Here is a 57,671-nt window from a genome sequence, read left to right as displayed (position 1 = left end):
CGCGGTAATACGAGGTGTGACTTGATGAGAAGGCTCACCCAAAATAAGCAGATACGGATTTTTTGATTCAACCCGACCATGACTTTTTAAGGTGGCTGTAATAAATACTACAGCACCGATCAAATGAGATAATGGAAAATGCTGTATTAGGCGTTGATCGGCATCGAGGCATTTAATTGGCTTGATTTGGTCTTGTGTCGTGTTTTGATAGAAATACCAAAATGGAATTCCATTGATGAGCGGAATCACCAAAGTTTGTTCATGCAAAATAGACTGAATGTCTTCATACACATGAATTAAGGCATCGGATTTGGTGGCAATAAAAATCACGTCTTGTGGTTCAAGCGCAGATGCATGACTCACCACACGATCAGGAATAATGTGGTGTTCACCAGTGAGGTCTTGCAGATAAATTCCCTGCTCAGACAGTACCTGATAATTTTCTCCTCGTGCAATTATCGAAACCGATGTGCATCCTGCAAGTTTTAATCTGGCTGCCATAGTACATCCGATTGCACCAGCACCCAGAATGGTAATTTTAGCTAACTGATTCATACGTACCCTCTTTTTAAATAGCCAATACATCTTGGTGTTTACTGTTAATCCCAAGATAACTTTCTATAATTCTAGGATCTTCGACCAGATCTGAACCCCGACCTTCTATAGCTAACTCGCCCATTTCAAGCACATAGGCGTAGTCGGCGAGCTTAAGTGCTGCGCGTGCATTTTGTTCAACCAGTAAAATCGAAACACCTTGAGTCCGGAGTTGATCAATGATCTTAAAAATTTCACGGGTAATCAGCGGTGCTAGCCCTAAACTTGGTTCATCTAGCATCAATAGTTTAGGTTTTGCCATGAGTGCTCGGCCCACTGCCAGCATTTGGCGCTCTCCACCAGAAAGCGTACCAGCCTCTTGTTTACGGCGCTCATGTAAGCGTGGAAATAACCCATAGACTTCATCTAAAGTCTGTTTGAGTGTCCGGTCTCCGTGTTTATAACGCTGGAAACCACCAAGCATTAAATTATCTTCAATCGACATCGACGCAAATAACTCACGTTTTTCAGGTACCAACCCTAACCCACGCACCACCATGCGTTCAATTTCAGGGCATTGTCCTATTTCACCATCGAACTCAATGTCTCCTTTCGAGCCCAGAACTCCCATAATCGCAGATAGCAATGTGGTTTTTCCGGCGCCGTTTGGACCAACCACTGAAACAATCTGCCCCTGATTCACCCGCATATTAAAATTGGTCAGTGCATCGACCTTGCCATAAGCGACACTTAAATTTTTCACTTCCAGTAAAGCGTTGCCGGATGTATTGTTGTGGATGTCTTTCATGCAGCACCTCCCAAATAAGCCTCAAGCACCGCTTGATCATTTTGAATATCGTGAGGTAAGCCCTCGGCAATTTTCTGTCCAAACTCCATCACCACCACTCGATCGACCAGATTCATCACAAAATCCATATCATGCTCAACCAGTAAAATCGCCATACCTTCCGATTTAAGCTTAATAAGAAGCTCAGCTAATGCCTGTTTTTCTTTCAAACGTAAGCCTGCTGCTGGCTCATCGAGAAGCAATAAACACGGATGAGCACACAAGGCACGTGCAATTTCTAAAATACGTTGTTGCCCCAAAGCCAATGCACCCGCTTCGGTATATAGGTATTCACCTAAACCTACTCGCTCAAGCTGTTGCTTGGCTTCATTTAACAAAATATTTTCTTCTTCACGATCTAGACGAAACATGGAAGCAAAAACACCTCGTTGCCCACGTAAATGCGCACCAATCACTACATTTTCGAGCACTGTCATTTCTGGCAAAATCTTTACGTGTTGAAAAGTTCGGCTTAAACCTAATTTGGCAATTTCACGAGATGGAATTCCATTGATACGCTGTCCAAGAAATATTACATCGCCACTGGTCGGCGTATCGACACCTGACAACTGATTAAACATAGTGCTTTTTCCAGCACCATTTGGTCCAATCAAGGCCAAAATCTCTCCCGCACGAATATTCAGATTCATTTGGTTATTGGCAATCAATCCACCAAATGCCTTTGTGACATCTAAAGCCTGCAAGATTTCGGTACCATGCGCAGGCAGTGTTGGTTTTGCCAAGGTATGAGATGTTGGAGTTAACGACAAATGTGAACCTTTTAACTGATAACGGGTAGGTAAAAGTTTCAGAAGTAGTGACCACAATCCCGCCGGTGATTTTTGCATTAGCACCACAATCATGAGGCCAAACACAATGGTTTCATAATTACCTTCACCACCAAATATCATGGGTAACACATCTTGCAACCATTGACGCATCATAGTGAAAATACCCGCACCCACCACTGCGCCCCAAATACTGCCTACCCCACCAAGTAACGCCATAAAGAGGTAATCAATCCCCATCTGAAGACCAAATGGCGTCGGATTAATAAAGGATTGGTTGTGCGCGTAAAGCCAGCCTGCGATCGATGCAAATACCGATGACGTTACAAATACGATCATTTTCGAGCGAAAAGTATTGACTCCCATCGACTCCGCCATGATTTGTCCACCTTTTAGCGCACGGATCGCACGACCTTCTCGGGAGTTAAGCAAATTTCGAGTCAGAATCATGGCAATCAATAAGATGAGCCAGATCAGATAAAACATCTTGTTGTTGGTATCTAAGGCATATCCAGCGATTTCAATACTAGGAATATTGGCAATACCTGAATGCCCGCCCAATGTTGGAATAGTTGAAAAGAAGTAGTACAGCGAAATACCCCAAGCAATTGTACCCAGTGGCAAATAATGACCCGAAAGTTTGAGCGTGAGCCCGCCAACCAAAAGTGCAGAAAAGATAGTGATGATCAATCCAAGGAATAACCCCACCCATGGCCCACCGCCTGTCCATGCCAGAAATGTTGGCAATTGTTCGGTTACGCTCAGATAAGCTGTGGTATAAGCCCCGATTCCGACCAATGCAGCCTGCCCAAAGCTGGTCATTCCGCCCACACCTGTGAGTAAAACCAACCCCAGCACCACCAAAGCATTCATACCAATATAGTTAAGTAGCGTCACTTGGTAAGTGGGTAACAGCAGTGGACTTAGTGCAACCAGCAACACTACAACCGCCAAGATAGCATTTGATTTCATTCGCTTTCCTCCTCTATTTGACGAGAAGTTAATGATTTCCATAACAAAAATGGAATAATCAGGGTAAAGACAATAATTTCCTTATAGTCACTGGCCCAAAACATAGCAAAAGCTTCAATAACCCCCACTGCGACTGCACCAAGTGCGGCCACTGGAAAGCTCACCAAACCACCAATAATTGCGCCCACAAAGCCTTTTAAGCTGATTACGAAACCCGAGTCGTAATATAAGGTCGTGATGGGTGCAATCAAAATACCCGAAAGCGCACCGATAAATGCAGCTAGACTAAAGGTCAGTTTTCCCGCAAAAACAGGAGAAATTCCCATTAATTGTGCCCCCATTCGGTTGACAGCAGTTGCATGTAAAGCTTTGCCATATAATGTTTTTTCGAAGAAATACCACAGTGCAATAATCATGATGAGGAAAGCTGCTACAATAAACAGGGTCTGACTATTAACTGTTAAAGCGCCCACTTCAAAAATTGCTTCACTAAAGGGTTTGGTTTGTGCGCCATCTGGCCCAAAAATAAGTAACCCAACACCGACCATTGCCACATGTACCGCAATTGAGACAATCAGTAGCACCAAAGGCTTTGCTGCTACCAATGGCTGAAAAAAAGTTCGATACATTTGCGGACCAAGCGGTGTGATCACGGCTAATGCAAAAATTATTTGTAAGCCGAGCGGCATATTCATCAGCGGTAAGGTATACATCGCAATAACCAACGCTGCGATATAGATTGCCCACACAATCGCTGCCTGAATGTTAAATTTGGTTTGATGTTTAAAATATGCGTACAGGTCTAAAATAATATTGGTGAAGTAAAAAGCCACCAGTAACCAGACCACCACACTGGGTGTTCCTGCCTGAATGGCAGCTAAGGTCAGCGCACCATAGACAGTGAATTCGCCCAAAGGAATGAGCAAGATGCGTGTCACGGTAAATACAAGCAGAATACATAACGCCAATAAGGCATAAATTGCCCCACTGGTAATGCCATCTTGCCCTAAAATCAAAGCAATATTCATATCCATAATGGTCTATCCTTACTATGTAGGTCGTGATCACCTCACAGGAAAATTGATGACTTTCCTGACATAGCAATTTTTTGATTTTTTCTGAATAGGATTACTATTTAAGTAGTTTCCATTGACCGTTTTTCACCGTAATCATTACGCGTCCGCGTTGATCAAAACCACTATGATCCATAGCTGTCATAGTGTAGACCCCTTGCGTGGCAGGCAATTCCTTGGTTTGTTCCAATGCAGTTCTTAAGGCTTGACGAAATTGTGCTGTTCCTGGTTTCGCTTGCTTAAGTGCAATCGGTACGGCTTTATTGAGTAATAGTCCAGCATCATAAACATTTGCACCAAAGGTGGCTGGAACTACGCCATATAATGCTTTGTAATCGTTAATATATTTCTGTGCAATTTGTTTAGATGGATGATTATTTGGTACTTCATTAATCACCAGCATCAGACTTGCTGCTAGAATGGTATTTTCTACCTTCTTGCCCCCAAGCTTTAAAAACTGATCTAAAGCTGCACCATGTGTCTGATACACTTGCCCGCGGTACCCTCGATCATATAATGCCACTTGTGGCGTAACTGCCGAACTTCCTGGCGCAGCAATTAAAATGGCTTGAGGCTTTTTCGCAACAAGTTTAAGTGCTTGTCCGGTGAGTGATGTATCCTGACGCTGAAAAGATTCTTTTACTGTCACACTAATGCCATTTTTGGCTGCCAATGTACTTATCACACGGCTCCAGTTTTCACCGTATGGGTCGGCTGTGCCAATAAATCCAAGGGTTTTAATTTTTCGTTTGACCATATCTTGCACCAAAGCCTGTGCAATCAAATCATCATTTTGCGTGGTTTTAAACACCCATTTACGCTGTGCATCCATTGGAACCACAACACCTGATGTACCCACAGGTGCCAAAAGTGGAACCCCTGCTTTGGCAATAATTCCCAAAGCTGCCATTGCATTTGGAGAACCTGACGGCCCAATAATGGCATCGACATTATTCTCCTTAATCAGTTTATTCATTGCTTTGACAGTCGCTGTGGGATCACTGCCATCATCGAGTGAGATGTAGCGAACATTTTCCGTGCCAATTTTTTTGGGTAACAGTGCAATCGTATTACGCTGTGGAATACCCACCATGGCAACGGGGCCACTTGATGATGTCACAACACCTACGGTTATGTCGGCATGTACCATCGGTACAGCTGCACTTATGACTGCCGTGAAGCTCATAATTTTGGTTAACTTCATTTCAAACCTTCTCCTCATCAGTTTGACCCTAGATATTCAAAATTAGTTGAAATATCTAAGATATTACATTTATTAATTAAGCAGCTTTCATGCCACTTTTAACCAAAAAATTAAATTTATTATTTAATATTTATCATATACTTAAAATATCATAAATTTTCAAAAACAGCATACCAATAAAGTATATTTTTCAACTATTTTTATGCACTAAATTATTACACTTTTATTGTAAAAAGCACCATTTTAATGACTATTTTTTCATCAAAAAACCGCATCATCTTGTTGTTCTTTAGCAAGAAAAATTAAAATCTCCTCTTCTGATTAACTATTCATTTGTTTGAAAGGATCAACCAATAATGATTAATTTATCATCATAAAAAAACGCAAATGATAAATTCGTCATTTGCGTTGCTGCTTAAATGTAACCTGACATGTAGTTGCTGATTTAAAATTGATAACTATAAGTTGCGATGAAGCGTGTTTCGTTATAGTCGGTACCTCTTAAGTATGCCGTACCGTATTTTAAATCTGTGCGAATATGCATCACCTCCAGCCCAATCCCCTTAAATTGCCCAGTGGGTACAATATATTTTAGTGAAATACTTTTTTCTGTCTCCTTGTTATCTTTGAAACCTTCTCGAGTAATATCGCTACCGTGTAAATAGCGCAATGTACTTTTTAAACCCGGCATGCCAAGCCCTGCAAAGTCATAACGATATAAGACATGCCACGTGAGTTCATTGGGTTTGACAAAGCCTAGATTTGACCATGCGTGTAGATATGGCTGAGGTACATAGCCTGCTAGTGTTGGAAATGTTGAAGCACCGTCATTTTTACGGACGCCGCTCATTAGCGTATGATTTCCATCCTGAAGCGTTGTCATTACTCCATAAGCCTGATTATCTATTGTTCCATATAAGGCTTGACCATCTTCAGTGTTATGAAAGTAACGAGCATCCACCTTAATCTTGGTTGAACCAACGTGAGTAGAATAGGCAAAGTTTAGATATTGTTGACGGTAGATATCTTCAAGTTGTCCCCACCAATACGATGCAGTCCAATATGTATTGAACATATAATCTAAACCAATAAGATTTAATCCATCACTCTCGTAACGCGGTGCATTCGGTCTAAACAAGCTCAACTTGCGAAAATGATCATCATTTCTGGCATTAATTCGAGTAACACGGCCAGCTGTAATTTTAAGCTTTTCAAGTTCTGAACTTTCGAGCATTGCACCTGAATATGTAGTTAAGAGCTGTCTTGAATCATCGATATACACAATAGGGTTCTTTGGAAGTAATTCGCCTATTTTTAGTTCAGTTTTATTGTATTTCAGTCTAAGCGTTGCGCCAAACTTTGCATAATCTCGATCTTGTCGACCTGTATCCAGATCATAAGGAATGATTGTATCGGCACGTGATACATTATGGTTATTCAAACGTAGTGCGTATTGTGCACTTGCATCGACGCCCAATTGAATTGGTGTATTTGTATAACCAGACTCATAACGCTCCATAAATGCTTGTGACCAACTACCAATATTTTCAGTTTCGACATCCTTAAACTCACGCTCTATATAAAAGTTACGCAGATCAACTGAAAGTTTTTGATCTTTAAAAAAATCTGCATAGGCAACACTTAAAGAGCATGTGCTTATAAAAAACATGCTCACACATCTAAAATTAAAATACTGATTCACTTAACACCCCAATAAAAAGAAACTATTTTTGTATAAAAAATATCCTTTTTATTGACTGAAAAGTCAATTTTTGAGATGCACCATTAAAGTCCAAAATTTAACTTAAATTTGTTTAAATTCAATATTTTCACCATCTTGATTCACTTTTAGTGTCCAAAAAAGAATTGATCATTTAAAACCTGTAAAAAAACTGAATTTTCAACTAATTTACGACTAATAAATCATGTTTTAGACATTTCTTGTTTCAAACAAGTTATTAATTTATTAGTAATGCACTATTTTGATAATTGATTTTTTAAATAATTTTAATCTTATTAATTTAAATTATATTATAAGAAAGATAGATTTTATAAATTTTTAAAAAATTACAGAAAAAAATATAGAATTGATTCAATCAATCTATATAGTTGCTTTAATAAAATTTTAAAGTTTGGCATTCAATATTTAAATAAGAATGCCAAAAATGATACTTCAGTGAATCCCTGCTAAATCTCGCAATATATTCATAAATATCTCACGATCTTGCTGGCTATATTTTTTAAAGATTTCTTCTTGATGGGTATCGGCAATTTTAAACAAATAGTGTGCTATTTGTTTACCCTTTTCAGTTAATTCTAAAAAATCAGAATTATTTTTAATTAATCCATCAGCCGCTAAAATAGCGATAGCTTGTTCAACTTCCTGCATAGGCATTGCAATATCGCGGGGTAAATCATGCTTACTAGCAGCAGTGCCACTTGCCAAAACCAACAATAAACGGGCTTCACTGGTTCTATAACCAGATGTTAGTTGTTTTGGTAGATAATCGGCTTGATAACTTTTAAAAGCACGACTCATCAAATAACAGGCATTACTATAGAGTTGTCCTTGCTGGGCAGCATTTAGATCGGTTGTCGAGATACTCTCTTTAAGTTGCAAACTCGGATGTGGTATCACACTAGAGTATGCTCCTTGATGATAAAGCAATGGACTGCGCCCTTCATCTTGAAAGTTGACAACTTTTCCAACAATAATCCAGTGATCACCACCTTCAATAATTGCATGGCGCTCACACTCAAAAACGGCTGAGCACTGTTCCAAAATAGGTGCTAAACCCTGACCGAGTTTATAGTTTGTCTCCGCAAATTTATCGATATTACGACGCGAAAACTTATTTGAAAGTTCAATTTGCGAGCCAGACAGAATATTCACAGCAAAATGAGAGGACTGCTCAAATACAGTAAAGCTTGATGACTTTTTATCGATACTCCATAAAATGAGCGGTGGATCCAAGGATACCGAATTAAAACTATTGGCGGTTACCCCGACTTTCTCACCTTGCTCATTTTGCGCCGTCATAATGGTCACGCCTGTTGCAAAGTTGCCAAGCGCACGTCTGAATTGTAACGAATCGATCTGAATCTCTTTTAATGTATGATGTGTGTTCATCAGGCACTCCTTGATTGTTTTTTATTTTTTAAATCTCATCTGATCTAAATATCCAAGACCAGTCGGGCCGATTTGGCGCGCGAGCAACACACCAGAATCTGCTCGTTATCGGCTTTTTCTTCATCGGTAAAATATACATCCCGATGATCTGGCTCACCCTCAAGCACATCACACATACACGTTCCGCATACACCTTGTTCACAAGACATTTCAATACAAATTCCTTCACGCGCCAAGGCAGACAAAATGGTTTCTTCTGCATGCACGCGAATGGTTTTACCGGAGCGCTTGGCGACCACATCAAAAGCATCGCCGCTCAGATCAGCTTCAACCTGAAAATATTCTTTGTGAACCTGCTGATCTGGAAGCTTATGAGCTTTGGCTAAATTAATTACCCAGTCCATGAATCCATTTGGGCCACAGGTATAAATATGTGTATCTTCCAGAAGATGCTGCATAAATTGTTCAAAAAATTCCCGGTGATTTGCACCCTGATCTTTAAAATGAAAGGTGGTGTAGCTGGCCAGTGGTCCGTGTTTAAGCTCATCCACAAATGCGCTACTGTGTTCACTTTTAGCACAGTAATGCAGCTCAAATGATGCTTTTTCTTGGTGTAACGCATACGCCATCGCAATTAACGGCGTAATACCGATTCCCCCCCCAACCAAAATGCTGTGGCGTGCTCTGTGCAGTGGAAATAAATTTTTAGGTTGACTGACCTTTAACTGCATGCCAGTTTGAATCTCATGATATGCTGAACGCGATCCACCACGTGAGTCGGGATCATTTAATATACCTATTCGAAAAATCCCTTCTTGCTGTGGGTTTTGACACAAGGAATACTGACGAATCAGACCATTTGGCAGATGTAAATCGACATGCGCACCCGCCTCTACACAAGGTAAGCAAATACCCTTTCGTGCTGATTCAAGTTCAAGCACGACTACATTTTCACCTTGAATCTGACGATTTTTTACAATTACATCATAAAGTTCAGTCATTGCTGCCTCACTGATTATGTTGATGTTTTATGCGGTTTAGCGCATGAACAAGCCACCATTAATATCCCATGTGGCACCCGTTACAAAACCAGCATTTGGACTGGCCAAAAGCGCGCATGTTTGAGCAATAAACTCCATATTGCCTAAAGCCTTGACTGGAATATTGTTGATAAATTGATTTATTTTCGCTGTTGGAACCACGCTATGAACCATTGGGGACTCTAACGGGCCGGGTGCAATCGCGTTTACCGTCACACCCGAGGCTGCAAACTCTTTGGCAAAAATCTTGCTTAAAGTCACAATTGCGCCTTTAGATGCGGCATAGTGAGCACCTGTTGCGGTTCCTCCATTTTGACCTGCCAGAGACGCAATATTAACGATTCGACCAAAGCCTTTATTGGCCATATACTTGCCAATCAACTGACATGCCTGAAAGGTCCCTCTCTGATTAACTTGTGTAATCTGGTCAAAATCATCTGCGGTGATTTCAAGCACAGGCGTTGCCTTGGTCATGGTGGCATTGTTGATCAGTACATCTAAGCCATTAAATTGTTGATCAATCCATGTAATAGCCGCTTTAAAATCTTGCTCTTTTGAAATATCTAGCTTGAGCGGATACAGATTTTGAGCATAAGCGCTTAAACTTACGGCCTGCTGTGCTTTTTCCAACGTACTGGCAGATAAAATGACCTGATGCCCCAACCGCGCAAAATGCTCTGCAATTACATAACCAAGCCCTGAGGATGCTCCGGTCACCAATACAACTTGCTGCATATCCAGATCTCCTACAAGATGTAACTAATACCTGAGAGCGTATCGGTTGAGTTGACCAGATTGACGATCTTTCGCTGAATTTTAAGATGGCCTTCGTTTTGGCGTACCAAGTGATAGGTAATATCGGCGGTGTAGTGCTTTAAAGCTTCTTTACGAAATTCACGCAGGTTTTGTGCGCAGCGCAATACAATTTGATTGTCTTTATCTTCAATTACTCGCACCCGTGAAATACTGCGCACGGTATTGGCTTTCGGAGACGTCGAAATCGCTTCGCCATTTTCAAGTCGCTCGACCCGGAGCTTACGCATATGATGATCGTCATAAGCATAGTTCAGATGATTTTCGTAGTCGGTGAGTTTCGGATCGATAGGAATAATATAGGTTCCTTTTTCTTCCCAAAGCGATAACCAGTCACGGTATTCGGCGTGATCGAGCATATCGGCTTCTGCCCAGATAAAAGCGGTCACTTCATTCAGTACATTTAAATTTATATTCATGCTGCTCTCCTTTACGCCGTCATCATCTTTTTCCATTGCCGATACGCAGCACGCATGCCGGTTTCTGCACTGACATCACTTTTTAAACCATCTTCAGTGGCTACTTCTTCTGGTAAACCACGATTGAGCATAATCCATAGATCCTGACCAGCTTTAGCACCATGCTGAACTCGCTCCCACGCCTCAGAGTCGTCTGGTGTACCAAAGCCAAATGGCCCCTGAAAATGTTCATGCAAGCGCAAACGGTACTGATTAGCAATTTGCGGACCACCGTCCATAGTAATGACGGCGTGATGAATTTCGGTTTCATCTACAGAAATCGGTTGCATGACACGGAAAAATGCCATGGAGCAAGCGATATTCGGAAAAAGATTTAAATTGAACCCAGAACCACCTACCGCTCGTACAATACGGCGTACTTCAAGCTCTGCATGGCCTTCATCGCGAAGTGCCTGAGCTAAATCTTCAAAACGCTCCTGAATTGGTCGCTCCATCAGTTCTTCATCCAGATCAACCAGCTCTGGGATCATCACCATTACGCTGTGGCCATTGCCTAGATCTTCGACATAACCCGGCTGATCTTCAAAATTAAAGAGCACTTCGGTTTGCTGATCGACCGAACTTAAGAATGACTTGTGTACCAAAGGAAAATGGTAGGCATCTGTGGTGTTTTCTAGCTGGATTTTCCAGTTTCCAGGAAAACGAAAGCGATGCTCACCCAGCACTTTAATTGGATAGCCTGCACCTTGTTTCATAAATAGGTCAATCCATTTTTTTGCAGGCCCTAAAAAGTCATTTAATGGTTCAATATCATCTTTAAAGGTGGCAAAAATCATGCCGTTGTACTCTTCCATCCGAAGACGAAATAATGGCAGCTCACTTTTATCCAGACACTCTCCGTAGCTTTCAGGTGATGGTACGCCACGCAACGAACCATCGAGTGCATAACTCCAGCCGTGATAAGGACAAACAAAACTGTTGGTTTTGCCTTTTTTGTGCTCACATACGGTCGCTGCGCGATGACGACAACGGTTTAGCAACACATGAACATTCTTTTTGCGATCGCGTACCACCACCACGGGTTGTTGACCGATATTAATGGTTTTGTAACTCCCGCTTTCCGGAATTTCACTGGCATGCGCCACCCATACCCATGTGCTGTAGTAGATTTTTTGCATTTCATCGTCAAAAATTTTTGCGTCTGTGTATAACGAGGTATGTGCGCGGTCTGTCTGAACCAGATGGGCGTAATCGGTTTCATCCGGTCGCATTGGAATTAAACTGTTCATACTTATTCCTTTAAACTCTCTATTGTTTGGCTTGCCGTTTCGGGTACAGGTAGTTGATCTTCACTATCCCAATACGCAACTGGCCGGCTAAAAATATTTTGCGTTTGAAAATGGCTGATTTTCCAGCACCCCACAGGGTCACGTTTAAATTGAACGGTCAGCTTTGCGGCATTTAAATGTGCTTTTCCATCTCGAAAAGTCGATGTTTGCAACATCATCCAGCGCCCTGTGGCGCAATCTTGATCGACCTCAATTTGTTCCGAGTTCACAAAATGAGCATTCATCAAAAAATGTGAGTCGTGTTGAGTGTATTTTGCAAACATATTTGCAATTGCTTCGCTTCCTCGATACTGACCAAAGGTATTTTGATAACGCTGACCAATACCTTCCCAAATCGCATCTTGATCAAACAATGACATTAATAATTGAAGATCTGTATCTGCACCTAAACCATCGCAAAGCTCCATATAACGATGCAAGATATGGCGCACTGTATTGATGGCTTCTAGCTGATCAAGACGCTCAAGAATATGATGTTCAATCATGATGTGCTCTCTGATCAGTGCTGAATAATCAATTCACGCCCTACACGCGCTTCAACTTTGCAGTATTTCCAGAGTTTGTACGGGCCGTCTCCCACCACGGTGGTTCGAAACAGATTACATGCGGCATGAACGGTTTCAATATCTGGTACATCTGCCAGCAGATAGGTTGTCCATGGCCAACCTGAACTTGGCCCAACCATACTTTGGTCATCATCAAGATTACCCAATACCGTTACCCCTGAAAGCGTATGAATTCCATGCCACATTTCACCAAATGCAGCCCATACCGCTTTAGCTTCTGATGGTTCTGCATCGAAGAAGTTCTGGTTGATCCCCATGCAAAACAAAACACGTAGCGATGATTTTTTTTCCATTGTTTTAAGCTCCTAAAAATTACAAATAACCCGGGGTTGGATCTAAACCAAAACTCATTGCACCCGCATTGAGTAAGGATGCATCTCCCATAAAGGCATGTTGAGTGACCACGTTGGCATCATTGACAAAACGGCTAAACGGATTGTGGGTATAAATTGCAGTCATACCCGCCAGCATTTGCATAGTGCGCGTCACCTCTGCAGAAATACGGACGGCATGCGTACAAGCCAAGCGCATATCGCGAATATGTTCTGGAATGGGTGTTTGTCCTGTAATGATCTCACTCCAGACCCGATCCATTGTTTGGTAGAACCATGCTTTCGCAGATTGAAATTCGGCATCGGCCTTAGCAAATTCATATTGTGTTACGGGACGCTGTGCGATTTCGGCACCCCCAGTAATTGATGCTTTGCCGGGAGCTAATTGTTTAAATTCGTTTAGCGCTGCCGCTGCGATACCAATTCCCACCACCGAAAGCACCTGTGTGGCAAAAGAAAGTGATGGATATTTAAAAAAAGGCTCAGGCAATGTAGAAGCAGCACCGCGAATAAAGGTCCAGTCTTCTTTCACCAGTACATCATTTACAATCAAGTCATGACTGCCGGTACCTTTAAGCCCTACGGTGTCCCATGTCATATCAATTTGTACTTGGTTCGCCGGAATCACCGCCATCCGTGGCAACTGTGCCACACCCTCATTGCTGCGTGGAGAAATACCCACACCGACTATATCGGCTCCCATGCATCCACTTGAAAATTTCCAGCGTCCAGTCACCCGTATACCCTCTTGTGTCATTTGAGCGGCTTGGGGTGGGAAAATACCGCCTGCAAACACAACATCAGGACCATCTTTATAAATTTCGTGCAGCGTTGCCTCTGGCAATCCCGCCAAATAGGCAGGACTCATCCCGAAACTCGCCACCCATCCCACCGAGCCATCAGCCATAGCAATACGCTCAATGAGTTCACAAAATTCTCGCGGCGAACACTCGTCTCCACCAAAACGTTTGGGTACCAAAGCACGGTATACTCCTAATGCCTTGAGCTTCTCGACCACATCAAGCGACACATAGCCTTGTTCATCGAATTCACCAGTACAGGCACGCTCCCTGATCTCGACGCAAAAATCATCGAGCTGAACATCATGATTGATCTGGTGGGTTAAACTCATTCGAGATAATCCATTCATTGCTACATCTCCTTTGAATTAGAGGCATATGCTTGAACCAGATACGCGGCATAAGCACATAAATGTGGGTCATTGAAATGACGCGTCACCATTTGCAATCCAACTGGCTGCCCAGCGGTCGTTTCAAGTGGAATAGACACAGCTGGGTGGCCCGATAAGTTAAAAGGACGTACCAATGCAGTAAGATTTAAAAATGCCGCTGTGTTTTCAGCATCTTCAAGTTTTGGAGGTAACTGAGGCAAAGTAGGCAATAATACGGCATCGTATTGCTCTAAAATGACAGCGAGTGCATGCCTAAATTGTTCACGAATTTGATTGGCCTGCATAACATCTGTTGAGTTTGTTTTTGCTGCATTTTTTAATCGAGATGCAACATCTATCCCTAACAGATCTGTATCGATCAAATGATGAAATGCCTGATAGTTTTCATAATTAATGATTTGCATTCCTGCATCGTATGCTTCTTCAAAATGTGCAACTGATAACTTAGGTAAATTTTCTAGGCCACATACTTTTAAATATGAATGAATACTGTTCCAGATCAGTTCATCCGCCTGAACGTCCAACAATGCAAACTTAGGCGACGCTTTTGGTACATCCGCAGCTACAAAGCTTGGATCGATGCACGTCATGGCATGTGTTAAAAGATCAATCGTAGCTGCAAACGGCCCAACACAATCTAGCGAGCTATACTCTGGTAGAACTCCATTTCGACTCACACGCCCATAAGTTGGTTTCAGACCAAAGACACCACAGCAAGTTGCTGGCATACGAATTGACCCACCCGTATCGGTACCAATTGAAAAATCAACCAAACCTGCTGCTACAGCGGCGGCTGAACCACTTGACGATCCGCCAGGAATCAGCGTTGGATACTTTGGATTAATGGAAGTACCGGTAAAATGATTAATCCCTGTAATACCAAAAGCCAGCTCATGAAGATTGGTCTTGCCTACAACGCTACAATTATTTTCAATCAAATACTCAATGATATCAGCATGATGCTGTTCTTCTTGTGTGTTCGATAATGCTGCACTTCCCGCACAAGTTTGAAATCCTTGAATATGAATGGTGTCTTTTATGGCTACAGTGTGAATGCCATTTCCTACGCTTATTTTTTTTGAAAAAATATGATCCATGTCGCCCTCAACTGGTCACATGCTATACAGTTATGCTTATTAAATTTGATCATTTTAATTGAAATGTCAACTAATTTTTTAAATAGATTCTAGTGCTTTATTATGTTTTTCTCTTTGCACTAATTTGATACATATCTGTTTAAAATAATTAAAAACAATTACTTAATTAAAAAATTATATACCTAAACACTTTTTAAGCAATCATAAAAAAGCTATTTATTTCAATTAAATTTTTTATTAATTTTAGATTGCACTATTTTTGTTCAAAGATAATTGTAATTGAGACCAAAAAAAAAGCCCAAGTTTGCAATCAAGCATCCTTGGGCTTTTTGATCAGGGTCAAAAGCGAAATCAGTCAGTGTTAAACTCAATATTTCGGAGTGAATCCCAGAAGATTTTTAAATAATCATCTTTTCGAATTTTATTTTTAAAAATAAAAATTTGCTGTTTGATAATATATTCACGTGCATTAATGATTTTCAATTTCTTCTTGAGTAAATCTTCTTCAATGGTAATTTTAGGTAACCATGCAATTCCTGCGCCCTGTAAAACAAAATCCTTCAAATTATTTGCATGATCTGTTTCATATAAAATTCGATATTCAAGTTTGTTTGAAATTACCTGATCAACCAGATTTCTTAAGTATGCGTTCTTACTATACGAAAGAAGCGGAAAGCGATGATTTATATCATATTTTGCATTACCATCTTCATCAATCAATGTCACAGGAACAATTTCTGTATCACCAAGTTTTAAATGGGTAAGTACATCACTATTAATAGCTTTAAGCTTAGTTTCATCTGAATAGCAAATTAAAAAATCACAAGCACCTTCTTTTAATAGTTTAAATCCTTCCCCCACATTTGCAGCCACCAATTCAATTTTAAAATCTTTAATATAATCTGGAAACAATCTTAAAAACTTTGAAAAGAAAGTAGAACTTAATGAATGCACCACCGCAAACTTAATCGTCACTTCATTGCTTCGATTTAAGTTATTGAGCAAAGCCAAGGTCGCATTAAGTTGCTGTTCGATGCTTTTGGCCGTTGCCAGCAAAATCTGTCCAGCATCTGTAAATTCCATGTATCTCGAATTGCGCTCAAGAATTGCATAACCTAATGCTTGTTCGAGTTGTTGGATACGTCGGGTAAATGCAGACTGACTGACAAACCGACGTTCTGCTGCTTTTGAAAATGAACGTTCTTGTTCCAGGGTGAGTAGATCTTCAATCCAGCGAATTTCAAGACTCATTGCTTCATGTCATATGATGTTTGGCGCATTATAATCATGCTATGCAAAAATTGCATACTAAAATTAATCTATGCATTAGAAATTATGCATACCCAAATCTATGATGAATTATCTTGTTTAGATAGCGATACTAGAATGAACGCTGAAATTCAAACTCGTACAGAAAAGGATTTACTTGGTCTGCGTGAAGTACCAAACCAGTTTTATTTCGGAATCCAGACACTACGAGCAATTGAAAACTTCAATTTAAGCTCAAATAAAATTAACCAATACCCGAATTTGATCAAATCTTTGGCTATGGTCAAGCATGCCTGTGCCGAGGCAAACCATACACTGGGCAAATTGAGCGATCAAAAACTAAACGCCATCAAATACAGCTGCGATCAGTTGATTCATGGTGCTTACCATGAACAGTTCCCTATCGACCTTATTCAAGGTGGTGCAGGTACTTCAACCAACATGAACGCCAACGAAGTGATTGCAAACATTGGTCTTGAGCATTTGGGTTACAAAAAAGGTGAATATAAACACCTGCACCCAAATAACGATGTCAATATGTCGCAATCGACCAACGATGTTTATCCAACTGCAATTCGCTTAGGTCTATTGTTCAGTTTAGATGAAATGTACACCCCGTTTTCAAACCTGATTGCAAGCTTGCGTCAAAAAGGCGACGAATTTTCACATATCTTGAAAATGGGCCGTACTCAATTACAAGACGCTGTGCCAATGACCCTTGGTCAAGAGTTTAACGGATTTGCGACAACGCTTGAAAAAGATTTGGTTAAGCTCAAAGAAATTGCACCTAGCACTTTAAATTACATGAATTTAGGTGGTACCGCGATTGGTACAGGTATCAATACTGAGCAAAAATATACAGAGCTAGCAATTGAAGCACTTGCTCAGATTAGCCAGAAAAACATTAAATCTGCTCCAGATTTAATTGAAGCAACCTCCGATATGGGCGACTTCGTTTTACTTTCTGGTTTGCTTAAACGTACTGCGACTAAATTGTCTAAGATTGCAAACGACTTACGTTTACTTTCAAGTGGCCCACGCACTGGTATCAACGAAATCAATCTTGAACCACGCCAGCCAGGCAGTTCAATTATGCCAGGTAAAGTAAACCCAGTGATTCCTGAAGCACTTAACCTTGTATGCTTCCAAGTAATCGCAAACGACTTGGCTGTAACCTTGGCTGCAGAAGCAGGTCAGTTGCAATTAAATGCTTTTGAACCATTGATTGCATACAAGTTATTTGAATCAATTGAGTTGCTATCGAATGCGTTGGTGATGTTCCAAACCAAATGTGTAGATACCGTAACAGCGAATCAAGAACACTGTAAAGCTTTGGTAGATAACTCTATCGGGATTGTGACTGCATTGAACCCGTACTTGGGTTATGAAACCACGACCCGTATTGCTAAAACAGCCAATGAAAGCGGATTGAGTGTTTTAAGCCTGATTAAAGCAGAAAATTTGTTATCTGATGATCAATTGGCCGAAATTCTTGCCATTGATAACATGGTACAACCTAAAGCTGAAACAGCTTAATCTTTCAAATAAAAAAAGGAGCGTATATCGCTCCTTTTTTTTGCACTTATTTTTCATCTAAAACACGATAACAAGTTTTCATTTATTCACTTTAATCTAATAGAGCAATCACAAGTTAAACGGTAGCATTAATCAAAATTATCCGTATCTACTTTAAGATACCATCGCTTTTACGCCTATAAATAAGGATTAAACATGACGGATTTACCAACACGCATGAAACACATTGAAATTTCAGAACCCGGTGATCCCGATGTACTTAAAATAACCGAAGCTGATCTACCCGAAATCAAAGATCATGAGCTGTTGATTCAGGTGAAAGCTTTTGGAATTAACCGCCCAGATGTATTGCAGCGCATGGGGCTGTACCCAATGCCAAAAGGTGTAACCCCCATTCCCGGACTTGAAGTCGCAGGTATTGTGGTTGCCAAAGGCAGTGCCGTCTCGCTTTTTAATATAGGCGATGAAGTATGCGCGCTCACCAATGGTGGTGGCTATGCCGAGTTTTGTGCTGTGCCTGAAACCCAAACATTACCGATTCCAAGCTCGTTAAGTTTTGAAGAAGCGGCCGTCGTTCCAGAAACTTACTTTACCGTTTGGGCAAACTTGTTCGATATTGGTGGTTTAACTGCTGGCGAAACGGCACTTATTCATGGCGGAGCCAGCGGAATAGGAACCACAGCACTGAGTTTATGCCATGCCATGGGAATCAAAACGTTTACCACGGTCGGCACAGACGATAAGGTTCAGGCTTTAGATGCGATCACCACTGCAATCAACTACAAAACAGACAACTTTGAAGACGTGATTCTGGAACAGACTCAAAAGCAAGGTGTTGATGTCATTTTAGATATTGTGGGTGGTAAATACTTTCAGCAAAATATGAATGTATTAAAACGCGACGGACGTTTGGTCATTTTGGGCTTTATGGGAGGGCGTTTCGCGAAAGACTTTGATCTTCAGCAGCTTATTTTAAAGCGTGCCAAAGTGACGGGCTCGACCATGCGTGCACGCACCGATGAAGAAAAATACACTATCGCCAAAGCCTTAAAAGAAAAAGTCTGGCCATTGATTGAGCAAGGTCAATGCCGACCGATCATTTATAAAACATTTACTTTTGATCAAATAGCGCAGGCACATACCGCGATGGAGAAAAGCGAACATATTGGAAAAATTGTGATTTCGATGAGTAAAACTTAAATAGAGTATTGTTTAATTGCTTTCATTTCTCCATTTTAGGCTGCTTTGATTCAGCTTTGTTTAATAGCTTAGAATGGAGAAAGTGAAAAATTAAGAACGGTTTTGAGAATAATCTAAGCCAGCTTGAATGGCGCCCAGCGCCACAACATGCGCTGCATTTTTTATCCGGTTCAGCTCGCATGCTTGCCATAACATAGGCAAGGTATTTTCTTGTGCTGATTGTAAAGCAGCCTCCCAATAACCGGGCAATTGTAAGGTGCCACCTCCTAAACTCAACTTTGATGGATTAAACAGGTGGATTACACTGGCCAGCCCCAACCCCAATGCAGCTCCTGCTGTTTGAATCATGTCTAAAACTTGGCGATCGTTTGCATGTGCTCTTAAAGCCAGATCTTTTGGTTGCAAGCCACATGCTTTGACCAGTGCTGCACCACTTGCCAAATCGTCTAATCTTCGAATCTGATCATGCTGTACAATCGGCAAATAACCCAATTCCCCTGCCCATCCACATGTACCAGTGAGCGGTTGCCCTTGCACCATTAAAGCAGCGCCTATAGCGGTACCCACCATTACAACACCAGCGGTTATGTCTTTCGAAGCGTGCGAAAATTCTTGTATAAGTGCCGCTTTGATATCATTTAGCACAGCTACTGTGTTACACCAAGCCTGCAACGCTTGAGTCGCTTGCCAACCATTAAATGCTGGCAACACATCAGACAACACTATATCACCCGAAGCATTGACCAACCCCGGAACTGCAAGACCAATACTACTCGGCATGAGTTCGCTTTGCGTAATAAAATTATCAAGATGAGCCAAAAGTTGATCTGGTGTAAACCCAATACCAGTACTATAAATTGCCTCGGCATGTTCACAGAGTAATAATAATTTTGTACCGCCCAGATCTATCCCAATAGAACTACTTCGCATATTTTTCCTAAAAAATATAGTCTCTTGCTCTATTTATAAAATGAAAAGAGTTGAAATACAGTTGAAGTTTGTCTGTTCCTCTTTAATGTTATGTGCTTTGAATGATTTATTAGACTAGAGGTAATCTCGATTATTAAACAAAGAGATATCATTTATGGCAAAAAAGTGACTGAGTGACGCCAAATTAATTGTTATACTATAACATCAGATTTAATCATGAACAAAAATGAAGCATTTTTACGTTTTAACCGTTTTCACTTTTTTTGGACTAACTTTAAGCGCTTGTACATCTATACAACATCCACCAAAATCGGCGAAACAGATTCAATCTGTACGTCCAAATGCAATACAATCCTCTGCTCTCGCCAAACCAATACCTGTCTCTTATATTGTATGGTTAGAACGTAATCTCAATCAGAAGCGTGTTTCTGACTATAAAAACTATTTAATAAGTCAAGGCGTTAATCTGGTTGCACCAGATTTTGAGTTATTCCGATCTGCGCGTGGCTGGCAAGCATGTCAGTACGATCAATACGATGTTCCTGATTCATCTGTATGGAATAATGCTGTACCGACACTCAAGTTACTCGCCTATTTGGTAAATTCTAATATCATTTCAGATATCGAACTGACTTCTGCTTATCGTTCACCAATGCTTAACGCTTGCGTAGGTGGCGCAAAAGAGTCTTCTCATATGCAAAACTCGGCGATAGATTTTCGCATTGGACCAGAATTTCCATCAGATTCAGATCAGCTGCGCATCGCCAGCAGCAAACGCAAATTATGTAAATTTTGGCAAACTGAAGGTCAGCGCTACAACATGGGCTTAGGCGTTTATAGTTCTGGTCAAATTCATATCGACACCAAGGGATTTAGAACATGGGGACCAGACCATACTTGGCATAGCTCAATTTGTGGTGAAAAAATTGAATAAATAAGCCATTTAAGCAGCTAAAGTAGCCCAAGAAAGATAAACACATAAAATCTGATTGATTATTTGTTATATTATAACATAACATTGAGATATTAAATTACTGCTTTTGGCAATCCATCGCAGTGATATCGGTGTGTTTTCTTTAAAAAGGACATAGCAAATGGTCAGCTCCTTAGCCAATCCGTCACATAAACTCCCAGTTACCGTACTTTCAGGCTTTTTGGGCGCCGGAAAAACCACATTACTGAATCATATTTTAAACAACCGTGAAGGTCGCCGTGTGGCTGTCATTGTCAATGATATGTCAGAAGTCAATATCGACGCTGCGCTAGTCAAAAATGGTGGCGCAGAACTTTCTCGAACCGATGAGAAACTGGTCGAAATGAGTAATGGCTGCATCTGCTGCACTTTAAGGGAAGATTTACTGATTGAAGTTAAACGCTTGGCAGAAGAAAATAAGTTTGATCAATTGGTGATTGAATCTACAGGTATTTCAGAGCCTCTCCCTGTGGCTGAAACCTTCACTTTTGCAGATGAAGACGGTATTTCTCTTAACCAGTTTGCACAATTAGATACCATGGTGACTGTAGTCGATGGATTTAATTTTCTTCGAGATTACAGCTCTTATGATCAGTTAAATGATCGTGGGGAATCTTTAGGTGAAGATGACCAGCGTAGCGTAGTCGACTTATTGATCGATCAAATTGAATTTTGTGATGTGATTATTCTTAATAAAATTGATTTAATTAATAGCGAAGAAAAAGAACGTCTGATTGCTATTTTGAACAAGCTTAATCCACGCGCAAAAATCGAAATTTCTGAATTTGGACGCGTATCACTAGATACTGTGCTAAACACTGGATTATTTGATTTCGATCAAGCATCTCAGGCACCGGGTTGGTTAAAAGAACTACGTGGAGAGCATGTTTCAGAAACTGAAGAGTACGGTATTAGCAGTTTTGTTTATCGTGCACGCCGTCCATTTCATCCTGAGCGCTTTTATGCCTTTATTAATTCTGAATGGCCAGGGGTTGTCAGGTCAAAAGGTTTTTTCTGGTTGGCATGTGAGCCAACACTTGCATGCTCATGGTCGCAAGCAGGTGCAATGGCACGCCATGGCGTAGCGGGTAGTTGGTGGGCGGCAACTGAGCCTGAAAACTGGCCTCAAGATGATCAATCGCTGGCGGCAATTGAAAAAAACTGGGATGAAAAAGTGGGTGATGCTCGTCAAGAGATTGTCATGATTGGCATGGAGATGAATGAGCAAGATCTGATCATGCAATTCGATCAATGCTTACTCACAGACACCGAAATGGCACTTGGTCCACAGCAATGGATCAAATTTTCAAATCCATTTAACTGGCCTTCACTCAATTAACCGATGTATAAACTTTTATGAACTCATCACTTCCAGACGTTTGCGTTTCACAATTACCAAATAATTTGATCGCACTGAAATGGGTTGGTATGGAAGGCATTGACCTTCCCCTTTCTATTCAACAATTTTATTATCCATTAAGTGCCAAAGTTGATATATATGTCAATCTGCCAAAAAGTGATATTAAAGGCATTCATATGTCGCGTCTGTATCGCTTACTCAATGAATTACATGACTTAGATGCTTCGGCCATTCATTCACTTTTGCAAGACATCATTTCTAGCCATCAAGATTGTGGTAGTGATGCTGCAAAGATTGTGCTGAAATTTGATTTGATGCTAAGCAGATCTGCACTGGTCAGCGCAGATCTGAATGGATGGAAAAGCTATCCTGTTTGCATCGAAGCAGAGCTGATCAATCATAAATTTCGGATAAATTATGCAGTTGATGTCTCGTACTCATCGACCTGCCCCTGCTCAGCGGCTTTATCGCGGCAATTGATTGCACAGGCATTTGAACTACAATTTAAAGACACGTACACATTGCCAAAATCAGACATAAAGCAATGGCTTGAAGAACATGCAACTTATGCAACGCCTCATAGCCAACGTAGTATTGCGCAGATTAAGATTGAAACAGATGATGCCAAGCAATTGATAAATTTAACTGAATTGATTGATAAAGTTGAGCAAGCCTTAAAGACACCGACTCAAACTGCGGTAAAACGAGCTGATGAACAAGCTTTTGCGCAGTTAAACGGACAAAATTTAATGTTTGTTGAAGATGCAGCCAGACGTTTATCGAGTGAACTTGATAAAACATCATTAAAATGGTCAATTAAAGTGATTCATCAAGAAAGTTTGCACGCACATGATGCAGTCGCAATTTCGATGTCATCTTGACTCGTAATCATTTAAAGATGAGTTCACGATCTTTTATAAATTTATCTGCTTTGCTTAGGCTATTTTGATACATAGTATCAAAATAGCTCAATTTAAATAAAATATCGGATGAATCTTTGAGATAGAAATGCAATTGATTAGAAAAAGATCATTCTTTCGTGTCTAGGAAATCACTGAAATTGCTTGTTTTTATCTTTTGCCAATACGATCTAAATCGTTAATGGCTTTTTATATCATTTTTGATCAGTCAAAATGATCAAAAAAGTCATTTAGCATTGTCTTGTAATATGAACTACAGCCAGTTCATGACTTTAAAGGCCATTTATTTAAGCCAGACCACGAAAAAAAATCGAAGCGTATAACTTCAAAGTGTCATTGAGTTTTCTGACTAAAAAACAATATGTTAGTTAAATTTAAAAAGGATTTTAAATAGATTGAATTTTTACGCTTCATAATAATTTTTATTTTTTTCAATAGTTTATAAATATAAAAAGCTATTTCCTCTTAATAATTCTCCTAATTTTTTAACTTCACTTGAATTGATTATGCATTCTTTGGCAACAAAAAAAGACCTATGAAATGCAGAATTGAGCACACTTTTTAATCCCTTTTCCACATTTCGAATCTAAAGCTTTCTCATTTTGGATGTTATATTTCGATTCGCTACATCTTAATTACTATCCATTCAGCGATATGTTTTAGTCAATTCTGTTTAAATTGTGTGACAAACAAACAGACTAGAATTTTGTCATTTTTTAACATTGCGCATTTCTCGCAAAGTTTACAATATATGCTATGAAATTTGGCATATAGTCTTTGCTCAATTACTAACAAAATTGATAATCAAAAGCAGAAATATATGCCTGAAAGAGCAAATTTTGCATAGATTTTGCAAGTATGGTTTGCACATTGATAAATTGGAGCAAGTTGAATGAGTTCAACCATTTTGGTAATTCATGGACCGAATTTGAACCTCTTAGGAACAAGAGAGCCAGAGGTGTACGGTCATCTGACACTTGATGATATCAATCAGCAACTCAAAACCCAAGCAGAATCTCAAGGTATCGGATTAGAAACTTTTCAAAGTAACTGGGAAGGTGCCATTGTTGATCGTATTCATCAAGCCAGACTTGACGGAATTTCACTGATTATTATTAACCCAGCAGCACTCACACATACATCGGTTGCGCTGCGGGATGCACTGTTAGGTGTAGATATCCCCTTTCTTGAAGTTCATTTATCGAACGTTCATGCTCGAGAAGCTTTCAGACATCATTCCTATTTGTCCGATAAAGCGGTTGGCGTAATTTGCGGTTTGGGAGCCAAAGGTTATGCCTTTGCTCTCGATTTCGCCATCCACAAAATTCAACCATCTATTTAATCCAACACGATTTAGGAACATTCACCTATGGATATTCGCAAAATTAAGAAACTCATCGATTTGATGATTGAATCTGACTTACAAGCGATTGAGGTTAAAGAAGGTGATCAATCTATCGCTCTTACTCGTCCAACACCAGTAATTGCAGCAGGTGCAATTGCAGCTGCGCCGGCGGCAGCGCCAGCGGCTCCAGCGCCTAAAACCCCTCGTGGTGCGGTAGAGACTTCTCCAATGGTCGGCGTATTTTATGCTGCCCCAAGCCCAGGTGAAGCTCCATTTGTAAAAGTTGGTCAAACGGTTTCTGCTGGTGAAACATTGGGTATCATCGAAGCAATGAAAATCATGAACCCGATCGAAGCAACTCAAAGTGGCGTGGTTGAAGAAATTTTGGTAAAAAATGGTGATGTAATCCAGTTTGGTCAACCATTATTCCGCTTCCGCGCATAATCTCACGGGGATAGCTATGTTGCAAAAAGTATTAATTGCAAACCGTGGTGAAATCGCGTTACGAATTACCCGGGCTTGCAAATCATTAGGCATTAAGACTGTGGGTATCTATTCAGATGCCGACAAGGACTTGATGCACTTACGTTTTGTTGATGAAGCGGTATGTATTGGGCCGGGTGCGAGTAGTGATAGCTATTTAAACATCCCAGCAATTATTACTGCAGCAGAAATTACAGGTGCAGATGCCATCCACCCTGGCTACGGTTTTCTTTCTGAAAATGCAGAGTTTGCAGAAATTGTAGAATCTTCTGGTTTTATTTTCATTGGTCCACGTCCTGAACATATTCGCCTGATGGGTAATAAAGTTTCGGCGATTATTGCCATGAAAAAAGCAGGCGTACCGACCGTACCAGGATGTGATCATGCGGTCACTATTCACAATGCCTTGGCAGAAGCAAAAGAAATCGGTTTTCCGCTGATTGTAAAAGCTGCTTCTGGTGGTGGTGGTCGTGGTATGCGTATTGTTGAGCGTGTAGATACGTTGCTTGAATCTGTTCAGGCTGCTCAGCGTGACGCAGAAATGTGGTTTGGCGACGATACGGTCTATATGGAGCGTTTCTTGCAGAAGCCACGTCATGTGGAAGTTCAGGTTTTGGGCGATGGTAATGGCCATGCAGTTCACCTGTACGATCGTGACTGCTCGCTTCAGCGCCGTCACCAAAAAGTGCTAGAAGAAGCACCTGCTCCTGGTTTACCTGAGCAAGCACGTGCCGATATTTTAGAAGCTTGTGTGAATGCATGTAAACTCATGCAATACCGCGGTGCTGGTACGTTTGAATTCTTGTTTGAAGACGGCGAATTCTTCTTTATCGAAATGAACACACGTGTTCAGGTTGAGCATCCTGTAACTGAAATGGTGACAGGTATCGATATTATTGAACAACAATTACGTATTGCTGCCGGTTTAGGTTTAGAACTGCAACAAGAAGAAATTGAAGTTCATGGCCATGCCATCGAATGTCGTATCAACGCAGAAGATCCAACCACTTTCTTACCTTCTCCAGGCAAGATCGATAGCTTCTACGCACCAGGTGGTGCAGGCATCCGTCTAGATTCACATATTTATTCGGGCTACAGCATTCCGCCTTACTATGACTCAATGATTGCAAAACTCATTGCACATGGTAAAGACCGCGAAACATCCATGGCTCGTATGCGTCAAGCATTAGACGAGATGATTCTGACAGGTGTAAAAACCAATATTCCATTGCATAAAGACTTGATCTTGCAAGATCCCGAGTTTTTAAAACAAGCCATGGATATTCATTATCTTGAAAAGCACTTGTTAAAACAGCTTGAAGCTGAAAAGCCTGCTGCAGCTGCAACACAAGAAAATGCTACAACTGAAAAGGCATAATTGTCATTTCATAAAAAAACCTCTCATGGATTCATGAGAGGTTTTTTTATTTGTGCTCTTGCTTAAGGTAAAACTCTGCGCAGCGTTGCAAAACATTGCTGACCTTTTTCATTGGCACAGAAGTTAATGGTATCTGCATTTTTCCAGTGTACAAAATACTGCGACACCTCACCTGACTGATCGACTTTTTGACCAGAACAATCAGTTTCGTTGTTGTCGTACTTGATTTGCATAATCAAACCAGCCAACTGCTCATTTTTATCTGGTGATGGTTGATAATCATAAATACCATACGACCACTCTTGGCCACTTTTTACAATCACTTCGTTGGCATTTCGAAAGTTATAATATTCAGTACATTTTTTATTATTAGGAATTTCCATTCCCCACAAGCCCATAATTTCAGGACGAGTCACAATTTTAATGGTACTCGGATTTAAATCCATAGTTTGCGGTTGTTCAGAAGCCTCAGGTGCTTTTAAAGGCGCCTCAGCCATGGCCCATGTAGAACAGAAGCACAATAAACCAACAATATAGATATTTTTCATAGATTTATTAACGACTAAATGCATACACTTAAATTAGCATATTTTTAATTGCTTTCATCTAATCATAACCATATATGAACAATTTAAATCGGCATCAACCCGATTATATGCCGGATTCATGCCGATAAAAGATATTACCTAGCGAATATGTGTGCCAACAGTCTCGTAGCTCACATCGTAATCGCGTAAGTTCAAATGCGCTAAACGCTGTCTTAATGTTTTCAACGACCACGGCCATGCAGCAAAATTACGGCCATTGGCATCTAAATAGTAACTTTTACAGCCACCAGCATTAAAAACCGTGGTTTGAAGGTGTTGTTGAACCTGCTCATTGTGGTATTTAAGGACTTGCGGTTTGACGGTCAGTTTACTAATTTTATGTTTTTTGATTTTTTGCAAACCATCTACAATGTAATTAAGTTGCGCCTCTGCCAAGCCAATAAAAGAATCATAGACCAGTACATTCGGACCAAGAACCAAAAATGCATTGGGTACATTTTCAATATTAGTGCCTAAATATGCTTCCGGTGATGTGCTTTTCCACAAATCGTGTAAACACTGACCTTTTTCGTTATAAACACGTCGTCCAATCGGAGGATGTGAAACTTCAAAACCCGTACCCCAAATAATGACATCGACCTCATGTTTTTCACCGTTGGCTGCAATCACGGTATTGCCCTCAACTTTGACCAAGCCATGAGGAATCAACTGAGTATTTTCTGCCTGCAATGCTGGATAATAGTTGTTTGCAAACAATAGACGCTTACAACCAATGGTAAAGTCTGGTGTAACTTTTTTACGTAGTTCAGGATCTTTGATTTGCGTTTTAAGTACTTGCTTAAATATTTCGCCCACTGGCTTCAACACAGCAGGATTACGTAAACCGAAATTGATTGCGTTAAGTGACTGCGCCACGGCCTGACGCCACGTGGCCTGAATAATAGGAAAGCGCTCAATCAGCGATTTACTTACATTACCCAATTCCATATCAGGTTTTGGAATAACCCATGGTGCAGTACGCTGAAATACATACAGCTCTTTGGCTAAAGGCTGAATTTGCGGCACAAACTGAATGGCAGAAGCACCGGTACCAATGACCGCAATCCGTTTTCCAGTTAAGTCATAATCATGATTCCACTTTGCAGAATGAAACATTTCACCTTTAAATGTATCTAAACCGTCTAACTTGGGAATTTGTGCTTCAGTAATCGGGCCTGTTGCAAAAATAACTGTACGTGACAAATAGGTTCCTTTTGAAGTTTCCAGTACCCAAAGATTTTGTTCGGTGTTCCAGCTGGCTTTAATGAGCTCAGTTCCAAATTCAATTTTTTGATCAATATGAAAGGTTTGGCTTACTTCTTCCAAGTAACTCAAAATTTCAGGCTGGCGTGCAAATAAATGGCTCCATTTACTACTGGGCGCAAAAGAGTACGAATACAAGGCAGATGGCACATCACAACCACAGCCAGGATAAGTATTTTCTCGCCATGTCCCGCCAACACGAGTGGCTTTCTCTATAATTTTATAATTCTCATAGCCTACATCATCTAAACGTTTTGCAGCAGCAAGGCCTGAAATACCTGCGCCTACAATAAAAGTATCATAAATATGTTGCGGCATTTTTGATGCATTTTCAGCAGTTGTCACTTCTTTTAATTTTGCTGTCATGGTGGTTTACCTTCAAATCAAACTTACTTAAATAAACTGTACGATAGACCTAAAAATTTGGTGTAAAGCACAGGTGACGTCCGTTTCATCAGCCAGAAAAGTTTGGCATCAAGTTGTGGAATGGTATAAAGCTCACCCGCATCCAGACGATTGAGTGTTAAACGTGCTACTGCATCGCTGGTGGTCAAGGCAAAATTCATCAGGGCATGATCTGCAAGTTTTGAATAGCGCCCCGGTATACGGCCGTTTTTGATGATGTTGGTGGGTACTAAAGTTGGGCACAATACATTCACCTTTACGTTGAACTTACCAAGCTCTGCGTACAAAGTTTCAGACAACGCACGAACACCGGCTTTAGTGACGTTATAAGCTGTCATTTCAGGTGCCGCAGTGTACGATGCCGCAGATGCAACATTAATGATGGCACCATAACCAAGTTGTTTAAACTTAGGCACAAAGTAATGACAACCATGAATGACACCCCATAAATTGATATTGGTCACCCATTGCCAGTCGTCTAAACTGATTTCATCAAACTTTCCACCCAAGCCAACCCCAGCATTGTTGATCACCAATGTTACCGGATGCTGCATGAGATGCTCGGCTTGCTCCGCCAGAGACTTGACCTGTTCTGCTTGACTCACATCACATTGAATCGCAAACGCTTTTGCACCTAATTGCTCGATTAAGCGTACCGTTTCTTCAGCACCAGTCAGATTAATATCTGCACAGACAACTGTAGCTTTGCGTTTTGCAAGCTCCAAAGCAAAACTGCGCCCGATACCACTTCCCGCACCTGTAACCACTGCATAGGCGTTAAAACTTGGTTTTTTATTTTTCCGTCCAAATAGCATCATCGTGATGTGTCCTTTTTTCTGAGCATTGCAATTGCATCGATTTAGCTACGAAGCGCCGGTGTAAAAACTTTCACAAGATACGGCGCAATGGCACCACCTTCTTTGAGTAGTTTTTCTTTGTAATACTCAAGGTATTCACTGGTATCGTGATCATTTGGATGAAAATCGCGACGTAAATAGTCAAAGATTTGCCCCATAGTGCTACCAAAAACACCATCATTTGGACTAAAGATCAGCGCTACACCGCGTTTGGCATCTTTCCAGAATTTGCGTGTCACAAGGTCTTTTGGTTGGCGTAAAACTGGCACAAACAATGTTGAAAACGGAATCAATCCCAAAATAGTTCCAAAGGCTATAAAGAAGCCTGCTGCACGTAATGCATAGTTTCCATTGAGTAATTGATAGACATCATACGCAATATCTTTATGCTCCGACTCTTCAAGCATATGCCACATCCACATCGCACGTGTTTTGGCATCATTTGAATAGTAGAAATTTTTCTCGTGCTTCATCATGTATTCTGCAAGCACAGCCGTAAAATGCTCGATTCCGGCCATCATGGAGAGCTTAAGTGGTTGTGGAAATTTTAAGAAAATATTGTCAAAAAACTTCTCTCCCAAAAAGCGATATAGTTTTACCGGGAAATTAACGGCTTCATGTGCAATCGCGTCATTAAATTCATTATGAAGTTTAGAGTGAATCGCCTCTTGTCCGATCAGCGATGTCACACGCTGTTTCAATAGCGGATCTTTCACGAAATCACGATGATACCGTGCGGTTTCAATGACCAGATCTTCACCATACGTCAAAAACACAGAGAGCGTTGCGAAAAAAGTACTGGCAAATTGATTGTTCATGTAAAACGCAAAATCAATCTCTTTTCCATCAAATCCAACTGCAATATGACGAATTGGAATTGCAGGTTTTTGGGTATAATCTGGTAACTCAAATTTAGGCATGGGCTTGAAAGCTTGGACTGATTTTTTTACTGCGGTCGAGATCATGGCGACACCTTCTTAAAGCATTCAATGGATTAAGCTGAAAGATTGTTCAGACTTTTTACATATCTTCATGCTAATCCGATGTGTTGTTCGGATTCAATTCGGGTCTAGATCATCTGATAAACTTTAATGTAGCTTAGGCTATTTATTCATACTCAAACCTTCATCTATTTTAAATTATTAATTTTTAATAAATTTATTTAACATATTGACTAAAATTACCATTAAATTTGATGCTTTGCGCAACTGACAATCTTCGATTTTTGATGTGCTTACTGGCTGAAGTTTGTTGTGTTTTTTGCTGTTCGGATTTATGTTTTTTAAATTGTTGTATTTGGCCTAACATGATAATTTGAATTATTGTTCGGATTTAAGGAATATCCATTGAGCACTCGAAAGCCGCGCCAAACACGAGCAAAAGTCACGGTAGATACCATTATTGAAGCTGGATTTATATCTGTAGCATTGCATGGTATGAGTGGAACTACAACTCGGCATATTGCAGATATTGCAGGTGTCAGTGTTGGGTCATTATATGAATACTTTAAAAATAAAGAAGAAATTTACGATGCGATGGCGGCATCATTTGTACAAGAAATTTTAAAAATGATTAAAGATCTTACGCCTGTCATTATGGATATGGAGCTAGAATCTGTCATTGAACTTATTTTTTATAATTTTCGAGATTTGCTCACCCGAAACAATGAACGCTATCTGATTTGTTTACGACATGCCAATGAGCTGCGTTATGACAAGTATATTAATCAGATTGAGCGGGAACTGATGAATATTGTCATGAAATACATGATGCATAATCCAAAGTACTTAAAGGTGAATAATCTTGCAGTTACAGCCTATGTCAGTATTAACAGCGGCATTTTTAATATTGCACGGCATTTGATTTTGCCCAATCCTTACATCAGTTTCGACGAGTTGGTAGATGGACTGAAAACCATGATTATGAGCTATATTAATGCCGAGCTTAAGAAAGCTGAACAATAATTAAAGCTCCTCTTTTGATTGGTCTAAACTAGAAAATGTACTTAAATTCTTCACCATTAATTCAAGGTTATTACGAATCAGAAAAGCCAGATTAATATCGACCCCTTGCAACATTTGCGCTTCGAGCTGCTGAACCACTTGGTTACATTGGTTTAGTTTGTCTAGTCCACTCGGTGTCACCGTAACTAGAATGCGTCGACCATGAGTTGGATCTGGTGCTTTTTCAATCCAGCCATTTGCGAGTAGATCTTGCAAAATTTTATTGGCCGATTGCGGTTTTATAAATGAACGTTCAGCAAGCTTGGCATTAGATAAATTCGGTTTGGCCGCCAGCACCGAAAGTGCAGTAAATTGCGGCAAACTAATCTCAAGCGCACTTAGGTGTTCAGTCAAATATTTGCTAATGATGCGGTCAACCCGAGCAATCATATAACTTAAGCGTGGCTCTTCTTCTCTTTTTCTATCAACTGAACTTGAACGTAGCATAATTTATCTTCATAAAAAATTAAAAAGTATGAGGCCAATCAGCCCCATACTTTTAAAAGAATGTTACTGAGCGCTTGAGCCATGCGCCAAATGTACAGGGTGTTTGGGCTTTCTGACAAGCATTAGTGCAGATATTGCAGCAATCAGGATAACCGGAATACTTGAACCAATGACGATAGTCGAGCTCTGACCTAACGAAAGTAGGAAACCTGCAACCAACGGTCCGGCAAAAGAACCGATTCGTCCAATTGCAACTGCTGCGCCCACCCCCGTGCCACGCATTTCGGTTGGATAATACATTGCCGCCAGACCATATAAAGCAGATTGTCCACCCACAATAAACAAGCCACAACCCACTGCAGAAAGTGCCAGCAATGCAACTGTTGGTGAAATTGACAGACAACACAAAGCGACCAGAATGCCCGCATAGATAAACTTAATCACACTGCTCATACGCATCTTGTCGAGCAGCATACCCATCAAAATAGAACCAAAAATTCCGCCTACATTGTATCCCATCTGTACATAGTTGGCTTCAAGTTTAGACAATCCTTGTGAACCCATAAGCAGTGGTAACCAGTTCAGCAAGAAATAGAGCACCACCAGCGTACAAAAGAAACTGATCCATAATTGAATGGTCGACATCCGTCTTTCTTTTGCAAACAGCACTTCCCAAAATGGTGTTGTACTTTGCAGGTGTGTTTTTTTCTGCAGATAGCTGTTGGATTCAGGTAAGAACTTCATTAAGAGTGGAATGAGTAATATCGGCGCAATACCACCCACATAAAAAATATGCCGCCACTCTGCATCACCTGCCATAAGCATAGCCACAACAGAGGTCAGTAGCCCTCCAAATGGAATGCCACTGTACATAATACTGACTGCGGTGGCCTTGCGGTTTTCAGCCACAGCTTCTGATGCAACCGTAATCATCATGGGTAATGCACCGCCCATACCTAAACCAGTAAAAAAACGAATCACCAGCAATAAGTTATAGTTGGTGGCAAAAGCTGTCAGTAATGACATGATCCCGAACAGCATAATACTCAAAATTAAAATCTTTTTACGGCCTACAATATCTGCCAAACGACCACCGATAATCGCGCCTGGCAGAGTTCCAATAATTGCAGCACTAAATGCCCAAGCCATTTGGGCATTATCTAACATAAATTCGGCACGCATTCGCGGTGCTGCTACACCCATCGATTGAAGATCAAAGCCTTCAAATATCGCTATAGCAAAGCACAGCAGTAACGTAAGTTTCGCCCTTCCCGATGCCTTCGATACGGTATCCATAGTCTCTTCCTTATTTTGACTAAACATCCTTTACGTTTTTATTGTCAATGTTCAAAGAACACACATAAAATATCAGTTAAGCTTATAAAAAAATCAATATGTTTTTTTATTAAATTTTCTTAAAAATATTTTTAATATTAAAAATCAAAATATTATAAAAAATTTATAAAATTCTTCAAAAAACGCTTGAATGTAAGTTTAACTGATATTAAATTAAATTAAATCCAAGACAGCATAATTTGTCATTCAAGGAGAAAACAAATGACATACGATAAACGTTGGGAAACCGTTGATGTACAAGTAGAACATGGAATTGCATGGGTCACACTTAATCGCCCTCACAAAAAAAATGCAATGAGCCCAACACTCAACCGTGAAATGATCGATGTGCTTGAAACACTCGAGCTAGATTCAGAGGCAAAAGTGCTGGTGTTAACTGGTGCCGGTGATTCTTGGACTGCTGGCATGGATTTAAAAGAATATTTCCGTGAAGTAGATGCTCAACCTGAAATTTTCCAAGAACGTATTCGACGTGATTCGTGTCGCTGGCAGTGGCAATTACTTCGTATGTACTCTAAACCAACAATTGCCATGGTTAACGGCTGGTGTTTTGGTGGTGGTTTCTCGCCACTGGTGGCCTGTGATTTAGCCATTGCAGCCGATGAAGCCACTTTTGGACTGTCAGAAATTAACTGGGGCATTCCACCGGGCAACCTCGTCAGCAAAGCGATGGCAGATACGGTTGGTCATCGTGCATCACTGTATTACATTATGACCGGTAAAACTTTTACCGGTAAAGAAGCTGAAGCAATGGGTCTGATTAATAAAAGCGTCCCGCTTGCACAGCTAAAGGCAGAAGTGACAGAACTGGCACAGTGTCTGGTCGAGAAAAACCCTGTCGTTTTACGTACAGCTAAAAATGGCTTTAAGCGCTGTCGTGAGCTGACATGGGATCAGAATGAAGATTACTTATATGCCAAACTGGATCAATGTAATCATCGAGATACTGAGGGCGGCCGCCAAGAGGGTTTAAAACAGTTCTTAGATGAAAAATCGATTAAGCCAGGTTTGCAAAGCTATAAGCGTACAGGTTAAGTTCGCAACATCAATGCTCAAGTAAGGATACACTCGATGCAACATGTACAGTTACTTATTGATGGTCAGTCTGTCGATGCTGCCAATCAAGCCACCTTTGAACGCATTAGCCCAATAGACGGTCATGTTGCAAGTGTTGCTGCTGCTGCAACACTTGAGGATGTTGATCGTGCACTTGAATCGGCTAGCCGTGCATTTCAAATCTGGTCAAAAGTTTCGCCGACTGAACGTCGTTTACGCTTGCTCAAAGCGGCAGATCTGATGGATCAAAATACCGAAAAGTTTATCGAAATCGGTATGCGTGAAACAGGTTCAACAGCCACATGGTATGGCTTTAATGTTCATCTGGCAGCCAACATGCTACGCGAAGCCGCCGCGATGACCACTCAAATTGACGGAAGCTTAATTCCGTCTGATGTACCAGGCAATCTGGCAATGGGAATTCGGGTGCCATGTGGTGTTGTAGTCGGGATCGCACCTTGGAATGCACCTGTTATTTTACCAACCCGAGCACTTGCAATGCCTTTAGCTTGTGGCAATACGGTAGTACTCAAAGCCTCGGAAGCTTGCCCGGCAACCCATCGTTTGATTGGTGCAATTTTAAATGAAGCAGGTTTGGGTGAAGGTGTGGTTAATGTCATTACACATGCACCTCAAGATGCACCACAAGTCGTTGAGCGTCTGATTGAACACCCTTCAGTTAAACGCATTAATTTCACCGGTTCGACCAAAGTAGGTAAAATTATTGCCGAAACAGCAGCAAAGCATCTTAAACCTGTTTTATTAGAACTTGGTGGTAAGGCGCCTGTGGTGATTTTAAATGATGCTGATCTGGATGAAGCTGTAAATGCGGTTGCATTTGGTGCATTTTTCAATCAAGGCCAGATCTGTATGTCGACAGAACGTGTTTTGGTTCAAGACGGCATTGCAGATCGCTTTATTGAAAAGCTCATTCAAAAAACAGCCTCACTTAAAGCAGGTAATCCAACGCAGCAAGGCAGTATGTTGGGTGTGCTTGAAAGCCGACGCGCAGCAGAGCGAATTCAGCACTTACTTGAAGATGCACAGCAAAAAGGTGCCAACCTTCCGTTGGGTATCCAGATTCAAGATACCCTCATGCAACCGACACTCGTACTGGATATTCAACCCGAAATGTTGTTGTATCGCGAAGAATCATTTGGGCCAGTTTGTACAGTACAACGTTTTGCTAGCATTGAAGACGGTGTTCGCTTGGCAAATGACAGTGAGTTTGGTTTATCTTCGGCTGTGTTTAGTCAAAACTTTGGTTTGGCGATGGATGTTGCCAAACAGATTGACTCCGGGATTTGCCACATCAATGGTGCAACCGTACACGATGAAGCACAGATGCCCTTCGGTGGCACTAAATCGAGTGGTTATGGTCGCTTTGGCAGTAAAGCATCCATTGCTGAATTTACCGAGCTTCGCTGGATTACCATACAAACACAGCCACGCCATTACCCAATTTAACCATTGGGTATGGTTTTAAAAAATAACGATATAAAAATTGCATGATGCAAAAAAGTACAGCGATGTACAACATGGAGTGAACGAAATGCAAATGAATGCCACTCAATCACAAGACAGAGAGCGCTTTGTAAAACTTGGACAACATGCAATTGACTATTTTTATAAAGGTCCGGTTTTACATATTCAACCCAAAGAACAACTCAAGGCTTATCCGCAAAAACTGACCGATCGTTTGATTCATTTTGCTAAAGTTAAGCCCGACCATACCTTTGCCGCTAAACGCAATACACAAGGCGAATGGATCAGGCTCAGTTATGCAGAAACCTTGCAACGTGCTTGGCATATTGCACAAGCTTTGCATCAGCGCAACTTAAGCCAAGAACGACCTTTGGTAATTTTATCGGGAAATGATCTTGAACACTTAACGCTTTCGATGGGCGCGATGTTGGCAGGTGTACCATTTTCTGCTATTTCGCCAGCCTACTCACTGGTATCTCAAGATTTTGGCAAATTAAAACATGTGTTTGATGTGCTCACCCCAGGCATGGTGTATGCAAATGATGGACAAGCTTTTGCTAAAGCCATTCAAAGCTATACGCAAGATCATATTGAAATTGTGACCAATAAAGGCATTATAGGCGATCAAGTCTGTACATCGTTTCAGTCTTTATTAGATACCCCCGTGACCGATGTTCAAGAGCATTATGAAACGCTAGATGAGCATCAGATTGCCAAGTTTTTATTTACATCCGGTTCGACCAAGCTTCCAAAGGCTGTTCCGACCACACATTTGATGCTGTGTATCAATCAACAAATGCTACTTCAAACTTTTCCAGAGTTTGAAGACACACCGCCTGTATTGCTGGACTGGCTGTCTTGGCACCATACCTTTGGTGGAAGCCACAATGTTGGGATTGCGCTTTATAACGGCGGAACCATTTACATCGATGACGGTAAGCCCGTTCCGGGAAAATTTGATGAAACGATTCGAAATTTAAAAGAAATTTCACCGACGGTTTATCTAAATGTACCCAAAGGCTGGGAAGAACTCACCGATGCACTGGAAAAAGATGCCGAACTCAGAGATCGCTTCTTTGCCAACGTTAAAATTTTATTTTTTGCTGGTGCTGCATTATCTGAAGCAGGCTGGAACCGACTCGATAAAATTGCACAGGCACATTGCGGTGAAAAAATCCGCATCATGAGTGGCTTGGGCATGACCGAAACGGCACCATCGTGCGCCTTTACCACAGGCCCGCGGGTAATGGCTGGTTTTATTGGCTACCCTGCTCCGGGCTGCGAAATCAAGCTCGTACCGTATGGCGATAAACTTGAATTTTGCGTGCGTGGCTTACATGTCATGAAAGGCTACTGGCGACTAAAACCCGATCAGCAAAGCACAATTTTTGATGAAGACGGCTTTTTCCGTACCGGCGATGCGGTACGTCTGGTCGATCCAAACGACCCTGCACAGGGCCTTATGTACGACGGCCGTATTGCAGAAGATTTTAAACTCAACACGGGCACCTTTGTTAATGTCGGTACTTTACGCAACAAGGCACTCATTCAAGGTAATTTGTTAATTCAAGATGTTTGTATTACCGGTTCAAATCTAAATGCGATTGGCTTCTTGGTTTTTCCTAAGCTTGATGCCTGTGCAGATTTTGCTGGTCTGAATATGAAAAATCATAGTGCAACAGATATCTTGCAACACCCTAAAGTACAGCAGTGGTTTCGACAGTTTTTAATTCAGTACAACAAAGATGCCACGGGCAGTTCAAATCGGGTATCAATGTTGTATTTAATGACTGAAGCACCACAGCTCGATGCAGGTGAAGTAACCGATAAAGGCAATTTAAATCAGAGTAACATCTTAAAACGTCGTGCTGCACTGGTCGAAGAACTGTATAACAAACAAATAGATAATCCATTGATTGTACGTATACCCGTTTTAAATCACTCCTAAGTTTATTTCTTGTTCTCAAGCTCATTTCGTATGGGCTTAGGCCTTGATCATGCTAAAAAAAGGTGAAATATGCAGCAAGATACTGATTTTGAATTGTTCCGCGATACTTACAAACGTTTTTTAAAGGATCATGTTGCGCCCTATTACGAGCAATGGGAGCACGATGGCCTGATTCCTCGACATATCTGGAACTTACTCGGTGAAAATGGGTTCTTGTGTGTCGATGTTCCAGAAGAATACGGTGGATATGGCGCACCAGTTCACTACTCGCTCATGCTGGTGCAAGAAACTGCACGCGCAGGATTTGGCTCACTTGCGGTTGCCATTGGTGGACAAAATGAACTGGTCTCTCCTTATATCCAAAATATGGGTAGTGAGGCGCAAAAGAAATACTGGTTACCCAAAATGGTATCGGGCGAAGTGGTAACAGCAATTGCCATGACCGAAGCCAATGCCGGATCAGACCTTCAAGCTATTCGCACTCAAGCGATTTTAAAAAACGAGCATTACGTCATTGATGGTTCAAAAACCTTTATCTCCAACGGATTACATGCCGATTTAATTGTTCTGGTTGCCAAAACAGACCCACAGGCACGTGCAAAAGGTATTTCTCTGTTTTTGGTCGATGCGCAACTTGAAGGTGTTGAAAAAGGACGTTCGCTTAAAAAAATTGGACTGCATGCACAAGACACTGCCGAACTCTTTTTTGATGGCGTTCATGTACCAGTAACTCAGCGCCTTGGTCAAGAAGGCCAAGGCTTTGCATATCTGATGCAAGAGCTCCCCCGCGAACGTTTAAGTATCGCGATGATGGGTATGGGATCGATTTGGGGCGCGATTGACCTGACCACCAATTATGTACAAGAGCGTAAGGCATTTGGCCAAACACTGGCACAGCTTCAAAACACGCGCTTTGTGATTGCCAATGCACAAATCAAAGCAAAAGCAGCGCAAGCGTTTATTCATGAATGTGCCCAAATGTACCATCAGGGGGCGCTGACTGTGGGCCATGTTGCTGCATTGAAATGCTTTATTACCGATACCCAATGCGACGTGATCGATCAACTGCTGCAATTATTTGGGGGATACGGCTATATGCAGGAATATCCGATTTCTCGTTTTTTTGTCGATTCACGTGTGCAAAAAATTTACGGTGGCACCAACGAAATCATGAAGGAAATCGTGGCGCGAGACGTACTCGGAAAATAACCAATATTTTTTAAACCTCATGGTTGGTACGACCAACCCTGTCAAAACAACAAAGATGTTTCAGGAAGAAATACAATGTCAAAATTATGGATGTACTCTGCTGTGATGCTCTCGGGTTCTGTATTTGCTTCAGACTTTATTGATAAAAGTACAGTCGAACTCACCACACGAAATTTCTATTTCGATCGCGACTATCAAGAAGTTTCTAAATATCCCGCTGCAAAAGACTGGACACAAGGCTTTATTTTTAAAGCAAATTCTGGTTATACCGAAGGAACTATTGGTTTTGGGCTCGATGTTCTGGCTACAGCAGGATTTAAGCTCGATGCCAGTGCCAAATATGCGGGTACAGGCAATTTACCTCGCGACACGGTCACCAATGAACCCGCCAGCAGCTACGGCGAAATTGGCCTGACCGGTAAAGCAAAAGTCAGTCAGACCGAATTAAAAGTAGGAACACTCAGACCGATGAATCCCGTGCTGGTGGCCTCTCCTGCACGCCTACTACCGCAAACCTACCGGGGTATTTCACTGGAATCGAAAGATATTAAGAATTTTGAGCTGCAAGGAGCATTTATAGACAAGGTGAATCAGCGCGACTCGACCAATTATGAAAATATCAAGATTTCAGCGGTGAATGGGCGTTTCAAAAGTGCTGAAACAAATGGTCTTTACTACGCAGGTGGCTATTACAATGTAAGTCCGGCTTTACGTTTAGGATTATTTTATCTGGATGTTAATAATTTATACGATCAGATGACAACTGGCTTTTTATACAAATGGGACATAAATCCGCAAACTCGTTTAACCAGCTATCTACATTACTATCGTAGCCGCGATGAAGGCCAAGCAAAGGCTGGCTTGGTCGACAACGATTTATATCATGCGCATTTTGAGCTTAAACGCCAAAATCATAAATTTATTTTTGGTACCTTTCAGCATTTTGGTGAAACCGCTTTTCCATATTTAACGGGTGGTGAAACAGGACTGCTCATCGATACATGGCCGGGCGAATTTTTAAATCCGAAAGAAAAGGCATACAGCTTTCGTTATGAATATGACTTTAAAGATTATGTGCCGGGTTTACGCTTCATGACACGTTACACCATGGGCCGCAATATTTATGCGCCTAACTTGGGTGGAACGGATTTAAAAGAGCGCGAAACAGATTTCGATATTGGCTACACCATACAAACTGGCTGGCTTAAAAACCTTTCCCTTCGTGCTCGCTATGCGATCTATGACAACAACATGCTGGCCACTGCCAACATCAAGCCAGTCAATGAAACCCGAATTAACATCGATTACACATGGAAATTTAAATAATGACTCAAACAAGGCATTAGCATGATGCTAGCGCCTTGTTTTTTCAGGAACAATAATATGAATAAAAAAATAATAGCGCTCTGCTTTAGTTTTGCTTGTGCACACCAAACACATGCAGTACCCCAATTTGCACCACCACCGCTACATCTTCAACCATTGGCCACATTTAGTGTCGATTTAAACGCACCTGTCTGGGAACTTGGTTCAACCAGTGATGCAGGCAAGCGACGTATTATCCCCATTACAGGAGGCACTTTTGAAGGCAAAACACTCAAAGGCAAAATTTTGAATAATGGTGCAGATTGGCAAATTGTTGATGCGCAAGGTCATGCCATTATTGATACGCGCTATTTACTTCAAACCGATGATGGTGCACTGATTTACCTGCAAACCAAAGGTTATCGATATGGTCCGCCAGACGTTTTAAAACAACTGGCTCAAGGCAAAGAGGTCGACCCGAAAACTTATTATTTTAAAGTCACCATGCAGTTTGAAACCAGTTCGCCTCAATACGCGTGGTTGAACCATACCATTGGCGTGGGAAGTGCCATGCGTCTGGGAAAAGCTGTTGTATATGACGCGTATGCGCTTCAATAAGTCGTGAGGAGTGATTCATTATGCTGCCAGATCTATCTGTTCCTGCACACTTACCCCCCATTCATCATTTGCTAGGTGGCCATAGCATTCAATGGAACCCAGATCAACTTGAACTTGAAGTCAGTTATCAGGCACTTGAGAGCTTTACCAACCCGCGAGGCACCATTGAAGGTGGAATGCTTTGCGCCATGCTGGACGATGTCATGGGGCTCTTTGCCTACTATGCCAATCAGCAGCAAGCAGCCACGACTATTAATCTGACCACAGATTTTTTAAGGCCGTGTCTGGTGGGGATTGTAGTGACGAAATGTCGATTTATCAAACAAGGAAAATCCATTTTAAACATCGAAAGTGAAGCGTGGCAAAACCATAAACTTGTGGCGCGTAGTACCGCAAATTTCATGGTCTTGGCACATGCATAAATTTCAGGCATAAGGATATTGCAATGAAAAAACTTCAACATCTTTTTAAACATGCTGCATTGCTCGGCGTCTGCATCAGTGTAGCTGCATGTAATGACAATAACGATCATGATACGGCACAGTCGAGCCAAAGTATTCCACAATTGAGCCCAGCAGTAGGTGCTCAGCTCAAAGGCAGTTGTACAGATCTAAGCGGTTTCAAATTTGATACCACCGTAGTTGAAAGTGCAACTTTACAAAATGCAGGCGCTCTGACTGTTGCAGGAAAAAATATTCCGGCGCATTGTTTGGTCAAAGGTTATATGGAGCAACGTGTTAGCCCAATCGATGGTCAAACCTATCAGATTGGCTTTGAAATGCGACTTCCAGTGAGCTGGAACGGACGTTTTCTATATCAAGGAAATGGCGGTACCGACGGCAACATCGCCACAGCGACCGGACAAGTGGGCAGCGGCGGGATGTTAAGCAATGCTTTAAACGACGGATTCGCAGTAATTTCATCCGATGCCGGACATTCATCTGCACAAAATCCGCTTTTTGGTTTAGATCCGCAAGCTCGTATCAACTATGGCTATGGTGCTATTACAAAGTTAACGCCTATGGCCAAAGATCTGATTAAAACAGCTTACGGTAAATTGCCAGATCGATCTTATGCAGGAGGTACGTCTAACGGCGGTCGACATGCCATGATGGCTGCAACACGCTTAGGCGATCAGTACGATGGCATCTTAGCCAGTACACCCGGATTTCATCTACCACGTGCAGCAGCGGCACAGCTATACACGGCGCAGCAATTACGTCGTGTTGCCACCGATGAAAATGATTTAAGCACTGCCCTCACCTATGCAGAACGTAACGTACTTGCCAATGCGATTTTAACACGCTGTGATGCACTCGATGGTATAGCAGATGGTATGGTACAAGACGTTGAAGCCTGCCGAACCGCCTTTGATATTCATAAAGATGTGCCTGTCTGCTCGGGTTCACGTGATGGAAGCTGTTTGAGTAAAGACCAGATCGATGTCGTGGCTAATATTTACCGCGGCCCTGTCAATTCATCTGGCGAAGCATTGTATGCGACCCAGCCTTACGATCCGGGATTAATTGGTAGCAATTGGGCAAGCTGGAAATTTGTTTCTTCTGTGGGTACGGCACGCGACCCAGTAGCGGTAGGCATTATATTTCAGGTACCACCAGATCCAACAATTGTGCAAAATTCACGACAATTTGCCTTTAACTATAATTTTGATACCGATTACCCAAAACTTTCTGCAACCAATTCGACCTATTCAGAAAGCGCGATGTCATTTATGATCCCGCCAGATGAGCTCAATCTGGATAAATTACGCTTGCATGGCGGTAAAATGATTGTGGTGCAAGGCACAGCAGATGGCGTATTTTCGGTAGATGACACACAAAACTGGTACGATAAGCTGATGGCAAAATACAAGAGCAGCAGTTTGGGTGATGCACAAAGTTTTGCTCGTTTTTATCGCGTTCCGGGAATGAATCATTCGCGTGGTGGGCTTGCGACCGACCAGTTTGATGCACTTACTGCTTTGGTGAACTGGGTAGAATATGGTCAAGCACCAGATCAAATTCTCGCTTCTGCACGCGGTGTCGGTAATGCAAGTGGCGAAATCAATAGTGAGTTACCATCGAGCTGGTCGGCCAATCGAACTCGACCACTATGTCCATATCCAAAAATCGCACGTTATAACGGTACAGGTGACAGTGAAAAAGCCGAAAATTTCACTTGTAAATAAATACAACCGAGATAAAAAAGAGAGCGACTAATCGCTCTCTTTTTTGTTTTAGCGGGCATGTTTTAAATGGTCAAGAGGTTTGATTTCATAGGGTAAGCCCACATAGTTTTCAGCGAGTGTGGTCTGACCTGCCGTAGAACCTAAAATATAGCTCAATTCTGCTTGTTTAATTTTATGATCAAACTCGCTTTCGGTTTCAAAGCGATGTAACAAATGGGTCATCCACCATGAAAAACGCTCTGCTTTCCATACACGTTGCAAGCATTTTTCTGAGTATTGATCTATACCTTGCTCAGACCCTTGCGTGTAAAATTCAATGAGCGCACTCGACAAATATGCAATATCTGAAGCTGCAAGATTCAATCCTTTGGCACCCGTTGGTGGAACAATATGTGCGGCATCACCAGCTAAGAATAATTTTCCAAATCGCATCGGCTCTGTGACAAAGCTCCGCAAGGGTGCAATGCTTTTCTCAATTGAAGGACCTGTAACGAGTTTTTCACGGCTTTCAGGGTCGAGGCGATTCTTAAGCTCTTCCCAAAATTGATCATCCGACCAGTTTTCTACGTGATCGGTTAAAGGAACTTGAATGTAATAACGGCTTCGCGTTTCTGAGCGCATGCTACACAGTGCAAAACCACGCTCTGATTGAACATAAATTAATTCGTCTGCCACAGGCGGCACATCGGCAAGTACACCTAACCAACCAAATGGGTAGACCTTTTCGAAGGTTTTAATTTTATCTTGAGGCACGCTAGCACGGCACACGCCATGATAACCGTCACATCCTGCAATGAAATCACATTCGATTTGATAGTGAGTTCCATTGGATTCAAAAGTCACTTTTGGCGCATTATAAAAATCATGAATTTGAACATCATTCGATTCATAAAATGAGCAAAGACCAGCCTGCTCACGTGCTTGCATTAAATCTTTAGTAACTTCGGTCTGCCCATATACCGTGACTTGTTTACCTTGAGTCAATGCCGATAAATCGACACGGAATTTTTGGCCATTGGTCAGAATTTCAATGCCCGAATGTGGCAATCCTTTTTCTTTGAGGTTCTGGTCAACTCCAGCTTGCTCGAGTAAATCGACCGATACTTGCTCTAAAATTCCTGCACGAATGCGTGATGCAACGTAATCGGCACTTCGCTGTTCCACAATAACGTGCTCGATTCCAGCTTTGTAAAGTAGTTGACCGAGTAGTAATCCCGCTGGGCCAGAACCAATAATTGCAACTTTGGTTTTCATAGTTTGCATAACATCATCCTTGCTATTTTCTATTTTTAAAGTACCGCCTCATTAAAAAGACATCTATACTTAAGGCTCAAAATTATCCGATTAGCATTACAACTGTCCGATGATCGGACAAAACCGTTTTGGATTTGAATGTTATGGAACAACATCACCAATATCTTGCACATCCCCATTCAAGTGAAGAAATACGTACGGAAGATTACATTGCAGGCTTGGCCAAAGGCTTAGCGCTTTTAGAAGCATTTGGAATTGATAGACAACGACTGAACGTGACACAGGTTGCAGAGCGTACTGGCATAAGCAGAACAGCTGCACGGCGTTATTTAAAGACACTTAAATTTTTGGGTTATTTAGATACCGATGAGCACTATTTTTGGCTTACACATCGTGTTTTACGTTTTTCTAGTTCTTATTTAAGTTCGGCACATTTACCCAAAGTGGCACAGTCATTTTTAAATCTACTGTGTGCTCAAACCAGTCTCACCTTTTCAATTGTGGTGCTCGATGAGCATGAAGTTGTACCTGTTGCGCGTAGTTATTTACCCCAGCAAGATAATCTTCGCGTGAGCCCCTATGGGATGCATTTGGGTAATCGTTTGCCTGCCCACGCCACCTCCACCGGTAAAGTATTACTTTCTGTTCTGGATCGTGAAGTACAAATTGAATGGATTAAAAAATATGGTCTGAAGCGCCTCACGCCTTATACCATTACAGATGAACATACTTTTTTAGAAACATTAGATGCTGTTCGGCAATCGGACTACTGTTTGTCTACTGAGGAACATGAACTGGGTGTGATTGCGATTGCGGTACCCGTTTTAAACGCACAGGGGCTTACCATTGCAGCACTTAATTGTATGTCACAAACCAATCGGGTGCAGCCACAGTATCTTATCGATCAAGTTTTACCTTTATTACGCAATACTGCGAATGAGCTGCGTAATTTGGTTTAAATAAAAAAGGGACTCCTGAGAGTCCCTTTTTTTAAAGATTGAATTATTTTTCAAGAGCATATGCAATCACGTAGTCACCATGATCTGGAGACTGACGTGCACCACCTGCTGAAATCACAACGTATTGTTTTCCAGTTTTCGGTGACACATAACTCATAGGCGTACCTTGGCTACCCACTGGTAAACGCGCTTTCCACAACTCTTTACCTGTTGATGTATCAAATGCACGTAGATAGTAATCTTGCGTTGCAGCAAAGAATACCAAACCACCCTGAGTTGCCATTGGACCACCAATGGTTGGCATACCAATTGGCGCTTTTAGGCCCATTTTAATGCCCATCGGGCCGGTATCTTCAACTGTACCCAATGGTACTTGCCATGCAATTTGACGTGTTTTCATGTCAATCGCTGTCATCGTACCAAATGGTGGTTTCTGACACGGAATGCTCAGTGCAGACCAGAAACGGTTTTTGTTCACTTTGTACGGTGTACCTTTCATCGGCACTGCGCCCATACCCGTGTTAACTTTCTCACCGCCATTGGCTTGAACTGCTAAGTCTTCTGGGGTTTGTTTGATCAACTGAATCCATAGACCTAGACGCATATCATTCACAAACATGTAACGATGCGATGGATCAAATGCGATGGATCCCCAGTTCATTCCACCCAAAGAACCTGGGAAGCTTAATGAAACATCGGTACCCGGAGCGGTATAAAGCCCTTCATAACGCATCGATTTAAAGCTGATACGACACATCAACTGATCAAATGGCGTTGCACCCCACATATCAGACTCAGTTAAAGTCTGGTTTCCGATTTGTGGCATTTCTACAGAACGCGGCTGCGTTTTGCTGTACTGCTCACCCGGAATATCGGCAGTTTTTACTTCTTGCTCAATCACTTTGGTTAACGGTTTACCCGTTACACGATCAAGTACATAAAACTGACCAGATTTTGTACCAATCACAACCGCAGGTTTAGTGCTGCCATCTTTCATTGGGAAGTCTACCAAGCTTGGTTGCATTGGTAAGTCAAAATCCCATAGATCATTGTGAACAGTTTGATACACCCACTTTTCTTTACCAGTCGTTGCATCTAGCGCTAAAACAGACGTATTGTACTTATGATCTAGTGGCTGGCGGTTTGCACCCCATAAATCGACAGATGAACTGCCCATAGGTAAGAATACGGTGTTCATTTGTGGATCATACGACATCGCTGCCCATGAGTTTGCAGAGCTACGCTTGTAAATTTCACCCGGCTTCAACACATAGTTTGGATCTGGGTTACGTGGGTCGAACGCCCAGCGCAATTTACCTGTAATGACATCATATGCACGAATGACTCCACCCGGCATATCAGCACCTACGTTATCGGCAATACGGCTACCCACAACAATAGAAGTGCCTGCAATGGTCGGTGCAGAAGTGACTTCAAAGCGTGGTGCTTTGGTGCCATCCCCCAAACCTTCTAACAAATCAACCGTACCATTTACACCAAAATCTTTACAACGCTCACCTGTATCTGCATTCACTGCAATCAGACGACCATCTGGTGTATTGGTGTACACACGACGTGGGCACTGGGTATTGGTTGCGACCGCTGTAACAGGAGTTGCACCAGCCAATGTCGGTTGAGTCAACGCTTTGGTCGAATCAAAGTAAGCGACGCCACGGCAACGCTCCCATGCATCTGCTTTAGAATTCACTTCTGCTTTCCAGAGCTGCTTACCAGAATCTGCGTCTAATGCAAAAATATTGTTGTGCGGTGTACACAAGAATACTTTATTGCCAACTTGCAATGGTGTCATCTGGTCTTCTGCGCCGTTACCCGTACCAGTGGTAAAATCACCCGTACGGAAACGCCAAGCTTCTTTTAACTTAGATACGTTGTTACGGTTAATCTGATCTAGCGCAACAAAACGGCTTCCGCCTGCATCATTACCATAATGGTCCCAATTCACCTGTTTTTTTGCAGGATCAACCGGAATCAAAGGCAACTCTTCACCAGATGCTTTTACTGTTGCATGCGGAATAAACATGCCATATAAACCACCGATCATACCAAGCACGGTCAGTGCACCAACGGCATACGCTGGAGCACCAATTGGTGTTTGATATTGGTATTTGCGAATTGAAGGTAAAGTAAATATTACCGCAGCAAATAGACCTGCCGGGAACATCAAACGTGAATGCAATGGCCAAAATTCAAAACCAGCATCAATTAACGCCCAAATAACAGTACCGATGAAGGCCAAAGCATATAACCACACCCCTGTTGCCTTTTTCTTGAAAATAAAAAAAGCTGAGGCAGTAATAATTAAACCAGCAATCAGGAAGTACCATGAACCACCCAGGCTAATCAGTTTTCCACCACCAATGATATAAAATACACCAGTAATGAGTAACGCCAGCCCAAGAATAAAACACCATATTTTAAATATGATGTGAGACTTCGCTTGAGGGTCAGACATACATCTTTCTCCACTTATCATGATTGCCATTCTTTGATGTTTTCAAAGTAAGGCGCTCATGTATAAACACATTCAGCTAAAGTGGGATAAGCCACTTTAGCTGTTCGAATTAAGTTTAAAAACCAGCAACGATATTGACTATATTTTAGACATTTTTATTCTTCATTTTGTGTCATTGCTAGAAATTTAAACGCATAGTTAATCCAGCGACCCATGCATCATCCACTTCCTTTACACCAGCAGGCTGATGAATATATTGAATATTTGGACGAAGCATGACTGCTGGGGACCATTGATAGGTGTAATTCAGTTCGATATTCAGCTCATCGTGCTGAACAGGAATATAGTTCGATGCCAACGCATCGTATTGGTCATAACCACGACTTGCATCAATTGCAATTTGACGATCTCGTGCGCGCTCGTTTACCACATAATTGGCCAAACCAAAACCAATCGAATCATTTGGACGGCTATCGAAAGCACCTTTGTACCAAAGTGCAAGTTGCTGGGTACTTTGAACCGTTGTCGTGGCTTTGTCGTTTAGCACACCGTTAAAGCTGATATACAAACCCCGCTTTGGATCATTGCCTTGTTGCGTAAGTTGCTGTTGTGTATTGATCCAGAAACTGTGCTTACCATCATGTACTTTACTTGGATTGGCAACATCTGTTGCTTCTGCTGTGGAATATAGCGCACCGATTTTATATTCGCCCGGCAGCCCACCAAAGTAAGCAAGTTTAGGTTTCCATGCCAACTCCACCGGAATGGTCGCGCCTTTAACGTTGTTCATATCTAGGTTAAAGCCGTCATTGTTCGACTGTGTTTTGACATTATCTGGATTGACTTCGTATACCCCAAGGCCCAATGTCCATTCAGGTGCAAACTGATACTTCACATTTGCCCCCCACAATCCTACGGGCCAGTTATACCAGATCGATCCGATCGACTTACCGAGCTGACCACCACAAAGCAATAGATTTTGAAACTCACATTGCGAGCTATTGAAATCGTCTGACATGCCCATACGACCAATCTTGACTTGTACCGTATTGTCGTCAAAGCCTTTTTTGATCCAAGCCTGCGTCAAACGCCAGATTTTTCCACGCCCATAGATCTCTTGTGAATTGCCGAGTGTCGATGATCGTGGATCTTTGATACGTTCCAAAGTGATTGCGTTTCCATCACGTTTGGTGATCATAATGGCTGCGCTTGTATCTTTCCAACCTGCAATTTTACTCAAGTCAAAATTTGCGCCCAGCGTCAGTTGTCCCGCATTTTCAACAGTTGTATTGTCATTAAAGCCACCAGAGATATTACTTGCCGCCTGGCTCATGATCGAAGCCGTGAATTTGTATCCCTGTTGTTCAAGTTGCTGGCGATTCCCACCCCAATCGCCCAAAAGCCACTGACGATCTTGAGAATAAAATTCATTTGCCGAAGCAAACTGACAACTGAGCAAAGCAGCAGAAATTAAGCCCAATTTAAAAAAATCTTGCATTGAAAATTCCCTTTTTATTCAAGGTGTTTCCAATTTCTGGAAACACCGTATACTACAAACATTATTTCATCATCACCGCTGGACTGAGCTCTGAAGTCGCACCCAAGTGATCAGTCACATTTGCCGTGATCGATGGCATAACAACTTTTGGTGTCCAGTTGGCTTTTGCAACGCCCTGAGCATCTGTAACAACAACTACAGAATCTAGATACTGCTCAGCTTCTTTAGAGGAAGCCGAACGGTTACCAAAGAATTCAACGTTATAACGTTGATTTGGCATACCTTTTACTTCTACCGTAATTTGTTTTTTAGATACAGTGAGCTTCGGCGCCTGAATACCTTGGTTTGGTACAGCATTACAGTTTTGCTGATTCGGCTGAGTACAGGTTTTTTGCAGCTTTGCAGGCTCAATGACAACACCACCACCACGAGAGCCAACAAAACCTTCATGCTCGAGCGCAGGCACACCAAACACGATTGCGCCTAAACGCTGATTCGGCACACATGAACCACCCGCTTCGCAGCGCTTAATGTCTTTGCCGTTATCCCAAATTTGGTTTTTGGTCAATGTGATACGAGCATTGGCATCTTTTTCAGAACGAATCGCCACCCCAATACGGTTACCATGCACTTTGTTACTGTCAAAAATATTGCCATCGCCTGTTAAATTGAATCCCAACGAGTTGTTGGTTAACTCATTGTAGGCGATGTAATTACGCTTACCCCAGTTGATTTGCAAACCGTCTGAGTAGTTCTCAAACTTGTTACCGACCACGGCATTGTCGTTGCCCCACAAAATTTCAATGCCTTGTGATGGTTCAGGATTCGCTTTTGTTGAAGTAAACAAGTTATTGGCAACTAAGTTAAATGCTGCGCCGCGAGTTAACTCAAGACCATCGCCGTTATCGATAAACAGATTGTCTAACACCTTATTGTTATTGGTGGTTGTCGATGTCGGGTTGCCTTTACCATCATCCCCTGTGATCATCACACCCGCACCACCGTAGTTATTACTAATGCGGTTATGTTGAATCAAGTTGTTACTTGAGCGATTGACCAAAACACCAATACAAAAGCGATGTACATCTAAGCCTTTTAACGTTACGCCGTTTACATCTTGCAAGACCAAGCCCGGTAAAGTCATGGTACGGACGTTTGTGCCGTATTGCTCTGGGTTTGCTCCTGGGCAAGCTTTAGCACCTTCACCTTTAATATAGTTTGAACCATCAATCGCGATGTATTCACCAGTTTTATCCCACTGAGTCCCAATAATCTTGACTGCTGATTTAATAGATGGAAGTGGCTTGTCGACTTTAATCACATACGGTGCTTTGCCAACCGCTTGAATTAAAATTTGATTTTCTTGAGCCGTATTGGCGTTTGATTGCTCAATTGCCCAACGTAAAGAGCCTTTGTCGTTATCATCCTGATAACGATCAACGATATAAGTTTCCGCAGACGCAAAGCCTGAAGAGATTAAGCCCAAAGCAAATGCTGATAAACGCAAAGAATTCAATTTCATGACAGTTTCCTTGTCAGGATTATGGTGTTTGAGTTGGTTGAACTGTTTTTAAGATTTGTTTAAGCGCAGTGACATCGATTTGACCCGGTGCCGAAGCCTCGCCGATCATACCGAAACTTAAACTTCCGCCCATATTGGCGGTTGAAACACGCGATACCGTACCTAAGCGCCCCATCGACATCGTAAGTAACGGTTTTTTCGACTGTTCACTTACTTTTAGTGTCGCATTCATTAGCGTAAAGACATCCTGCTTCGACTTTGGCATTACCGCAATTTTTAAGATATCTGCACCCATTTGATCTTGTTTGAGTAAGCGATTTACGATGTCCTGCTCACTTGGGGTTTTATCAAAATCATGGTTAGACATCACCACTAACACATTTTTCTTGTGTGCCAAGCTGGTCAGCTTTTCAACTGCTGCCTGATCTCTAAACATTTCGATATCAAGTAACTGCATAAATGGCTTTTTTAAATAATCGCTGTAAATTTTTGCATACTGTTCATCGGTTACATTGAGTTTGCCACCTTCATTTGAAGTACGAATCGTTGCGAGCAACGGTTTGTCTTTTAAAATCTGGTTCAGTTCTTGACCAAGTGCAATCACTTGTTTGGTGTCGCTTGCAAATTCCAGCAAATCTATACGAAATTCAGCAATATCCGCATCTTTATTCGCTGCAATCACTTTTGCCTGAGCAATGGCTTGCTCTTTGGTTTTTGCCGTAATCGGGACAATAGTCTTTACAGGCAAATCACCAATATTGAGATTTTTAACAACATATGTTGCCTTGTTCATCGCAGCATTTTCAGCCGCATGCGTAACAGACAGCATAGGTAGGGAGAGACTTAAAGCCGTGCTAATCAGCAACTGCTTAACTAACTTTTTTGAACTGTTCATTTTACGTTCCCTTGTAAAAAAATTGAAGTTGCACATCAAGCATGACATACAACTTTGGTCCCAAAAACCTTAGATATCAAAGAATACCGTTTCATCTTCGCCCTGAATGCGAATATCGAAACGATAAACTGTTTCACCGTCACGCTCTTCACGTTTTGCGATAAGCGTTTGACGACGTGTTACCCACTCAATACTGTTAAGTACTGGATCTTTGGCGTTTGCTTCAACTTCATCCTCAAAATAAACACGGGTATGTAACCCGATGTTGATTCCGCGAGCGAAAAGAATGACTGAAATATGAGGGGCTTGCGTTGTTCCCTTACGTCCCGGTACTGCGCCAGGCTTAATGGTACTGAAGCTCCAAAAACCTGTCTTAAAATCTGCACCCGTACGTCCCCAACCATGAAAATGCGGATCTGCTGCTTTACCTTGAGTATCTGCTTCACTTGGATAGACACCATTGGCATCTGCTTGCCATATCTCAACCAAAACATCACGTAATGGCAAACCTAATCCGTCAAATACCTGACCTTCCAAGCGAATACGTTCACCTTGTGTTTGACCTTGAACCAGCATATTGCCGTAGTTATGTTCAAACACTTCAATGTTGGCCTGTTTTGGAAGCAAGCCAATATGCACGTAAGGACCACCTGTTTGAGATGGGGTTTCTTTGAGTTCTTGAAAATTCCAACCGTTCATTATTTTCACTCCATCCATTAAGTTAAGTCATTTTCGAAGTAAGTCGCGCGACGACCACGAAGCGTAATGTCAAAACGATAACAACGGCTGTCAGCTTCAATAAAGTTGCTTTTGTCTTCAAGTGCGATCAAAGCGCGACGTTGATCATCTGAAGGCACAGTTTTTAAGATTGGACACGAATCAATTAAAGTGTCGCCTTCAAAATAAAACTGTGAAATCAAACGCTGAGCCCAGCCGTCTGCAATCAATGAAAAATGGATATGCGCCGGACGCCATTCATTAATACGGTTACGCCATGGATATGGACCTGGCTTAATGGTTCGAAAAACGTAATATCCATTGCTGTCTGTGAGCATACGTCCACATCCACCAAAGTTTGGATCCATCGCACCTACATATTGGTCATTCGGATGACGATAACGACCCGATGCGTTTGCCTGCCAGACTTCAACCAAGGCATTTTTTACAGGACGACCAAACTGATCACGAACATAACCATGAATAATCACACGTTCACCAATTGGCAACCCGTCTTTGGCATAGTTCAAAATTAAGTCATTGTCTTTTGGACCAAACTGATCTGCACTAAAATGTGGTGCAGTCACTTCCGACAATGTTTCTGCAATCGAGATCAGTGCATTTTTTGGCGAGCGTAATACACTGGTTTTATAACCTGGTGCATAGGCTGGCGGATGATCCTCTGTATTACGTTGAGCGTAAGCGCCCCAGTTAAAATGAGACATATTTTTCTCCCTCTAAATCTGCTGATCCATTATTTTTTGTTCAGTTTTTCTGGTGCGATACCAAGCTCTTCAAACACCTGTTCAGCCATATGCATGGCAGCATTTGATGCTGGTAGGCCCGCATACAGTGAACAATGCAGGATCAATTCTTTGAGCTCGTCTTTGGTCACGCCATTGTTAAAACATGCACGTAAATGCATCCGCAACTCATCTTCACGACCTAGCGCCAATAAAACCGCGATTGTCACTAGACTGCGTGTATGGCGAGGTAAGCCCGGACGAGACCACACCTCACCCCAAGCAAATCGACTAATAAAATTCTGAAAGTCCTCATTGAAATCGTTCAGATTCTCAATCGAACGGTTGACGTGTTTTTCGCCGAGGACTGCTGTACGGACTTCAATGCCCTGTTTGTAACGATCATCATCATTCATTAGAGAACTCTCACCTTAAGTTGCATCAGTATGTGCAACGATAGACTTAACAAAAATTGCAATCGCGGCAGCTGCGGCAGGAATGAACAACATGCTTAAAATCATGGTGAACGACCAGTTATTACCCAGCAGAACTGCTCCAATCCATGCACCGAACACGGCCCCAAAACGGCCAATGCCCGACATCCATGCAACACCAGTTGCACGGCACTGCGTTGGATAAAACCGCGCACTTAAAACCGGCATAGACGACTGCGCGCCATTTACCGCAATACCCGCACACAAGATAAACAGTGCAAGTAAAGTTGGATTTGAAAGACTTTGACCAACAATTACCGCAAAGATACCGGCAGCCAAATAAAAACCCGCAATAATTCGATTCGGATTAAAACGGTCCATTGCCCAGCCAATAAATAGCGCACTGAGCACACCACCAAACTGGAATAAGCCACCCAAGAATGCTGCACGCTCTAACGATGCCCCGGTTTCACGCATCAAGGTTGGTAACCAGCTGGTCAACAGATAAATTACGACCAGACCCATGAAGTAAGTCACCCAAAGCAAAACCGTTCCTTTGGCGTATTTGCCAGAAAACAGCATGCCAAAGACACCTTTTTTACTTGAAGCATCTGTCTTTTCTTCAGGGACGTGAAATTCAGTTACACCTTGAACCTTATGTGGTGCAATACGCGTTAAGATCTGACGCACCTTTTCGGTATTTTTTCCTTTTACAATCAGGAAACGATAGGATTCTGGTAAAAACACCATCACCACAAGCATCAAAATCAAGGGGGCCCAACCACCCAACAAAAACAGGCTGTGCCAACCATAAGCCGGAATTAACCAGCTGCTGATAAAGCCACCCATTGCCATGCCCAAGTTGTAACCACAAAACATACATGTCACGAGCAAAGAACGAATTCGTGCCGGGCAGTATTCTGAAAAAAGTGTGGTCGCGTTTGGCATTGCAGCGCCTAGACCAATCCCGGTTAAAAATCGGAAAATCACCAAACTGTCTAATGTTGTGGAATATGCACAGGCAAGTGTAAAACCACCAAAAATCAACATCGCAACAGATAACACAATCTTGCGACCAAAACGATCGGCTGTGGGGCCTGAAACCAGCGCACCAATAATCATACCGCCCAAGGCTGCACTCATTACAGGACCCAACTGCGATCGATCCACACCCCAATCTTGTGCAAGCGCAGGCGCAATAAATCCCATTGCTGCGGTATCTATACCATCCACAAAGACAATCAAGAAACACACAATCGCAATCAACCACTGATACTTACTTAGTGGCGCATCATTGATTAATGCCTGTGCATCCAGACTTGTGTTTTGTGCAGCGTAATCCTGAGACGCCATATCTGCCTCCTAAGGCCTAAATCCTTTTAAATCAGCTTATTAAACGATTGATCTAATAAACTGGCCAAAAACTTGCGTGAATGCTTCAGGCTGTTCAATATTTGACAGATGTGAAGCGTCCAATGTCTTCAACTGGCTGTTTTGGATATATTGATGTAAAAACTCAGCATCGCTGACCGTAGTGACCGGATCTGCTTCTCCAGCAATGATCAGTGTCGGAATTGAAATCTTTGCAATCGATTCACGCAGATCTGCGCCTGCAAGTGCATGGCAGGCATTGGCATACCCTTGTGCTGGAGTATTGGCTAGACTTCGAATCGTGTTTTGAGCAAGCACACTGGCTTGATGATCAAATTTTTCGCTAAACCAGCGAGTATGTGTGGTACTGACCAAATCACTCAAACCCGTTGCTTCTACGGAAGCAGCGCGTGCATTCCAGCCTTCTGCTGTCCAGATTTTTGCAGCAGAATTGGCAACCGTGATGCTATAAAAACGTTCAGGGCGATGAATACCTAACCAAAGTGCCGTCATACCGCCCATTGAAATACCACAAAAGTGCGCTTGATCAATATTTAAGGCATCCAAAATATCAATGACATCTTCACCCAGATGCTGCAATTCGGTTTGATCAATAACAGCACTTTGGCCGTGTCCACGTGTATCGTAGGTTACAATCTTAAAATCGGCTTTGAGCGCTTCGATTTGTGGCATCCACATGGTATTGTCGGTACCAAGCGAGTTCGAAAACACAATCGCGGGAGCATCTTGTGGCCCCTGAACCTGTACCGCAAGCGGTTGGCCCTGACGATTGTTAATCATAGTGATATGAATATTGCTCACTTTGCCTCTCCTTTTGCTTCTTGCAAAACAGCATCAATCTGATCTTGAATATTGCCGAGGTAAGATTCTGGTTTGAATATTGCCTCAAGCTGCTTTGCATCGAACAATGCAGTGACTTCCGCAGTCTCTGCCATGATGTCTTTTAAATGTTTCTGTTCAGCAACGGCTTTTTTACAAGCTGCTTCCACCACGTGATGTGCATTTAGACGTCCCAGATGCGGTGCCAACGCCATCATGACTGCTTCAGCCATGATTAAGCCTTGTGTACACTCGATATTGGCGCGCATGTTTTCTGCATTGACATCCATACCTTTCAAGACATCTAAAGTACGCTCTAGAGCACCCGCGGTGAGTTGAAAGATTTCCGGTAAGGCAAGCCATTCAGCATGCCAGCTACCCAAGCTACGTTCATGCTCTTGCACCATGCTTTGATACATGCTCGACATTAACGCAGGAACACGATTGGCCGCAGCCAATACCGACGCCGCAGCAACCGGATTACGCTTATGTGGCATGGTTGAAGATCCGCCACGCCCTTGGGCTGTCGGTTCAAATACTTCTGCAACTTCTGTTTGCATCATCAGTGACCAGTCGCGCGCCATCTTGCCTGTGTTGCCCGTAATCAAGCCGAGTACACTTGCAATTTCGACAATACGATCTCTTTCGCCATGCCACGTACATGCGGCATGTGTCAGATTTAAGGTTTTTGCGAATGCTTGTGTAACGGAGGTTCCCTGATTTTGCAAAGATGCCAGCGAGCCAACTGCGCCACCTAATTGTGCAGTCAACACACGTGACTTCATAAGTTGTAAGCGGTCTAAATCGCGCTTAAACGCAGAAGCCCAACGTGCAAGCTTATGTCCCAAGGTGATCGGTAAAGCTTGCTGTAACCATGTGCGCCCCATCATCACCTGATGGCGATATCGTTGCGCTTGTTGTAAAGCAGCCTGATAGCACTGATTTAAAAGCAGTTCTACAATAACGAGTGCATCACGCGATTGCAGTACACATGCTGTGTCTAGAATATCTTGACTGGTCGCACCCCAATGCACATAACGCGATGCTTCTTCATCGACTTGCTTCACAATTGAAGTCAGTTGTTTGACAAAAGGAATAGCGATATTTCCAGCCAAACCTGTCGCAATTGCTAAACTTTGAAAATCAATTTTTTCAACCGCATCTTGAGTGGCAAACGTAATGATATCGGCAGCAGACTGGGGAATTACTCCAACTGCTGCTTGCGCTTGCGCCAGTGCAACCTCTGTCTCAATCATATATTTGACCAACGCACGATCACTGAAAATTTCAGTTACGTCTTGTTGATAAAAAAGAGAAGCATATAACTGGCTCATCATGATCTCCGTTTAAGCAACTCGCTCAATAATGAGTGCAATTCCCTGACCCACGCCGATACACATCGAACACAGCGCATACTTACCGCCCGACTGTTCCAGCTGGTTTAAAGCCGTCGTCACCAGACGCGCACCAGATGCACCCAATGGATGA

At 42.0% G+C, this 57,671-nt stretch carries 52 protein-coding genes and 1 pseudogene (1 of these 53 running past the window's edge); 18 read left to right on the top strand and 35 right to left on the bottom strand.

Going from position 1 to position 57,671, the window contains the following annotated elements; genetic code table 11:
* The 16 genes from L2096_RS14010 to L2096_RS13935 all read right to left on the bottom strand — a co-directional run.
* Positions 1–555, bottom strand: partial view of a ketopantoate reductase family protein gene (locus L2096_RS14010; protein WP_151676257.1) — the 5' portion only. The gene continues 438 nt to the left of window position 1, outside the view; only the first 555 of its 993 coding nucleotides appear in the window; the start codon lies at positions 553–555; its stop codon lies off the left edge, out of view.
* Positions 556–568: 13 nt separating this feature from the next.
* On the bottom strand, positions 569–1,342 hold the full coding sequence (locus tag L2096_RS14005) for an ABC transporter ATP-binding protein (protein WP_004937677.1): 774 nt from the start codon (positions 1,340–1,342) through the stop codon (positions 569–571).
* Complete coding sequence (locus L2096_RS14000) at positions 1,339–3,141, bottom strand: branched-chain amino acid ABC transporter ATP-binding protein/permease (protein WP_004937680.1); 1,803 nt, start codon at positions 3,139–3,141, stop codon at positions 1,339–1,341. Before L2096_RS14000 ends, L2096_RS14005 begins: the two co-directional genes overlap by 4 nt.
* A complete protein-coding gene (locus L2096_RS13995) occupies positions 3,138–4,175 on the bottom strand; it encodes a branched-chain amino acid ABC transporter permease (RefSeq protein WP_250365672.1) in 1,038 nt (345 codons plus the stop codon). Before L2096_RS13995 ends, L2096_RS14000 begins: the two co-directional genes overlap by 4 nt.
* A gap of 97 nt (positions 4,176–4,272) precedes the next feature.
* Positions 4,273–5,418 (bottom strand): ABC transporter substrate-binding protein, encoded by a 1,146-nt coding sequence (locus L2096_RS13990; protein ID WP_055415844.1) that lies wholly within the window; start codon positions 5,416–5,418, stop codon positions 4,273–4,275.
* Positions 5,419–5,863: 445 nt separating this feature from the next.
* Complete coding sequence (locus tag L2096_RS13985) at positions 5,864–7,087, bottom strand: OprD family outer membrane porin (RefSeq protein ID WP_250365671.1); 1,224 nt, start codon at positions 7,085–7,087, stop codon at positions 5,864–5,866.
* 504 nt (positions 7,088–7,591) lie between these two features.
* Positions 7,592–8,548, bottom strand: a complete 957-nt coding sequence (locus tag L2096_RS13980) for a p-hydroxyphenylacetate 3-hydroxylase reductase component (protein WP_250365670.1) — start codon at positions 8,546–8,548, stop codon at positions 7,592–7,594.
* Between the two features lie 44 nt (positions 8,549–8,592).
* Positions 8,593–9,549, bottom strand: a complete 957-nt coding sequence (locus L2096_RS13975; protein WP_250365669.1) for a PDR/VanB family oxidoreductase — start codon at positions 9,547–9,549, stop codon at positions 8,593–8,595.
* 36 nt (positions 9,550–9,585) lie between these two features.
* Complete coding sequence (locus L2096_RS13970) at positions 9,586–10,323, bottom strand: SDR family NAD(P)-dependent oxidoreductase (RefSeq protein ID WP_250365668.1); 738 nt, start codon at positions 10,321–10,323, stop codon at positions 9,586–9,588.
* A gap of 11 nt (positions 10,324–10,334) precedes the next feature.
* Positions 10,335–10,820: an aromatic-ring-hydroxylating dioxygenase subunit beta gene (locus L2096_RS13965; RefSeq protein ID WP_004937693.1), complete on the bottom strand. Its 486-nt coding sequence runs from the start codon at positions 10,818–10,820 to the stop codon at positions 10,335–10,337.
* 11 nt (positions 10,821–10,831) lie between these two features.
* Positions 10,832–12,109, bottom strand: a complete 1,278-nt coding sequence (locus L2096_RS13960; protein ID WP_250365667.1) for an aromatic ring-hydroxylating oxygenase subunit alpha — start codon at positions 12,107–12,109, stop codon at positions 10,832–10,834.
* A 2-nt stretch (positions 12,110–12,111) separates the two neighbouring features.
* Positions 12,112–12,654, bottom strand: a complete 543-nt coding sequence (locus tag L2096_RS13955; RefSeq protein ID WP_250365666.1) for a nuclear transport factor 2 family protein — start codon at positions 12,652–12,654, stop codon at positions 12,112–12,114.
* Between the two features lie 14 nt (positions 12,655–12,668).
* On the bottom strand, positions 12,669–13,028 hold the full coding sequence (locus tag L2096_RS13950; RefSeq protein ID WP_004947469.1) for a hypothetical protein: 360 nt from the start codon (positions 13,026–13,028) through the stop codon (positions 12,669–12,671).
* A 19-nt stretch (positions 13,029–13,047) separates the two neighbouring features.
* Positions 13,048–14,217, bottom strand: coding sequence for an acyl-CoA dehydrogenase family protein (locus L2096_RS13945; RefSeq protein WP_502801299.1), 1,170 nt, complete (start codon positions 14,215–14,217; stop codon positions 13,048–13,050).
* A 2-nt stretch (positions 14,218–14,219) separates the two neighbouring features.
* Positions 14,220–15,356, bottom strand: coding sequence for an amidase (locus L2096_RS13940; RefSeq protein WP_250365665.1), 1,137 nt, complete (start codon positions 15,354–15,356; stop codon positions 14,220–14,222).
* A gap of 351 nt (positions 15,357–15,707) precedes the next feature.
* Complete coding sequence (locus tag L2096_RS13935) at positions 15,708–16,607, bottom strand: LysR substrate-binding domain-containing protein (RefSeq protein ID WP_004947478.1); 900 nt, start codon at positions 16,605–16,607, stop codon at positions 15,708–15,710.
* A gap of 135 nt (positions 16,608–16,742) precedes the next feature.
* Between L2096_RS13935 and L2096_RS13930 the strand changes: the two genes are divergently transcribed.
* Together L2096_RS13930 and L2096_RS13925 are read left to right on the top strand one after the other, a co-directional pair.
* Positions 16,743–18,161: an aspartate ammonia-lyase gene (locus L2096_RS13930; RefSeq protein WP_250365664.1), complete on the top strand. Its 1,419-nt coding sequence runs from the start codon at positions 16,743–16,745 to the stop codon at positions 18,159–18,161.
* Between the two features lie 195 nt (positions 18,162–18,356).
* Complete coding sequence (locus L2096_RS13925) at positions 18,357–19,361, top strand: NAD(P)H-quinone oxidoreductase (RefSeq protein WP_119690514.1); 1,005 nt, start codon at positions 18,357–18,359, stop codon at positions 19,359–19,361.
* 90 nt (positions 19,362–19,451) lie between these two features.
* On the opposite strand, the gene L2096_RS13920 is transcribed toward L2096_RS13925, so the two are convergent.
* Entirely contained in the window at positions 19,452–20,291 is an 840-nt protein-coding gene (locus tag L2096_RS13920) for an ROK family protein (protein ID WP_250365663.1), read from the bottom strand.
* Positions 20,292–20,517: 226 nt separating this feature from the next.
* Here L2096_RS13920 and L2096_RS13915 point away from each other — a divergent pair, with 226 nt between their 5' ends.
* The 6 genes from L2096_RS13915 to accC all read left to right on the top strand — a co-directional run bounded on the left by L2096_RS13915 (position 20,518) and on the right by accC (position 26,750).
* Positions 20,518–21,225 carry a YcbK family protein gene (locus L2096_RS13915; RefSeq protein WP_250365662.1) on the top strand — a complete coding sequence of 236 codons (708 nt, stop codon included), beginning with the start codon at positions 20,518–20,520 and terminating at the stop codon, positions 21,223–21,225.
* Between the two features lie 160 nt (positions 21,226–21,385).
* A complete protein-coding gene (zigA, locus tag L2096_RS13910; protein WP_004937716.1) occupies positions 21,386–22,603 on the top strand; it encodes a zinc metallochaperone GTPase ZigA in 1,218 nt (405 codons plus the stop codon).
* Positions 22,604–22,620: 17 nt separating this feature from the next.
* Positions 22,621–23,505 carry a GTP cyclohydrolase FolE2 gene (gene folE2 / locus L2096_RS13905; protein WP_250365661.1) on the top strand — a complete coding sequence of 295 codons (885 nt, stop codon included), beginning with the start codon at positions 22,621–22,623 and terminating at the stop codon, positions 23,503–23,505.
* A gap of 931 nt (positions 23,506–24,436) precedes the next feature.
* Positions 24,437–24,886, top strand: coding sequence for a type II 3-dehydroquinate dehydratase (aroQ, locus tag L2096_RS13900; protein ID WP_111813002.1), 450 nt, complete (start codon positions 24,437–24,439; stop codon positions 24,884–24,886).
* Between the two features lie 27 nt (positions 24,887–24,913).
* Positions 24,914–25,333 carry an acetyl-CoA carboxylase biotin carboxyl carrier protein gene (gene accB / locus L2096_RS13895; protein ID WP_004937725.1) on the top strand — a complete coding sequence of 140 codons (420 nt, stop codon included), beginning with the start codon at positions 24,914–24,916 and terminating at the stop codon, positions 25,331–25,333.
* Between the two features lie 16 nt (positions 25,334–25,349).
* On the top strand, positions 25,350–26,750 hold the full coding sequence (gene accC, locus L2096_RS13890) for an acetyl-CoA carboxylase biotin carboxylase subunit (protein ID WP_004937728.1): 1,401 nt from the start codon (positions 25,350–25,352) through the stop codon (positions 26,748–26,750).
* A gap of 62 nt (positions 26,751–26,812) precedes the next feature.
* On the opposite strand, the gene L2096_RS13885 is transcribed toward accC, so the two are convergent.
* From L2096_RS13885 to L2096_RS13870, 4 genes are all read right to left on the bottom strand, one after another.
* Positions 26,813–27,322: a hypothetical protein gene (locus tag L2096_RS13885; RefSeq protein WP_004937731.1), complete on the bottom strand. Its 510-nt coding sequence runs from the start codon at positions 27,320–27,322 to the stop codon at positions 26,813–26,815.
* Between the two features lie 114 nt (positions 27,323–27,436).
* Positions 27,437–28,966 carry a flavin-containing monooxygenase gene (locus L2096_RS13880; RefSeq protein ID WP_250365660.1) on the bottom strand — a complete coding sequence of 510 codons (1,530 nt, stop codon included), beginning with the start codon at positions 28,964–28,966 and terminating at the stop codon, positions 27,437–27,439.
* 23 nt (positions 28,967–28,989) lie between these two features.
* A complete protein-coding gene (locus L2096_RS13875; RefSeq protein ID WP_004937737.1) occupies positions 28,990–29,823 on the bottom strand; it encodes an SDR family NAD(P)-dependent oxidoreductase in 834 nt (277 codons plus the stop codon).
* Positions 29,824–29,864: 41 nt separating this feature from the next.
* Positions 29,865–30,827 (bottom strand): metal-dependent hydrolase, encoded by a 963-nt coding sequence (locus L2096_RS13870; RefSeq protein ID WP_076032438.1) that lies wholly within the window; start codon positions 30,825–30,827, stop codon positions 29,865–29,867.
* 381 nt (positions 30,828–31,208) lie between these two features.
* Here L2096_RS13870 and L2096_RS13865 point away from each other — a divergent pair, with 381 nt between their 5' ends.
* A complete protein-coding gene (locus L2096_RS13865) occupies positions 31,209–31,826 on the top strand; it encodes a TetR/AcrR family transcriptional regulator (RefSeq protein WP_004937745.1) in 618 nt (205 codons plus the stop codon).
* Here the strand turns inward: L2096_RS13865 and L2096_RS13860 are convergent, their stop codons facing one another.
* Both L2096_RS13860 and mhpT read right to left on the bottom strand, forming a co-directional pair.
* Positions 31,827–32,312: a MarR family winged helix-turn-helix transcriptional regulator gene (locus L2096_RS13860; protein ID WP_004937747.1), complete on the bottom strand. Its 486-nt coding sequence runs from the start codon at positions 32,310–32,312 to the stop codon at positions 31,827–31,829.
* Positions 32,313–32,375: 63 nt separating this feature from the next.
* Positions 32,376–33,608, bottom strand: coding sequence for a 3-(3-hydroxy-phenyl)propionate transporter MhpT (mhpT, locus tag L2096_RS13855; protein WP_250365659.1), 1,233 nt, complete (start codon positions 33,606–33,608; stop codon positions 32,376–32,378).
* Positions 33,609–33,869: 261 nt separating this feature from the next.
* Between mhpT and L2096_RS13850 the strand changes: the two genes are divergently transcribed.
* The 8 genes from L2096_RS13850 (at position 33,870) to L2096_RS13815 (ending at position 43,477) form a co-directional block, all read left to right on the top strand.
* Positions 33,870–34,703, top strand: a complete 834-nt coding sequence (locus tag L2096_RS13850; RefSeq protein ID WP_004926700.1) for a p-hydroxycinnamoyl CoA hydratase/lyase — start codon at positions 33,870–33,872, stop codon at positions 34,701–34,703.
* Between the two features lie 36 nt (positions 34,704–34,739).
* The gene (locus L2096_RS13845) at positions 34,740–36,191 is read left to right on the top strand and encodes an aldehyde dehydrogenase (protein ID WP_250365658.1); all 1,452 of its coding nucleotides are present in this window, start codon (positions 34,740–34,742) and stop codon (positions 36,189–36,191) included.
* 76 nt (positions 36,192–36,267) lie between these two features.
* Positions 36,268–38,157, top strand: coding sequence for a feruloyl-CoA synthase (locus L2096_RS13840; protein WP_250365690.1), 1,890 nt, complete (start codon positions 36,268–36,270; stop codon positions 38,155–38,157).
* Positions 38,158–38,226: 69 nt separating this feature from the next.
* Positions 38,227–39,366 (top strand): acyl-CoA dehydrogenase family protein, encoded by a 1,140-nt coding sequence (locus tag L2096_RS13835; RefSeq protein WP_250365657.1) that lies wholly within the window; start codon positions 38,227–38,229, stop codon positions 39,364–39,366.
* Positions 39,367–39,441: 75 nt separating this feature from the next.
* Positions 39,442–40,692, top strand: a complete 1,251-nt coding sequence (locus tag L2096_RS13830; protein WP_250365656.1) for an OprD family porin — start codon at positions 39,442–39,444, stop codon at positions 40,690–40,692.
* A 57-nt stretch (positions 40,693–40,749) separates the two neighbouring features.
* A complete protein-coding gene (locus L2096_RS13825; protein WP_250365655.1) occupies positions 40,750–41,289 on the top strand; it encodes a DUF3237 domain-containing protein in 540 nt (179 codons plus the stop codon).
* Between the two features lie 20 nt (positions 41,290–41,309).
* Entirely contained in the window at positions 41,310–41,711 is a 402-nt protein-coding gene (locus L2096_RS13820) for a PaaI family thioesterase (protein WP_076032431.1), read from the top strand.
* 23 nt (positions 41,712–41,734) lie between these two features.
* On the top strand, positions 41,735–43,477 hold the full coding sequence (locus L2096_RS13815) for a tannase/feruloyl esterase family alpha/beta hydrolase (protein ID WP_250365654.1): 1,743 nt from the start codon (positions 41,735–41,737) through the stop codon (positions 43,475–43,477).
* A gap of 48 nt (positions 43,478–43,525) precedes the next feature.
* Here the strand turns inward: L2096_RS13815 and pobA are convergent, their stop codons facing one another.
* The gene (gene pobA / locus L2096_RS13810; protein WP_250365653.1) at positions 43,526–44,740 is read right to left on the bottom strand and encodes a 4-hydroxybenzoate 3-monooxygenase; all 1,215 of its coding nucleotides are present in this window, start codon (positions 44,738–44,740) and stop codon (positions 43,526–43,528) included.
* Positions 44,741–44,874: 134 nt separating this feature from the next.
* Between pobA and L2096_RS13805 the strand changes: the two genes are divergently transcribed.
* Positions 44,875–45,690 carry an IclR family transcriptional regulator gene (locus L2096_RS13805; protein ID WP_250365652.1) on the top strand — a complete coding sequence of 272 codons (816 nt, stop codon included), beginning with the start codon at positions 44,875–44,877 and terminating at the stop codon, positions 45,688–45,690.
* A 43-nt stretch (positions 45,691–45,733) separates the two neighbouring features.
* On the opposite strand, the gene L2096_RS13800 is transcribed toward L2096_RS13805, so the two are convergent.
* The 11 genes and pseudogenes from L2096_RS13800 to L2096_RS13750 all read right to left on the bottom strand — a co-directional run.
* The gene (locus tag L2096_RS13800; protein ID WP_250365651.1) at positions 45,734–48,163 is read right to left on the bottom strand and encodes a glucose/quinate/shikimate family membrane-bound PQQ-dependent dehydrogenase; all 2,430 of its coding nucleotides are present in this window, start codon (positions 48,161–48,163) and stop codon (positions 45,734–45,736) included.
* 178 nt (positions 48,164–48,341) lie between these two features.
* Positions 48,342–49,661: a carbohydrate porin gene (locus L2096_RS13795; RefSeq protein WP_250365650.1), complete on the bottom strand. Its 1,320-nt coding sequence runs from the start codon at positions 49,659–49,661 to the stop codon at positions 48,342–48,344.
* 61 nt (positions 49,662–49,722) lie between these two features.
* Entirely contained in the window at positions 49,723–51,177 is a 1,455-nt protein-coding gene (locus L2096_RS13790) for a NosD domain-containing protein (RefSeq protein ID WP_250365689.1), read from the bottom strand.
* Positions 51,178–51,202: 25 nt separating this feature from the next.
* The gene (gene aroD, locus L2096_RS13785) at positions 51,203–51,976 is read right to left on the bottom strand and encodes a type I 3-dehydroquinate dehydratase (RefSeq protein ID WP_370685180.1); all 774 of its coding nucleotides are present in this window, start codon (positions 51,974–51,976) and stop codon (positions 51,203–51,205) included.
* 171 nt (positions 51,977–52,147) lie between these two features.
* Positions 52,148–52,777 carry a protocatechuate 3,4-dioxygenase subunit alpha gene (gene pcaG, locus L2096_RS13780; RefSeq protein WP_250365649.1) on the bottom strand — a complete coding sequence of 210 codons (630 nt, stop codon included), beginning with the start codon at positions 52,775–52,777 and terminating at the stop codon, positions 52,148–52,150.
* A 17-nt stretch (positions 52,778–52,794) separates the two neighbouring features.
* Positions 52,795–53,520 carry a protocatechuate 3,4-dioxygenase subunit beta gene (gene pcaH / locus L2096_RS13775; RefSeq protein ID WP_004937806.1) on the bottom strand — a complete coding sequence of 242 codons (726 nt, stop codon included), beginning with the start codon at positions 53,518–53,520 and terminating at the stop codon, positions 52,795–52,797.
* 29 nt (positions 53,521–53,549) lie between these two features.
* Positions 53,550–53,954 (bottom strand): 4-carboxymuconolactone decarboxylase, encoded by a 405-nt coding sequence (gene pcaC, locus L2096_RS13770; RefSeq protein ID WP_004937808.1) that lies wholly within the window; start codon positions 53,952–53,954, stop codon positions 53,550–53,552.
* Positions 53,955–53,969: 15 nt separating this feature from the next.
* A complete protein-coding gene (gene pcaK, locus L2096_RS13765; RefSeq protein WP_111813136.1) occupies positions 53,970–55,325 on the bottom strand; it encodes a 4-hydroxybenzoate transporter PcaK in 1,356 nt (451 codons plus the stop codon).
* 39 nt (positions 55,326–55,364) lie between these two features.
* Positions 55,365–56,144, bottom strand: a complete 780-nt coding sequence (pcaD, locus tag L2096_RS13760; RefSeq protein WP_250365688.1) for a 3-oxoadipate enol-lactonase — start codon at positions 56,142–56,144, stop codon at positions 55,365–55,367.
* Between the two features lie 17 nt (positions 56,145–56,161).
* Complete coding sequence (locus L2096_RS13755) at positions 56,162–57,517, bottom strand: 3-carboxy-cis,cis-muconate cycloisomerase (RefSeq protein ID WP_149931214.1); 1,356 nt, start codon at positions 57,515–57,517, stop codon at positions 56,162–56,164.
* Positions 57,518–57,529: 12 nt separating this feature from the next.
* Positions 57,530–57,671 (bottom strand): annotated as a pseudogene (locus L2096_RS13750) (acetyl-CoA C-acyltransferase); the annotation flags it as partial.

This window comes from Acinetobacter sp. ACZLY 512 (genome assembly GCF_023614015.1).
Taxonomy (GTDB): Bacteria; Pseudomonadota; Gammaproteobacteria; order Pseudomonadales; family Moraxellaceae; genus Acinetobacter; species Acinetobacter soli.
This window is presented reverse-complemented; position numbering and strand designations above follow the sequence as displayed.

What these genes read in the sequence shown, in the direction of transcription:
- L2096_RS14005 (WP_004937677.1), bottom strand. Translation starts at nt 1,342, where the DNA reads ATGAAAGACATCCACAACAATACATCCGGCAACGCTTTACTGGAAGTG.
- L2096_RS14000 (WP_004937680.1), bottom strand. Translation starts at nt 3,141, where the DNA reads ATGAAATCAAATGCTATCTTGGCGGTTGTAGTGTTGCTGGTTGCACTA.
- L2096_RS13995 (WP_250365672.1), bottom strand. Translation starts at nt 4,175, where the DNA reads ATGGATATGAATATTGCTTTGATTTTAGGGCAAGATGGCATTACCAGT.
- L2096_RS13990 (WP_055415844.1), bottom strand. Translation starts at nt 5,418, where the DNA reads ATGAAGTTAACCAAAATTATGAGCTTCACGGCAGTCATAAGTGCAGCT.
- L2096_RS13985 (WP_250365671.1), bottom strand. Translation starts at nt 7,087, where the DNA reads ATGTTTTTTATAAGCACATGCTCTTTAAGTGTTGCCTATGCAGATTTT.
- L2096_RS13980 (WP_250365670.1), bottom strand. Translation starts at nt 8,548, where the DNA reads ATGAACACACATCATACATTAAAAGAGATTCAGATCGATTCGTTACAA.
- L2096_RS13975 (WP_250365669.1), bottom strand. Translation starts at nt 9,549, where the DNA reads ATGACTGAACTTTATGATGTAATTGTAAAAAATCGTCAGATTCAAGGT.
- L2096_RS13970 (WP_250365668.1), bottom strand. Translation starts at nt 10,323, where the DNA reads ATGCAGCAAGTTGTATTGGTGACCGGAGCATCCTCAGGGCTTGGTTAT.
- L2096_RS13965 (WP_004937693.1), bottom strand. Translation starts at nt 10,820, where the DNA reads ATGAATATAAATTTAAATGTACTGAATGAAGTGACCGCTTTTATCTGG.
- L2096_RS13960 (WP_250365667.1), bottom strand. Translation starts at nt 12,109, where the DNA reads ATGAACAGTTTAATTCCAATGCGACCGGATGAAACCGATTACGCCCAT.
- L2096_RS13955 (WP_250365666.1), bottom strand. Translation starts at nt 12,654, where the DNA reads ATGATTGAACATCATATTCTTGAGCGTCTTGATCAGCTAGAAGCCATC.
- L2096_RS13950 (WP_004947469.1), bottom strand. Translation starts at nt 13,028, where the DNA reads ATGGAAAAAAAATCATCGCTACGTGTTTTGTTTTGCATGGGGATCAAC.
- L2096_RS13945 (WP_502801299.1), bottom strand. Translation starts at nt 14,217, where the DNA reads ATGAATGGATTATCTCGAATGAGTTTAACCCACCAGATCAATCATGAT.
- L2096_RS13940 (WP_250365665.1), bottom strand. Translation starts at nt 15,356, where the DNA reads ATGGATCATATTTTTTCAAAAAAAATAAGCGTAGGAAATGGCATTCAC.
- L2096_RS13935 (WP_004947478.1), bottom strand. Translation starts at nt 16,607, where the DNA reads ATGAGTCTTGAAATTCGCTGGATTGAAGATCTACTCACCCTGGAACAA.
- L2096_RS13930 (WP_250365664.1), top strand. Translation starts at nt 16,743, where the DNA reads ATGAACGCTGAAATTCAAACTCGTACAGAAAAGGATTTACTTGGTCTG.
- L2096_RS13925 (WP_119690514.1), top strand. Translation starts at nt 18,357, where the DNA reads ATGACGGATTTACCAACACGCATGAAACACATTGAAATTTCAGAACCC.
- L2096_RS13920 (WP_250365663.1), bottom strand. Translation starts at nt 20,291, where the DNA reads ATGCGAAGTAGTTCTATTGGGATAGATCTGGGCGGTACAAAATTATTA.
- L2096_RS13915 (WP_250365662.1), top strand. Translation starts at nt 20,518, where the DNA reads ATGAAGCATTTTTACGTTTTAACCGTTTTCACTTTTTTTGGACTAACT.
- zigA (WP_004937716.1), top strand. Translation starts at nt 21,386, where the DNA reads ATGGTCAGCTCCTTAGCCAATCCGTCACATAAACTCCCAGTTACCGTA.
- folE2 (WP_250365661.1), top strand. Translation starts at nt 22,621, where the DNA reads ATGAACTCATCACTTCCAGACGTTTGCGTTTCACAATTACCAAATAAT.
- aroQ (WP_111813002.1), top strand. Translation starts at nt 24,437, where the DNA reads ATGAGTTCAACCATTTTGGTAATTCATGGACCGAATTTGAACCTCTTA.
- accB (WP_004937725.1), top strand. Translation starts at nt 24,914, where the DNA reads ATGGATATTCGCAAAATTAAGAAACTCATCGATTTGATGATTGAATCT.
- accC (WP_004937728.1), top strand. Translation starts at nt 25,350, where the DNA reads ATGTTGCAAAAAGTATTAATTGCAAACCGTGGTGAAATCGCGTTACGA.
- L2096_RS13885 (WP_004937731.1), bottom strand. Translation starts at nt 27,322, where the DNA reads ATGCATTTAGTCGTTAATAAATCTATGAAAAATATCTATATTGTTGGT.
- L2096_RS13880 (WP_250365660.1), bottom strand. Translation starts at nt 28,966, where the DNA reads ATGACAGCAAAATTAAAAGAAGTGACAACTGCTGAAAATGCATCAAAA.
- L2096_RS13875 (WP_004937737.1), bottom strand. Translation starts at nt 29,823, where the DNA reads ATGATGCTATTTGGACGGAAAAATAAAAAACCAAGTTTTAACGCCTAT.
- L2096_RS13870 (WP_076032438.1), bottom strand. Translation starts at nt 30,827, where the DNA reads ATGATCTCGACCGCAGTAAAAAAATCAGTCCAAGCTTTCAAGCCCATG.
- L2096_RS13860 (WP_004937747.1), bottom strand. Translation starts at nt 32,312, where the DNA reads ATGCTACGTTCAAGTTCAGTTGATAGAAAAAGAGAAGAAGAGCCACGC.
- mhpT (WP_250365659.1), bottom strand. Translation starts at nt 33,608, where the DNA reads ATGGATACCGTATCGAAGGCATCGGGAAGGGCGAAACTTACGTTACTG.
- L2096_RS13850 (WP_004926700.1), top strand. Translation starts at nt 33,870, where the DNA reads ATGACATACGATAAACGTTGGGAAACCGTTGATGTACAAGTAGAACAT.
- L2096_RS13845 (WP_250365658.1), top strand. Translation starts at nt 34,740, where the DNA reads ATGCAACATGTACAGTTACTTATTGATGGTCAGTCTGTCGATGCTGCC.
- L2096_RS13835 (WP_250365657.1), top strand. Translation starts at nt 38,227, where the DNA reads ATGCAGCAAGATACTGATTTTGAATTGTTCCGCGATACTTACAAACGT.
- L2096_RS13830 (WP_250365656.1), top strand. Translation starts at nt 39,442, where the DNA reads ATGTCAAAATTATGGATGTACTCTGCTGTGATGCTCTCGGGTTCTGTA.
- L2096_RS13825 (WP_250365655.1), top strand. Translation starts at nt 40,750, where the DNA reads ATGAATAAAAAAATAATAGCGCTCTGCTTTAGTTTTGCTTGTGCACAC.
- L2096_RS13820 (WP_076032431.1), top strand. Translation starts at nt 41,310, where the DNA reads ATGCTGCCAGATCTATCTGTTCCTGCACACTTACCCCCCATTCATCAT.
- L2096_RS13815 (WP_250365654.1), top strand. Translation starts at nt 41,735, where the DNA reads ATGAAAAAACTTCAACATCTTTTTAAACATGCTGCATTGCTCGGCGTC.
- pobA (WP_250365653.1), bottom strand. Translation starts at nt 44,740, where the DNA reads ATGCAAACTATGAAAACCAAAGTTGCAATTATTGGTTCTGGCCCAGCG.
- L2096_RS13805 (WP_250365652.1), top strand. Translation starts at nt 44,875, where the DNA reads ATGGAACAACATCACCAATATCTTGCACATCCCCATTCAAGTGAAGAA.
- L2096_RS13800 (WP_250365651.1), bottom strand. Translation starts at nt 48,163, where the DNA reads ATGTCTGACCCTCAAGCGAAGTCTCACATCATATTTAAAATATGGTGT.
- L2096_RS13795 (WP_250365650.1), bottom strand. Translation starts at nt 49,661, where the DNA reads ATGCAAGATTTTTTTAAATTGGGCTTAATTTCTGCTGCTTTGCTCAGT.
- aroD (WP_370685180.1), bottom strand. Translation starts at nt 51,976, where the DNA reads ATGAACAAGGCAACATATGTTGTTAAAAATCTCAATATTGGTGATTTG.
- pcaG (WP_250365649.1), bottom strand. Translation starts at nt 52,777, where the DNA reads ATGAACGGTTGGAATTTTCAAGAACTCAAAGAAACCCCATCTCAAACA.
- pcaH (WP_004937806.1), bottom strand. Translation starts at nt 53,520, where the DNA reads ATGTCTCATTTTAACTGGGGCGCTTACGCTCAACGTAATACAGAGGAT.
- pcaC (WP_004937808.1), bottom strand. Translation starts at nt 53,954, where the DNA reads ATGAATGATGATGATCGTTACAAACAGGGCATTGAAGTCCGTACAGCA.
- pcaK (WP_111813136.1), bottom strand. Translation starts at nt 55,325, where the DNA reads ATGGCGTCTCAGGATTACGCTGCACAAAACACAAGTCTGGATGCACAG.
- pcaD (WP_250365688.1), bottom strand. Translation starts at nt 56,144, where the DNA reads ATGATTAACAATCGTCAGGGCCAACCGCTTGCGGTACAGGTTCAGGGG.
- L2096_RS13755 (WP_149931214.1), bottom strand. Translation starts at nt 57,517, where the DNA reads ATGAGCCAGTTATATGCTTCTCTTTTTTATCAACAAGACGTAACTGAA.